Origin of the sequence: Arthrobacter glacialis (genome assembly GCF_002909415.1) — a bacterium.
GTDB classification, from domain to species: domain Bacteria; phylum Actinomycetota; class Actinomycetes; order Actinomycetales; family Micrococcaceae; genus Specibacter; species Specibacter glacialis.
This window is the reverse complement of sequence record NZ_PPXB01000004.1, coordinates 1-57,671: the sequence shown is the minus strand read 5'-3', so window position 1 is coordinate 57,671 and position 57,671 is coordinate 1. Positions and strand designations below refer to the sequence as shown.

Below are 57,671 nucleotides of genomic sequence, written 5' to 3'. Positions count from 1 at the left end.
GCGCTGCCGTGAGGAGGTCGACGCCGGCCACCAGGTCTATGTGGTGTGCCCCAAGATCGGTGACGGCCCGGACGCTGACGACATCGCCCCGAGTGGCGGTGACACTCGCCCCATGGCGGGGGTGCTGGACGTAGTGCAGTATTTGCGCACCGTCCCTGCGCTGGCAGGCAAACGCATCGAGGTCCTGCACGGGCGGATGGATTCCCCGGACAAGCAGGGCACCATGGCGGCCTTCGCCGCGGGTGAGATCGACGTTTTGGTCTCCACCACTGTCATCGAGGTGGGCGTGGATGTGCACAATGCCACGCTCATGGTGATCCTGGACGCCGACAGATTTGGCATCTCCTCACTTCACCAGCTGCGTGGACGGGTGGGGCGCGGCGGCCACAAGGGGACCTGCCTGCTGGTGACGAATCTGGAACCGGACCATCCCAGCCGCAAGCGCCTGGACCTGGTGGCATCCACCATTGACGGTTTTATGCTGGCCCGGGAGGATATGCAGATGCGGCGCGAAGGCGACATCCTGGGGGCCAAACAGTCAGGTGGAAACAGCGGGCTGCGCGTGCTCAGCGTGCTCCGTGATGAGGACCTGATTGCCCGGGCCAGGGCTGACGCCACCGAAATTGTGGAGAAGGACCCGGAGCTGGAATTTCATCCGGCCCTGAAGCTTGAAATTGACATGTATGTGACAGAAAAGAATGAGGCATTCCTTGAACGTGGCTAGCAAAGCGGTACACCGGACGGCACAAGCATGAGCCGCATCGTGGCAGGTGCCGCCGGCGGGTCTGTGCTGGTCTCGGTGCCGGGGGATGGCACCAGACCCACCACCGACAGGGTCAAGGAAGCGCTGTTTTCCCGGCTGGAATCCATGAACATGCTCTCCGACGTGCGCGTCCTGGACCTGTACGCGGGCTCCGGCTCCTTGGGGGTGGAAAGTGCCAGCCGTGGCGCAAAATCCGTTGAACTTGTTGAGTTCAATGACAAGGCTGCGGCCGTGTGCCAACTCAACGCCCAATTGGTCAACAAGGTCCTGGGCACCAAAGCGGTGACCGTGCAGCGCTCCAAGGTGGAGTCGTTTCTGGCCCGGGTGGCCGAGGCCGGTGTGGACCAGTGGGACCTGGTGTTCATGGACCCGCCATACCCCCTGACCGAGGAGGAGCTCGCGCTCGTTTTGTCCCTGTTGGCACCGCGCCTGAGCTCCTACGCCGTGGTGGTGGTGGAGCGCTCGGCCAGGACGCCAGAGCCCAGTTGGCCCGAGTCCCTCGAGCGCTTTGCCGAGAAGAAGTACGGCGAAACCCGACTCTGGTTCGCCGAACCCGCAGGAGACTAGCCCTTAGCCCGCCGTCACTGGACAGATCATGCCGCTATACGCTTTTTTGGGGGTATTGTCTGTCCAGTGACGGGGCTATACAACCATCAGCAATACATGGCCTGCGCCAAGAAATGGAGAGTATCTTGGTGGTAGGGAGCTCCCCATGCGGGGCGTTCCTGCATAGTTTGTTTACAACTACATAGACAGGCCGTTGAGATCGTCCCGGGTGGGGCAGGGTGTACCGCTGCGACCAATGCTCCTGAAAGGATCTGGTCATGGAGTACCTCACCCCGTTCATTCCATTGCTTGTTGTGCTACTTTCCGTGCTGATTCTCGCTTTCCTGATCCGGGCAGGCGTCAAAATGATGTGGCAGGTGGCCGAGCCCAATGAGGCACTCATCATTTCCGGGTTCACCCGTGGCAGCATGGGGACCAGCGACGGCATGGACTTCAAGATCGTCACCGGCAAGGGGGCGTTCGTCATTCCCGGACTTCAAACCGTCAGGGCACTGTCCCTGACCCTGAACGAGACCGAACTGCAGGTCAACTGCGTGACCTCCCAAGGCATCCAGGTGGTGGTTCAGGGTGTGGTGATCTTCAAGATTGGCGACTCCCCTCCGTTCATCGCCAACGCGGCACGGCGTTTTCTGGGCCAGCAGGCCAAAATGGAAAGCCAGGTGTATAACGTTTTTGAAGGCCATCTGCGTTCAATCATTGGCAGCATGACAGTGGAGGAGATCATCCGCGAACGCGACAAGCTCGCCTCCCAGGTCCGCAGCGCCAGTGGAACGGAAATGGAAAAGCTGGGCCTGGTGGTTGACTCCCTGCAGATCAAGGACCTGGAGGATCCCACCGGCTACATCCAAAACTTGGCGAAGCCACACATAGCTCAGGTCAAGATGGAGGCCAGGATCGCCGAGGCCACCCGAAACCGTGAGGCGGCTGAAAAGGAGGCGGAGGCGGCGTCACTGATTGCCGATGCCCAAAGTGTCTCCGCCATCAAGCAGTCTGCCGCGCAGGCCAACGCGGAGACGGCCAAGGCCAATGCCGCCCAGGCCGGCCCGCTGGCTGATGCAACAGCCCGCCAGCAGGTGGTGGTGCAGGAAACGCAGGTGGCCAAACTGGAAGCAGACAGGGAGGAACAAAAACTCCAAACGTCCATTCGGAAACCCGCCGATGCCAAGGCCTACGCCCAACGGACCGAAGCCGAAGCGCAAAAAGCAGCAGACATCAGTGCCGCAGAGGCCAGGGCCAGGAAGACCGAGCTGGAGGCGCAGGCAAATGCGACGGCGGCCGCCGCCACGGCAGGTGCCACCCGCGTCACGGGCGAGGCCGAGGCTGCGGCGACGAAGGCACGTGGGGAGGCTGCGGCGTCGGCCATCAAGGCCAAGGCGCTGGCAGAAGCGGACGGCATCAAGGCCCGGGCCGAAGCACTGGGAACCAACCAGGATGCTGTCATCTCCCAACAACTGGCTGAAAACATGCCGGCCATCGTGGCGGCAGCTGCGGAACCCTTTGCCCACGTGGGCCAGCTGACGGTGCTCAATGGCGGCGACGGCATCAACAACATGGTGGGCGGGATACTGTCCCAGGTGGGCAGCTACTTGCCAGCCATGCAGGCGTCGCTGAAGAACGGCCGCGTTCCCAAGCCACAGGAGCCGCCGCATGCACAGGGATCGTGACAGGAGCCTCACCGGGAAGATTGGCCGTGTTACGGGAACCATTGGACCTGACACTCTCGGTGAGGTGATGTTGGAGGTCAGGGGCGGGACAGTCGCCTATCTGGCCCGCCCGTATGACGGCGCCAGCGTCTACCGCATGGGTGCGCGGGTTCTTGTCATGTATCTGGACCCGCCACAAACCGTCTACGTTGAGCCTGTGCCGGAGTTCCTGCAACACCCGGGGTGAGGTGCTGGCGGCGTGCCACGTCACGCAAGGGGAAAGGGTGGCCCGTCACAGTAGGGTGGTACACAATCCCCGCCCCAACGGACGCTAAGGAACCCGCCGTGACGCAATTGAGAATAGGGCTCATTGGTGCCGGCGGCATTGCCGGTGTCCACATTGCCGGCTGGCAACAACTGGGCGCACAGCTCAGCATCTATTCACGTTCCGGTGCGGCGCAGCTGGTGCAGCAATACGGCATTGCCGAGGTGTCCACGCTGGAGGAACTGCTGGCTGCCAGTGACATGGTCAGCATCCTGACTCCGACCACCACGCACCTCCACTACGCCATGGCCACCATCGCCGCGGGCAAGGACGTGATCTGTGAGAAACCGCTGGCCGAGAACGCTGCGCGCGCAGCCGAGATCGCCAACGCTGCGGCCGCCGCCGGTGTCCGGCTCTTTCCGGCCCACGTGGTGCGGTTCTTCCCGGAGTATGTTGCGGCCCACAAGGCGCTCGACGCAGGAGCCTCCCCGTCCGTGCTCCGGCTCAGCCGCGCCAGTGCTGCCCCCGCGGCTAGTTCGTGGTTCTTCAACGAATCCCTCGGCGGCGGCATCATCCGCGACCAGATGATCCACGACATTGACCAGGCCCGCTGGCTCGCCGGCGAGGTGCAGCGCGTTCATGCAGCGCAAAACCCGCCCAGTATTGACGGAATCCTGCCACGCCCCGTCAGCGCCACGGTGGTCCTGACCCATGTCAACGGCGCCGTCAGCCACCTGTCGGGGGAGTGGGGCCCGGACGGCCAGCCGTTCAGCACCAGCATCAGCATCGAAGCCCCGGACGGCAGCTCCCTGTATTCATGGCCGGACGTGGCCGCCGCGGACCCCGCCGCAGGGAACACGCCGGGGGACTATCTGCCCGCCCAGACGCCTGCCAGCAGCCCCTACACCCTGCAAGTTGCTGAGTTCGCCGCGGCAAGGGCGTCGGGGGAGGCGTCCCGCGTCACCCCGTACGACGGCGTCATGGCCGTTGCGCTGGCAGAGGCGGCGTACGCTTCCATCGCCTTGGGCGCGCCGGTGGAATTCTCCAGTGAGGATGTGCTGGCCCTGCTAGTCGGGGCGGACCAGTCGGCCTGACGTGCCGGGGCCGGCTTGACGTTGGGGCAGAATGGGGAAATGCGAACACTTCCCCCTGGACGCGAGCCCGGTAGGCCCGCCCGCCACGATTGGTTCCGGGATCAGCGCTCAGTGCAGACGGCCATGACCGTGAAGCTGAGCCCGGCGCTGTGGGGTGCGGCGGACGACATGAACCAGACCATCAACAAGGCGTTGTTGTCGGGGCAATTTGACGTGCTGGCGGATGAAAACCGGCTGGATGATTGGCCGGAAGAGTTGGGGCGGCTGTCCGAGCAGATTTTCCGGCGGTCCCACCAGCAGTCGCGGACGGGCGGGGAACTGCTGCAGCACGAGATTGACTTTCACCTGGAGATGAAGTTCGGGATCGGGCCCGAATCCGGTCCGGGCGACCCCCACTACCTGCAGCTAGCGCGGTATTTTGCCGCTTGTGACGTGCTGGGCAGCCAGGGCTGGTGGCGGGATCGGGGCAGCGGCCGTTCGGATGGATCGATCACGGTGCTTCGTGCCGATCGCGGTGGCATCCGCATCCACCTGTTCTGGGAGTTGCAACACGTTCACGCCAGGATTGCAGTGAGCCATATGCGCGAACCTGAGCGGCACTTCCTGTTCACCCTCTCCGACGGCGGGGTCCTGATGGCCGTGGACGGCCTCCTGCCCGAGGGGCCGGCGCTGCGCCAGGGCGAGTGGGAGGCGCTGCGGCAGGTCATGCTTTGCCTCCGGGAAATACAGTTGGACCGGCAGCAGCGCAGCTACCAGCGCATGATGGACCAGGCTCACTAAGCTGCGCCTTCCTCCCGCCCGGACGGGGTCAAACCCATGATTGACAGCTCCGTGCCTCTGTCATTACTCGTCGGGGCCCTAGTGCTTCCGGGACTCGCCGCCTGCACAGGTTCATCGCCGCAGGCGCCGCCGGGCACAGCCGAGGCCACCACAGCTCCTCCTGTCGCTGCGGATATTCGTACAGTTGATCTGGGCGGTGCACAATGGCTGTATTCCTTCAAGGGCCTGGATGTGCCCGTCACCGTGCAACTGACGGGCGGGACGGCATCGCAGGGGACGGGCGTGGAGTTGGTCACCTACTCGCTGGATGGGGTCACGTACGGGGACGTTGATGGCGACGGCGACGAGGATGCCGTGGCTCGCATCAACCGTGCGAACGACATGGCCTTTGAAGGTCTTTGGTATGTGTGGCGCACCGACGGCGCCGTCAGCTTGACCGAATACCTCAGGATTCCGGGCCTTGATGCATGGCCCGTGCAGACAGCTCCGGTGGCTGCTTGGGGCGGCATGTGGCCGCGACCGCAGCACCGGACGGCGGAGCGATCTTTGAGCTGTCCGACGCGCCACTCATGCAGCGCGACGGGTGGTCCCTCATGGGATTCAGGCTGATTGGTGCCGACTTGGCATGTGCCTGGGGTGCCGCAGCCGGAGTTTCCGCCTCAGCCTGTCAGCTCGTCCAATTCAACACCTGTCAGGACCGTGGCAGGGTGCGGGCCCGCTGCCACCAATGCCTGGGCCCAGCCTTGCGGCCAGGACCCGTTCCTGCCCAGCAGGATGATGTTTCCTGGGTAACGGCGGCTAAATAGCATGCTTGTGCCATAAGCTGCCACGCTGGTCATGGCCTCCTGCAGCGCCTTGCTCTGGCTGGCCACCAGCGTGAACCCGGGCTCGTCACCAACGTTGACCGCCAGGATGCCTTCCGGCGCCAACAAGGCGGCGGCTTCGCGGTAAAAGTCTGCGCAGGCCAGATGGGCCGGCGCATCAGGTCCGCTGAAAATGTCCAGAATCACGACGTCGAACAACAGGCCCGCAGGCAGCCCGGCCAGCGCCTCGCGGGCGTCGCCCACATGGCTGGTGAGGTTGGTGCCAGCTGGCATGGGCAGCTGCTCCAGCACAAAGTCCAGCAGCTCACGCTCCAACTCCACTGCATGCTGCACCGAGCCTGGCCGGGTGGCCTGGACATACCGGGCCAGGGTCAGCGCGCCAGCGCCCAAGTGCAGTGCCGTGAGGGGCTCGCCGGGCTCCTTGAGCTGGTCCACGGCGTTGGCGATCCGGCGCAGGTACTCATAAAAAACCTCGCCGGGCTCGGCCAGGTTCACATGTGACTGCTCAGCATTGTCAATGCTCAGCACGAACGCGTTCTCATGCCAGGGATCTTTTTCAATGCTGGCGTGGACGCCGCTGGTGCGCAGGAAGCGGCTGTTTTGTGCCATTAGAGCTTGTCCTTCAGGGTGGCCAGGCGCTCCGCCGCCTGCTCCAGCAATGGAACCTTCTTGCAGAAGGCAAAGCGCAGCAGGGATCGGGTTCGCAGGGCGCCTTCGGGGTGGCAGAAGACGGGGACAGGAATGGCCGCCACACCAATCAGCTCGGGTAGTTTGCGGGCCAGTGCCGTGGCGTCGGTGATGCCCATTTTTTGGGTGTCGGCATTGATGAAGTAGGTCCCTTGTGGCAGGTACACGTCAAAGCCGGCCGCGCGCAGCCCCTCACCCAGGATGTCGCGCTTGTGGGCCAACGTTGCTGCCGTGTCGGTGAAGTAGTCGTCCTCGAGTCGCAGACCGGCCGCAATGGCGCTCTGGAACGGCGTGCCGGAGGAGTAGCTGAGGAACTGTTTCACGGTGCGTGCCGCGGACACCAGCTCGGCCGGGCCGGAAAGCCAGCCGATCTTCCAGCCCGTGAAGGAGAACGTCTTGCCGGCCGAGGAAATGGTCAGGGTGCGTTCGCGCGCGCCCGGCAGCGTGGCCACGGGGATGTGGGTGGGGCCAAAGGTGAGGTGTTCGTACACCTCATCGGTGAGGATGACGGCGTCGTACTTGATGGCCAGGCGCACCACCTCAGTGAGCACTTCCAGCGGAAACATGGCCCCCGTGGGATTGTGCGGATTGTTGATGATGACCATCTTGGTGCGCGGGCTGAAGCTGTTTTCCAGTGTGGCCAGATCCGGCATGAAATCAGGCGGGAGCAGGGCAGCCGTGGTGTGCCTGGCACCGCTGAGGCCAATCATGGCACCGTAGGAATCGTAGAAAGGCTCGAAGGTGAGGACCTCCTCGCCAGGACCGGTCAGGGCCAGAATGGCTGCGGCAATGGCCTCTGTGGCACCCGTGGTGACAATGACCTCATGCTCCGGATCCAGCGTGATTCCGTAGAAACGGTTCTGGTGCTCGGCTATTGCGTTGCGGAGATCCAGGATGCCCTTGCCGGGGGCGTACTGGTTGTTGCCCCGAGCGATGGCCTCTTGGGCAAGGCGGCTGAGCTCTGCGGGGCCGTCCTCATCCGGGAAACCCTGGCCCAGGTTGATGGCCTGGTGCTGATTGGCCAGAGTGGTGATCTCTTCAAAGATAGTGACACCCAGGGAGCCATCAGGGCCCATCAAATTGGCGCCTTGCGCCGTGCGTTGCCATGGGTGGGACATTACTGCTCCTTTGAAGAACCAGCCGCCACTGCGGAACGTGTGGGCGGGCGGTGAAGTGATCCATGCTGAGTAGACCCTCAATACGTTACCGGCCGGCACCTCCTACGCCCTAGTGAGAGGCGCGGGGGCACTGGCTGCCGCTACCCGCCAGTAGCTTAGCTAAATGGCTAGGAAATGAGTGAAACTGCCACATGATAGCGAAGATGTCGGCTAGATTCATGACTATGCGACGCGCAGTATGCCCCGGATCATTTGATCCCATTCACAAGGGCCACATTGAAGTGATTGCCCGAGCCGCCGGACTTTTTGACGAAGTCATCGTGGCGGTATCAACCAACTACGCCAAAAATTACCGCTTCACCCTCAATGAGCGCCTGGAGATGGCCAAGACCACATTCTCCGCATTGTCGGGCATTGTGGTGGAACCCATGGGGGAGGGGCTGCTCTCTGAGTACTGCCACGCCCGCGGAGTTTCAGCCATTGTGAAGGGGTTGCGGTCCTCTTCCGATTTTGACTATGAACTGCCCATGGCCACCATGAACCGGCAGCTCTCAGGCGTTGAGACGGTGTTCCTGCCTGGGGACAGCCGCTACCTGCACCTGTCTTCCACGCTGATCAAGGAAGTTCATACACTGGGCGGGGATGTGGCCGACTTTGTGCCCCGTGCTGTGCTGCGCCGCCTCCAAGGCGATGTGGGGCCGGATACTCGCCCCGTTCCCATCGTCCCTCCCCGGCGGTAGCCATACCCGGCCTCAATTGTGTGAACTTATGCGTTGAACTCGAGGTGGGTTCTACGCATGAGCACTCATGCGCAGAACTGGCCGTGGGTTCTACGCATCATTAAAGTCGTGAACTTATGCTCCAAACCTGGCCACGGCGCACGCAAGCAGGCCCGCGAAAACCAACGTGTCCGGCGTCGAACATCTACAAAAGAGCGGCTGAGAGTTACATCACGCGCTGCATGGGCTGGTGGGGTCGCCGTTAAGCCGTAGTCTGTCGTAGACTGGATAAGGCCAATTTGGTCTGGTACCGCTCGTTTTGATGCCCGACAGCTTTCGGGCTAAGATGGTGCGTCGGTCATATGTTCTTACAGGAGTTCTCATTAGCGAAACCACGTTGGGCAACAAGTCCAACCATGGCACGCCCCTCACCATTGGTGTAAGGGAGCTTGGGCGAAGCCCGGGCAGCATGTGGAAGTTCGAAGAACGTATACCTGTGCCGGAAGATTTTGGCACTCCGCTCATCGGCGCGACGCCTGGATCCATTTTGGATCTGGAACTCCGTTTTGAGGCCGTCCATGAAGGAATTCTTGTGTCGGGCAACGTACTTGTCGAAGTGACAGGCGAATGCTCCCGCTGCTTGGAGACGTTCGAGGATGACCTTGAAGTTGATGTGCAAGAACTTTTCTTCTACGAGGAACCGCCTGCGGAATTCCTTGATCAAGAAGAAGATCAGCAACGTTGGGTCGAGCACGATTCTATCGATCTTGAACCGGTGTTGCGGGACGCAGTGGTAACCGCCCTGCCGTTCCAGCCGGTGTGCCGGGAAGACTGTGAGGGTCTGTGTTCCGAATGCGGAATACACCTTGCAGATGAGCCGGGGCACCATCATGAGGTCTCAGATCCTCGATGGGCTGCCCTACAGGGCTTTACCGGCGAAGAAAACTAGCAAATAAGTTTTTACTTGTGGGCAGATGCCTGTGAGTTATCGAGAGAAAAGAGTTTGCCGTGGCTGTTCCCAAGCGGAAGATGTCCCGTGCCAATACGCGCGCACGCCGTTCCCAGTGGAAGGCCACCGCGCCTGCTCTGGTCAAGACCATTGAAAATGGCGAAGTTGTTTACAGCTTGCCGCACCAGGCACGAGTTGTAACCGACTCAGCCGGCACCGCACTGTTCTTGGAATACAAGGGCCGTAAGGTTGCTGACGTCTAAGACGTCCGTGCGGCCATCCGGCCGTTCGATTTAGTGGTTAATAATTATTGCAGGAGCTGCTCATGTCCTCAGGTACGGAATCCCCGAAGCTGACGGACGGGCAGAAACTGCTTTTGAAGCGTCTCGGTGTCACTATTGATGCCGGGACGCTTCGTCTTGCCCTGACACATAGGTCTTACGCCTATGAAAACGGTGGCATCCCCACCAATGAGCGCCTGGAATTTTTGGGCGACTCCATTCTGGGTTTCTCCGTCACCGACGCGCTCTACCGCGAGAATCCCTTGTTGCCCGAAGGCGAGCTGGCCAAGCGCCGCTCCGCCGTGGTTTCCACCCGGGCCCTGGCGTCGATCGGGCGGTCACTGGGCGTTGGCGAATTCATCTACCTGGGCCAGGGCGAACGCCTAACCAAGGGACGCAACAAATCCTCCATCCTGGCCGACACCATGGAGGCCCTCATCGGCGCCACCTACATGACCCATGGCATTGACGTGGCCCGTGACCTGGTCATGCGCCTGGTGGGCCCGCTGCTGGCAGACTCCGCAGTTCTTGGCGCCGGCACCGACTGGAAAACCAACATCCAGGAAATTGCCGCAGCCCAGCATATGGGCGCCATCTCCTACCAAATTACCGGTGTTGGTCCCGACCACGACCGCTCCTTCACCGCACGCCTGCTCATCGGCGGCGAGCTCCACGGCACGGGCACCGGGCCGTCCAAGAAGGAAGCGGAGCGTTCGGCAGCCGCTGTTGCCTGGGTTGAGCTGGAGAAGCTTTTCCCGCAGAACCACGACGCCGGAACCCCCTCAGGAGCCGGCTCACCCGCTGCTGCTTCCGCCGACGCCTCTGGCGGGGCAACGGCCGCAACTGCCGCCGTCAAATAATGCCTGAGCTGCCCGAAGTTGAGGTGGTGCGGCGCGGCCTTGAGCGCTGGATTGCCGGGCGCAGCATCACAGATGTTTCAGTGGTTGACCCCCGCTCCATTCGCCGCCACTCACTCGGTGCTGAAGATTTCCGCGGAAACCTGCTGGGCACCACAGTTCTGGACGTGGTGCGCCGCGGCAAGTTCCTGTGGATGCCGCTAACGGATGACCCCTCGTCTTCTGCTGCGCCGCACACAGCACTTGTAGCCCACCTCGGCATGAGCGGTCAGTTGCTGGTGGAATCCCCGGAGCAGCCGCACGAGAAACATCTCAAGGTCCGGTTGTCCTTTTCACCCCGTGCGGATGCACCCGAGGAACTGCGCTTTGTTGACCAGCGCATCTTCGGCGGCCTGTTCGTCACCTCCCTGGTGCCCACCCCGGACGGGGCACCAGGCGGCTCCGGGATGGCCGGTGTTGGCGCCGGGGACGGTTGGGCTTTGATCCCCGGCGAAGCTGCGCACATTGGCCGCGACCCGTTGGACCCGTTCTTCTCGATTGCGGAGCTGCACAAGAAACTGCGGGCCCGCAAGACCGGGCTGAAACGTGCGCTCCTGGACCAGGGGCTGGTGTCCGGCATTGGTAACATCTATGCCGACGAGGCGCTCTGGGCTGCCAGGATGCATTATGCCAGGCCCACTGACACCCTGCGTCTGCCAGATACCGAACGGATCATCCATGCGGCCCATGACGTCATGACCAGGGCCCTGGATGCCGGTGGCACCAGCTTCGACTCGCTCTACGTCAACGTCAATGGGGCATCAGGCTATTTTTCCCGTTCCTTGAATGCTTATGGCCGTGAAGGTGAACCCTGCCATCGCTGCGTAGGACTGGGCTTGTCCACCAGAATTCGCCGGGACACCTTCATGAACAGGTCCTCTTACAGCTGCCCTGTCTGCCAACCAAAGCCACGCAACGCCCGCCTGTAGCCGGGTGCGAAATTGCTGCAGCCTGGGCTACGACAACGTGAGTGCTGACCTTAGCCACCAGAAACTCTGTGTAACCATGCATCTCGCAGCGGAGATCAGCAGAATCGTGAGTACTCCGGGCAGGTGGCTGGCCTAGATGTTTCATGCGGCAGCTTGCTGGGCAGCAAAATAGGCAGCCATGATCCTAGCCTTGAGAAGCTCTGGGTTGCTCAGATGCTGCCATTTGACGCGGATGAACCGCCAACCTTCCTCGATCAGGGCATTTTCGCGTTCGCGCTCCTCTATCAATGCTTCGCCAGTGGGCTGGACGTCCAAGTACTTGGTGTCGCCATCGAATTCGAGGATCAGCCGGATGCCGCGCCACGCAAATCCACGCGGAAGGAGCCACTGGCAGAGTCAAGCCACACTTGTTGCTCTGGTTGCTCGATGGACAGTTCCATCACCAGGAGGCGAGTTCTGGACTCACCCGCTGATTCCGAGTCGGCACTGAAGGCCTTGATGGCCCGGCGCGCCCGTTTGATGCCCCGGCAGCCAAGGAATCATTCCGCCAGCTCCGCAAGTTCGTTCAGGTTCAGGCCTGCATGGAGCGCCGAATCACCAATAATGACAGCCTGTTCCAAGGAACCCCTCATGGCGCACTCCAATACCGTCCTGGGCAGGCTGGTGTGGTGGGCCAAGCCAACCCCTGGAATGAACCGCTGGACGAGTTCCCTGGGGGCAATTTTGGCAAAGTGGACGGCGATATCCTGTGAGGTCCGTGCGGGTGAAGCACTGTAAGGCGTGCTGACATGAATCAGTTTTGAGCTGTTCCACAGCTGAAGATCATGTAGGCGTGCTGAACTGAAATGCGAATACACACATCTCCCATTGCTGACGGCAATGTGGCCGGCAAGCACCATCTTGTCTCTGTCCCAGGGTTTGGCCCCCTGCCACGTATGCATGGGAACATACACCCCGCGCCTTAGGCGTAAGATCAGGTTCCGCTCCACGCCAGCCTCAATGATCCGCGTGTCCAATCCGGCATGGAGCAGCTGTCCCGTGGTGGCCACCACACGGTCCAAGGGCCAGTGCCTTGAAAAGGAGTCCGCTACAGTGTGGATGTCCATGGGGTTGATTCTGGAAAGAATAGGGTCTGCGGGGGCAAGGGCCCAACCCGCCAAAACGGGAAATCTGTGGACAACACAGGGTCGGATCCGCATGGACACGAAATCTTTTAATGACCCTGGCTGCGAGATGCTTGGTTGCACGGTGATTCTTGTGGCTAAGGTCAGCATTCGTGCGGACCGGCCGGCAGTGTGGCTGCCTAACCCTGCGCCCGGTAGTGCGCGGCCAGCTTCGCCAGGCCCTCATCGAGGGAGACGGCAGGCGTCCAATCAAGGACAGCCTGCGTGTGGCGCTGGTCAAACCAGTGCGCTGTGGAGAGCTGCTCGGCCAAGAAACGGGTCATGGGAGGCTCATCATGAACCCAGCCGCGGCTGCCTGCAGCCGTCCAGGCCTTCTCAATAGCGGAACCGGCGCCTCTGGCCAGCCAGCCGGGAACCGAGTATCCTGGTGCCTTTACGCCGGCGGCCGCGCAAATGCCTGCAATCAGCTCACCAACCGGGCGGGGTTCGCCATTTGTCACCACGAGAGCCTGGCCGTGGGCGTAGTCCATGCGTTCCAGTCCGCGCACAATGGCCTCGGCAGCATTGTCCACATAGGTGGTGTCAATCAGGGCGCGGCCGCCGTCCAGCAGTGGAAGCCTGCCGGCGCGGGCGCGTTCCACCACGCGCTCCACCAGCTGGGTGTCGCCGGGACCCCACACAATGTGCGGGCGGATGGCTGTCACTCTGAAGGTGGGGGAGTCTTCGGCCAGGGCCATTTCCTCGGCGGCAGCTTTGGAACGGGCGTAGTGGCCGCGGGCAAATTCCGGGCTGGCAGCGCCTGCTCCACTGCCAACAATGGACGCGCCAAGATGGGCCACCGACGGGGAGGACACAAACACAAAGTCACGCACCCCCGCATGCTGGGCAGCCGTGATGAGTTGCCGGGTTCCAACAATGTTGGTGGCCACGAACTCATCCCACGCACCGGTGAAGGACACCTTGGCAGCCAGGTGAACTATGGCGTCGACGCCGTGGACTGCGCGGGCTGCCACATCTGGATCGGCCACGGAACCCTGCAGTGAATCCCACGGGGCGTCAACGGCCCGGCGCTGCAAGGTCACCACCGAGTATCCGCGGTCAAAGAGCAGCTGCGCCACGGAACGGCCCAGCAAACCGCTGGTACCTGTCACTAGGACCCGGCGGCCACCGCCAACAACGCCGGGCCCGGACGTGCTCATGGACGTCCGGCCTTCTCGCCGGCAAGCATCCGCCCGGCCCAGCGGGAGAGCTTGGCACGGTCGATCTTGGAATTGTGCCGCACATCAGTGGGCATGGAATCGATCACAAGAACTGCTGCCAGTGGCATATCCACGCTCAACGCCGCAGCACGCACCTCGGCGGCCAGGGCTGGGGACGCTAGGCCGGAACGTTTTGGCGCCGGATTGGTCTCAACGATGGCCACCGCTACTTGCGTCCCGGCAGGCCCAATACCCACCACGGCCGCGCGGGCCACTGACGGGACGAGCTCCACTGCCTGTTCGGCGGCAACAGGTGTTTTGACGCCAGCCGGGGTGCACAGAATGTGCTCCATCCGGCCCTCCACCCAGAGACGCCCTTGCGCATCAAGATGGCCAATGTCGCCGCTGCGATGCCAGCCAGGTATGGAGGTGCTGCGCTGCTGCGTGATCCACAAACGGTCGTAGCGTTCCTTGACATGCGCGGCGCTGACAAGGATTTCCCCCGTGACCGACGCATCGAAAGTAGGTGTGGGAATCACTTGTCCGTCGGCATCGATGGGCGCAATGGCCACCTGGGCGCCGCTGACGGGCAAGCCAACGCAGACGCCGTTGCCAACACCGGCAGCGCCGATCCCGGCCAGGTCAATGTCCGTCACCGGCAGCGCTTCAGTCATGCCATAAGGGGTGTGCAGGGCCGCGTTGGGCGCCAGCGTTTGCACCTGGTGCAACAGTTGTTCGGCCAGGGGGGCCCCGGCTGACAAGAGGAGTTCGACACCGGCCAGGGCCTTTTGCTGCCCGGGCGCCAGTTGCGCAGCGGTTGCCACAACATTCACCAGGGCCGCTGGTGAGGCGAACACCACAGTGGCGTTGATGGCTGCCGCGGCATTGGCAAGGGCCGCGGCAGTGAGTGTGCGCGGCGCCGTGACATCCATGTCCGGGGTCACGGTGGTGGCGCCAAGGGCCGGTCCCAGCAGCGCGAAGGGGGCGAACCCTGCCACGAGGGCCGTCCCCGCATCCAGTGAATACGTTGCCGCCAGGGTGTCCCGCATGGCGGCCAGGCGGCGGTGCGTGTAAACAACACCCTTGGCAGGACCCGTGGATCCGGAGGTAAACAACACGGCCGCATCGGTCTCTGGATCGGCTGTGCTAAACCCGGGGCGGGTGCCGGCCAGGCGCTCCACACGCCCATTGGCCATGAGCTGCGGAATGGTGGCGGCTACGTTCAGGACCGTCTTGCGTGCTGTGGCCGTGGCAGGGGTGAAGTCTTCTGCCGCAATCTTGACGCCCGGCCAGTTGTAGAGGCGGGCGCCCAGCAGGGCCTTTTCAATGCCTATCAAGTAGTCCGGGCCGGCGCCCTTGATGGCACGGCTCATGCCACGGGTACCGAGGCCGGCGTCGGCCACCACAATGATGGCACCCAGGCGCAGGCATGCATAGATGAGCGTGGTCAGGTTGATGCCCGGAGGCACCAGCAAACTCACCCGGTCCCCGGCCGTGACGCCGAGTTCCCGCAGTCCTGCTGCGAGGTCATCAACGTCCCGGGCGAGTTCTGCCCAGCTCAATTTCTTGGTGGAACCGTTGGGCAGCATGTCGACCACGGCCGTAGACGTCTCCGCACGGCGGGCATCGAGCTGCGCCAGCATGGGCGAAAACGCGCCTGCATCCCCGGCGTGGCCTGGGGCCGCGTCCGCCAGGGCCCCGCGGTGAGCTTGCGAGCGGCTGGGGACGTTCTGCGCCAGCCAGGCGAACGTGGGTGTGGCGATGTCCCGGTCTTCTTGCACCAGGTGGCTGGCGCCTTCAAAGCGGTGCACATCAGCGTGCGGCAGCCGGGTCAACAGATCACGCAGGTACCTGTCGGAGAATACAGGATCCTTGGGGCCCCACAGCATGAACGCGGGAACTTCCAGAGTGCGAATGCCGGAGGACACGGCATCCAGGGCCGGCCACGACGGGTGCCCTTCACCGGCCGGAATGTCGGCCACAAAATTCCCCACGCCGTCGCGCCGTGCCGCGCTGCGGTACGGCGCCATGAATGCCGCACGGACATCCTCGCTCAACGCCGGCTGCGCCAGACCGTGTGTGACGGACAAGAATGCTGGCGAAGTCTTGGTGCCCCAGGGGTGCACGGCCGGATGCAAGGCAAGCTTCAAGGCCGGTGGCAGCGTGAAACCGCCCGGGTGGACTGCAGTGTTTGTTAGCACGACGCCGGCCAGCTGGTCCCGGTGTCGGGTGGCCCAGCCCAGTGAGATGATGCCGCCCCAGTCGTGGCCCACACTGACCACTGGACCAGCAAGGCCCAAGGCGTCGGTGAGGTCGCCAAGATCGGTGATCCGGTCCTCTAGCCGGCGGAAGGTGCCGGTGCGCTCGGAGAAGCCCATGTCCAGCTGGTCCACGGCTATGACACGCCAGGGACCGCCGGCAGCCACGGTGGCGGGGGAAGTGGCTCCAGCCAGCAGGGTGCGCCACAAGTAGGACCAGGTGGGGTTGCCGTGTACGCACAGCAAGGTGCCCACAGGCTCCATGCCCGTGGCAGCAACATCGTCAGCGTTGTCCAAAAAATGCCATTGGCGGCTGGTTCCCGGGGAGTCCACCGGTGCCGTTGAGGGCACGGATAGCGTCCGACGCCAGCCTGCCCTAACGCCGGGCCACGGCTCGGGAAGTTCTGTGACGGGCAAAGCCGCAGCTACCACTGAATTTCCATCATGGTGGTGTTCAGTCCGGAGCCCACGCCCATGCAGAGAACCCTGTCTCCGCTGTTGAGGGTGTGGGATTCCTGTGCCAGGGTCATGGGCAGCGATGCCGGGCCCACATTGCCCCACTTGGGGAATGTCATGGGTACCTTGGAGCGCACCAGGTTCACAGCCTTGATGATGGCGTTGGTGTAGGAGTTGGAGACCTGGTGGGTGACGTACCTGTCCATGGAGCCCCACTCCCAACCATCGGTGTGGGCCTCATCCCAGGCATCGGTGACAAGCTTCAAACCGTTGTCCAGCAGGCCCTTGGTGTCGGTGAACATGCCGTCGGGGCCGCCAACGCACAATTCGTGGTGTTCGGTGCCCGCGCGCGAAACACCGCCCAAAATGCGGTGTCCGTCTGGATGAAGATCCGCCGGGCCGATCACGGCGGCTGCTGCGCCGGAGCCCAGAGTCAAGGTGGCAAACTCGCGCAAGTAGTCCTCGCGGGTTGAGGTCTCCGCATTCAAGCGCCGGAAAGTTGTCTCCTGGGTGGCCTGGGCGTCCTCGCCGGCCACAATAAGTGCGTATTTGATCTGGCCGGAATCAATCATGTTCGCGGCGAGCGTCATTCCGTTGACAAAGCCCAGGCAGGCATTCGCCACATCAAAGTTCATGGCCGAGGACGGCAGGCCCAAACCGTTGTGAATCTTCACGGCAACTGAGGGCTCCAAATTGCGGCGGGTGACGCTGGTGTTGATCAGCAGGCCCACCTGGCTGGCATCAATGCCGGACTCCGCCAGGGCCTTGGCGCCTGCCTCTATGGCGGCGTCGTCAAAGGATGTTCCGGGTGCCCACCAGCGGCGTTCCTCAACACCGGCAACTCGCTCAAGCAAGCGCTTGGACAGGCGCAGCCGTTTCAGGCTCGGGGCTAGGCGGTCATCAAAATCGCTGGAACGGACAACTACCGGAGCCTCAATGCTGGAGACGGCAAGCAAGGCAGTGTTGTGGTGTCGAAACGTAGCATTGCCGATCAAGTTCCAGCCTTTTTCTTGAGAGATTCGGTGACATTTGGCACCGGAAATCCAGTGACCTGATCCTGATTCACGGGATGTTCTCTGCAGCAGCCCCCATGGTTCATCAAGACCCACCCTTAACTATGCACCTTTTAGGGGTGTTCATGCACATACGCCACAACGCATACACGCGGTGCCTGCCCCGGTGCACGGAGTCATTTCACGGTAGATTGGCTTGTGAGAAACAGTCCGGCGCAGGAGAAGAAACCAGTTTGCATCTAAAAAGTCTTTCCGTGCGCGGATTCAAGTCCTTCGCCTCGGCCACCACTTTTGACTTTGAACCGGGTGTGACTGCAGTCGTGGGCCCCAACGGTTCGGGTAAATCCAATGTGGTGGATGCGCTGGCGTGGGTCATGGGCGAGCAAGGCGCCAAAACCCTGCGCGGGGGCAAAATGGAAGATGTCATCTTTGCCGGCACCTCCGCCCGTCCGCCGCTGGGCCGCGCCCATGTGGCGCTGACCATTGACAACGCCGACGGCGCCCTGCCGATCGACTATGCCGAGGTCACCATTTCACGCACCCTTTTCCGGGCAGGCGGCTCCGAGTACGCCATCAATGGCACCTCCTGCCGGCTCCTGGACATCCAGGAATTGCTCTCGGATTCGGGCTTGGGACGAGAAATGCACGTCATCGTGGGCCAGGGCCAGCTGGACAAGGTGCTGCACGCAACACCGGAGGACCGCCGCGGATTCATTGAAGAGGCGGCAGGAATTCTCAAGCACCGCCGTCGCAAAGAAAAGACGCTGCGCAAACTTGAGGCCATGAGCGCCAATTTGGCCCGCCTGAGCGATTTGACCGGGGAGATTCGGCGCCAGCTGACACCCTTGGGCAAGCAGGCAGCCGTGGCCAGGCGCGCCCAAAGCGTGCAATTTGACCTCCGTGACGCCAAAGCCCGGCTGCTGGCGGATGAAATAGTCCAACTCAGTAACGCCGTGGAAAAGGACGCCGCGGATGAGTTGGCCCTGAAAAACCGCCGCGAACTGGTGGAGAAGCAACTCCTGGCCGGGCGCACGCAGCAAGGTGATCTTGAACAGCTCGCCGCCGCCGCCACTCCAGTGTTGAATGCTGCCAAGGACGATTGGTACCAGCTCCGCGCCACCCGTGACCAGTTGAAGTCCATGGGTGCGCTGGCTGCCGAACGCCAACGCCACCTGGGCACCCCGGACGCCGTCGCGGATCCCCATCGCGACCCCGACAGGTTGGCTGAGCAAGCCGCGCGGCTGCGAGCCGACGAGGCTGAGCTGGATTTGGCCCTGGAAGAACGCCGCTACGGGCTGGAAACCGCCATGGAAATCAAGGAAGACGCCGAGACGGCGGTGCGGGCCGAGGAGCAGCGTGTCCGTGAACTGCTGCGCGCCACGGCTGACAGGCGTGAGGGCCTGGCCCGGCTGGCGGGCAAAGTGGCCTCCGTGCGTTCCCGCGTGGAGTCGGCCGAAGCCGAGATCGGCCGGCTGCACCAAAGCAAGGCCGCCGGAGCCGAGCGGCACAACGCCGCAGCCCAAGAGTTTGCCGCGCTGGAGTCCCAGGTGGCTGGTGTGGAAGCCGGCGAGGAACGCCTTGATGCCCATTATGAGGAGGCCGCCGCAGCCCTCGCCGAGCTGGATGAGCGGATCCAGTCACTAAGCGCCGATCAGCTCGCTGCCGAGCGCGAACGTGATTCCCTCACCGCCCGGCGCGATGCCCTGGCCGTGGGTTTGCTGCGCAAGGACGCCAGCGCCCACCTGCTGACTGCCGCGCCGCCAGGGGTTGTGGCCGCCATGGCCGCCCTGATTCAGGTGGCACACGGCCACGAAACAGCCATTGCTGCCGCACTGGATGCGGCCGCCGAAGGTGTTGCCGTCAGCGATATGTCGGCAGCCCTGGATGCCTTGGCACTGATCAAGACTGACGACGGCGGACGCGTCACCCTTGTGGTCACCGGCACCCCTGCCCAAACCCCCCACCCAACGTCTGTGCACCAAGCGGCCCTGATCGCCGCAGCGCAGACCGCGGCGGACGTGGTTGCTGGTGCCGTTGTGGCCCGTACGCAGCTCAGCGGCCCGCCGGAACTGGACGCCGCACTCGATAACCTGCTGGCAGCAGTGGTGCTGGTTCCCGATCTCGCCGCGGCGCAACAAGTCCTGGCCCACCACGCGGGCTTGACGGCTGTCACGGCGCAAGGAGATGTGATCACGGCGTTTTACCTCAAGGGCGGTTCGGCCACGGCTCCGTCGTTGTTGGAACTGCAGGCAGCAGTGGAACAAACACAGGATCAATTGCGTGCCGCCACTGCCCGCGGCGAGCAGGCCAGGTTTGCGCTGGCCGGCCTGCGCTCCCAACGCCCGGAGTTGGCTGACGCCGAGGCCGGTGCCTTGGCGGAACTGCATGAATCCGATGCCCGTCTGGCAGCTGTTGCCGAACGCCTCGGCTCACTGGGTGCCACCTTGCGGTCGGCTGTGGGGGAGTCGCAACGGCATGCTGCGGCGTTGGCGGCGGCCACGGCCAACCTTGCCCAGGAGCAGGACGCCCTGGCGGAGATTGCCGCACGGTTGGCCGTTGCCCAGGACGCACCGGCCGACGGTGAGCCGTCCATGGATGAAAGGGACGCCCTGGCCGCTGCAGCCACGGCCGCCCGCGCCGTGGAGTTGGAAACCAGGCTTTCTCTGCGCAGTACCGAGGAATCACTGAACACCGTGAGAAACCGCGCGTCGGCCTTGGAACGCGCCGCCACCACGGAGCGGCTGGCCCGGGAGCAGGCAGCACAGCGGGCCAACAGGCGCCTCTTTCAGGCCAAAAAGGCCGCCGCCGTGGCACTGGCTACCGAACACATTCTGGGGTTCGTGGCGCAGTCCATTGAAATGGCTGAGCAGGTGCGCGATGCGGCCGAGGAGCACAGGGCGGCCCGTGAAGTGGAGTTGATGGCCGTCCGGGCAGCCATGGTGGCGGGCGAGAAGGAACTCGCCAAACTGACTGACTCAGTCCACAAGGATGAAATGGCCCGTGCCGCGCAACGCTTGCGCATTGAAACGCTGGAAAACAAGTCCATCGAGGAATTGGGGCTGACCGTAGACCATTTGATCACCGAATACGGGCCGGACGTTCCGGTGCCGCACGGGCCGGGGGAAGCCACGGACAAGTGGGCTGCACTGCGCGTCACGGTGGATGAATCGGGTGCCGAAGTCCGTGAGGGCGTTCCGTTTGTCCGCGAGGAGCAGGAAAAGCGCCTCAAACGCGCAGAACGCGACCTCGCAGCGTTGGGCAAGGTCAACCCGCTTGCGCTGGAAGAGTTTGCCGCATTGGAGGAACGCCACCAATTCCTGGCGTCACAGTTGGAGGACTTGAAATCCAGCCGCAGGGACTTGATGGACATCATCAAGGAAGTGGATGCGCGGGTAGAGGAAGTTTTCACGGCCGCCTACACGGACACAGCCGTACAGTTTGAGCGGGTTTTTGGCCGGCTCTTCCCAGGAGGAGAGGGCCGGCTGATCCTGACGGATCCGGCGAACATGCTCACCACGGGCATTGAAGTTGAAGCCCGGCCCGCAGGCAAGAAGATCAAGCGGCTCTCACTGCTTTCCGGCGGGGAGCGCTCGCTGACGGCCGTGGCCCTGTTGGTGGCCATCTTCAAGGCCAGGCCGTCGCCGTTCTATGTGATGGATGAGGTGGAGGCGGCCTTGGATGACACCAACCTGGGCAGGCTCATCACCATTTTTGAGGAGTTGCGCGAATCCAGCCAGCTCATCATCATCACGCACCAAAAGCGGACCATGGACGTTGCCGACGCCCTCTACGGAGTGTCGATGAGGGGCGACGGCGTCTCAACAGTGATCAGCCAGCGCATGGACCGCGAATCGTCCAACGCCTGACGCCTCCGTCTTTCCCCAACTGTGACGCACTTGTTGCTGTGGAAAGCGCATTCCGGGACGCATTTCGTGTAACAACTGCGTCAAAGATTGTCAGGAGAGCCGTGTGTCCTTGACTGGCAGCCAGAACAGGATACTCAGCAGGGCGATGGCCGTGGCCATGGCGAAGGCCGGTCCGTAGGAGAAGGTGTCCACCAGGATGCCCGCTGCGATGGGTCCGATGATGGCGCCTAAATCGGAGCTCATCTGGAAAGTGGCAAGAACCTTACCGCCGGAGCGGTTGTTGCCGATGACGTCGGCCACGGTTGCCTGTTGGGCCGGGCCCATGAGCCCGCTGCCAAGTCCTGCCAGGGCGGAAACCACGAAGAACCAGAACTCGTTACCCGTAAAGCCCAGAACCCCCATGGCCAGGCCGTTGACTGCCAGGCCCGCCAAGATCATGGGCTTGCGGCCCCACGTGTCAGCCAGCTTGCCCGAGAAGGTCAGGGCAGCGCCTGTTCCGATGGCAAAGACGGCGAGGGAAATGCCGGCCACTTCAGGCCCCGCACCCAAGGCGGCCGTGGCAAAAAGCGGCACCAGGGCCATGCGGATGCCGAAGGCGGACCAGCCATTGGCGAATCCTGAGGTAAGCACAGCCCTGTAAGCCGGCAACGCCAAGGCCGCCCGCAGCGGCAGCGCTGGCGCCTTGGCCACGGACTTGGCAGCCGAACCGTGCGGTGCGCCAACCACTGCAGGGAGCATGGTGGCCACCAAAAGTGCCACCAGAACCAGTGCCCCGGCATAGACCAGGAACGGCAGTTGCATGCCCAGGCCCGCCAGCAATCCACCCACCACGGGGCCGGCAATGTTTCCCAGCAGGAAGGAACCGGCATACAAGCTGGAGACGCGGCCCCGGGCTTGTGGCGGAGCCATCCTGATGAGCAGACCCATGGCGGCCACAGTGAACATGGTGGAGCCAATCCCGCCCAGCCCCCGGTACAGCAGCAATTGCCAATAGTTTTGGGCAAAGGCGCATGCGGCGCTGGACGCGGCAACAATGAGAATCCCCAAGATGTAGGTGCGGCGTTCACCCATCCGCTCCACCAGCCAGCCACTCAACGGCGCGAACGCAAGCCGGGTGAATGCAAAGGCGCTGACCACCACTGCCGCGGCGGCCACGCTGACATCAAAACTCTGCGCGAACTGCGGTAGGACGGGCGCCACAATGCCAAATCCAATGGCGATCAGGAACGCGGCGGCAACCAGAACCTTGATCTCGCGGCCCAAGTGAATTGGAGGTGCATCGGCAGTGTTTTTGGTGTGAGGACTTTTCATTGACATCAAGGATGAGTTTGTCACAACCAGACGGCACCTGCTGGTTCCCAACCACCGTGAGAGACTGGGGGAGTGAACGATATTCTCCCCATCATCCTGTCCATTGTTGTTGGGCTCGCCGTCATTGGTGGCCTCATTCCCGTCTTCTTGAAGGCCCGACGCACCAGCCAAGACTTCTCAGGCCCGCGAGATGCCAACGATCCAGCCCCGGTGGACACGGCCGATGCCGCCGGCTCCACCGACACGTTGGTGCAGGAACGCCCCGAAGCCCAGCTGCCGACGTCGGACCTTGAGATTGTTGAGCAGGAAGAGCCGGCCGCACCCTCCTTGGAGACGCCGCTCCCGGTTGAGGGCCGTCTTGTGAGGCTGCGTGCTCGGTTGGTTAAGTCCAATAATGCGCTGGGCAAGGGGCTCTTGGCGCTCCTATCCCGGGACACCATCGATGAGGATGTGTGGGAAGAGGTGGAGGAGACGCTGCTGCTGGCAGACGTTGGCACGGATTCCACCATGGAGCTGGTGGACACCCTGCGTGAGCGCGTGAAGGTTTTAGGTGCCCGCAGCCCGGAGCAGGTTCAGGCCATGCTGCGCGAGGAATTGATCAAGCTGGTGGATCCCACCATGGACCGGTCCTTGAACATTGACCGCCACGATGACCGCCCGGCCATCCTCATGGTGGTCGGCGTCAACGGTGTTGGCAAGACCACCACCGTGGGTAAGCTGGCGCGTGTGCTGGTGGCCGAGGACAAGGATGTGCTCCTGGGTGCCGCCGATACTTTCCGTGCCGCCGCCGCTGAGCAGTTGGCCACCTGGGGTGCCCGTGTTGGTGTTCCCACCGTGAAGTCCGACGTCGACGGGGCAGACCCGGCCTCTGTCGCCTTTGAAGCGGTCAAGGTGGGCATCGAGCAGGAAGTCGATGTGGTCATGATCGACACCGCAGGGCGCCTGCAAAACAAGGTTGGCTTGATGGATGAGCTGGGTAAGGTCAAGCGGGTCATCGAAAAACAAGCGAGCGTTGATGAGGTGCTGCTAGTTCTGGATGCCACCACCGGCCAGAACGGCCTTACCCAGGCCAAAGTATTTGCCGAGGTTGTCAACATCACTGGCATTGTGCTGACCAAGCTGGACGGAACCGCCAAGGGTGGCATTGTGGTGGCCATTCAGAAGTCACTGGGCGTGCCCGTAAAGCTTGTGGGCTTGGGTGAAGGTGCCGACGATCTGGCTCCCTTTGATGCGGAGAGCTTTGTGGATGCCCTACTCAGCTAGACCGCAGTAACGCATAGTTCCGCAATGGCTTAGTCCCAACATGACAAGCCTGCGTAAAGTGCCCGCTTCGGCGGGCACTTTTTTGGTTAAAACGTCATAACGATTCAAGCATCCTCATGGGGGAATTTGGGGATCAAGTGTGGCTGGGTGGAAATCCCCTCCGGGGACTAGCCGACTGGCTACGGGCCCTTTTTGGACGGAAACGCCATTGAATGGGGGAAATCAAAATTGCTTATTTTATGCGACTTTGAGTGCTAAATTAGGCATCCATCAGATGGGTATATGGCGTGGGCCGTTCGGGTAATTTTAATTGGCTGAGCATCTAAAATGAACGCTCCATGTGACTTTGTATCGTCTCCAGTGGGCACACCCATGTGGGCCCTACTTTTCGAAAAGTAACTGGGAGGATCAACGTGATATTTGAGACAAGGAGCCGCGCTAGCGGTCGGGCTACCCGATCTCTGCGAACCGGCTCAAAGGTGTTGGCGGGCGGTGTCGCCGTCAGCATGATGTTTATGTCCATGTCTGGAGCGAACGCGGCGTCGACCGACGACTCCGAGGCCTTGGGCCAGGTAATCTCAGCAGACCTGCTGAAGGCACAATTATTGGCATCGGCTTCAAGCCTGGCTGGAAACCCCAGCGACGCAGGCCCGAACGCCGCGCCCATTAACATCGGCCTCCCGGCCCTCGGTGGGCTGCAGCTCAATGCAGGGACCGTAACCCTGCCGCTGCTCAAGACTGCCGGCCAACCCAAGGGTCTTCTTGACCTGGGTGCCCTGGGCGTGTTGAACAGCTATGCTGCTGCGCCGTCTGCAACCTCGGCAACAGCTGCCGCCGGTGCAGTTGACGCCAACGGTGCCATCGCCTTGAACAACGCCGACGGCAGTCCCCGCGGCAATGCCAAGATCAATCTGACCGATTTGCTCGCGCAGGCTGGACTTGATCCGTTGACCAGCCCCGCTGTCAGCGAACTTGGCCTTGAAATCGGTGCCCTGGCGTCCAAGGCATCAAAGAACGCCGCCGTCATCAGCCCGGAGTACGTAGTTGCTGATGCCAAGCTCAACATCAAGAGCCCTGCCGTTGGCGCCTTGACCACATCAGTTGGAGGCGTGGTTGACGGACTCGGCGTCACGCTCAATGGTGTTGCAGGCTCCAGCAGTCCCCTGCTGGGCACCATTGCAGGCATTTTGAACGGTGTCAACGTCGCTGGCATTGGCCTGAGCAACACGACCATTGGCCTCAACGGTGTTAACACGGCGCTTAACGGCGTAAAGACAAACCTGATCACCAAGAACGTTTCGGATCCCAACGGGATTGCAAACATCAATCTGGGCACCGGAATGGTCACTATCGACCTCGCCAAAGCCTTTGATGCAACAGATGGCCTCAACGGCCAGGATCCCAATACTGACGTCATCAACGCTGCAACCCTTTCGGCCATTACCGTGGCTCTGGGTGCGGCCATCGATGATTTGACGGCAACCATTACCCAGGAAATTAAGAACGCTCTCAACTCCATTCGCCTCGTTGTGAATGCCGAGGCCAGTGCCGTCCTCCTTACGGGCACGGTCACGATTGACGCGTCCTTGGGGCAGCTCCTCGGAACCGACCCGACGGCCCCCGTTGTTGACGTCACCGGTTTGGGGGCGGTCCTCGATGGAACACTGGAGGTCGCACTCAACACTGTTGCCCTGCCGCTCATCAAGACAGCTGTCGGAACGGCAGTCAACCCTGTTTTGAACAGCGTTGGCGGCCTTGTAGCTGGCGCCACCGCGCCTCTGCTGACGACTCTGTCACCCGTGATTAACGGCGTTCTGGCGCAGGTTGTCCAGCTGACAGTTAATGATCAGCCGGTTGTCGGCGCCCTCGGTGCCGGATCGTTCTCGGTGAGTGCTTTGACCCTGACGCTCCTTCCGGGACTTGCCGCACCGGCGACCGTGGCCAAGGTTAGCCTGGCCACGTCAACGGTTCGCGCCCTGGATGCGCCCATCGTCCTGGTTCCGACAGTTGTGGCTACCCCCAGCAGCGTTCAGGATGGCAACACTACTGTTGTCACCGGTGCAAACTGGCCGGCCAACACCGCAGTAACCGTCCAGATTGTCAATGGTGCAGGTGCTGTCATTGGCTCGCCGGTTACCGTTCAATCCAACGCAGCTGGCGAAATCAACGCCACCCTGACGGTTCCTGCCGGAACTCCCGCTGGCGCGGGCAAGGTCGAGGGAAGCACTGTTGCTGGCGACGAGGCGGAAACCCCGTTGACCGTTACCAATGGCAGCCCGACTGACGTCAACACAGCTGTGAACACCGCTGTGAATACCGCTGTGAACACCGGGACCAACACCACCGTAAACACGGCTACGAACACTGGTGACAACACGACTGTCAACACTGGGGTGAACACCGCTACGAACACGTCCACTAACACGACTGCGAACACCGGCGTGAACACCGCTACGAACACGTCGACCAACACAACCGTGAACACTGGCGTGAACACGGCTACGAATACGTCGACGAACACGGGTGACAACACGACTGTCAACACTGGCGTGAACACCGCAACGAACACGACTGTCAACACTGGCGTGAACACCGCAACGAACACGTCGACCAACACAACCGTGAACACTGGCGTGAACACGGCTACGAATACGTCGACGAACACGGGTGACAACACGACTGTCAACACTGGCGTGAACACCGCAACGAACACGACTGCGAACACTGGCGTGAACACCGCAACGAACACGACTGCGAACACTGGCGTGAACACGGCTACGAACACGACTGCGAACACTGGCGTGAACACGGCTACGAACACGGGTGACAACACGACTGTCAACACTGGCGTGAACACCGCAACGAACACTGGCGTGAACACGGCTACGAACACGAACGTGAACACTGGCGTGAACACTGCGACGAACACGAACGTAAACACGGCAACGAACACCGCAATGAACACGGGCGCCAACACGGCTGACAACACCATCCACCAGGACTTTGACTTGGTACCCGGTGTTGTGACGGTTGGTCAGGATTCTCTGGTACTGGGCGAGAAGTACACGCCCAATGGGACAGTGAGCGTCAAGATCAAGGACCGTGGCACGGGAATTGAAACCGTGCTGACAACCAACGAAGTTGTTTCAGCTGGTGGAGACATCGACTACACGATTAACACTGATGGCTTGGCTCCGGGTACATACAAGGTGACTGTCGTGGACAACACCACAGGAAAGTCCACCGCCAGGTATTTGGTAGTGAATGCTCCGGCGCTGCCTTTGGTGAGCGTTGACGTTACGCCGAAGACGGTCGAACAGGGTCAAAGCACACTCCTGACCGGCTCCAAGTTCTCCGCAGGCCAAACAGCAACTGTATACATTGCTCCTGTGGGCCAGGGCGCCGGGACCGTAACACCGCTCGCCATTGTTGGTGAAACGTTGTTGACGGACGTACTGGCGATCGACGCGCAGGGCAATCTTGCCTTGCGAGTCGACAGCACGAACCTTGCAGTCGGCGACTACCAACTCTTGGTTACCGACAACAAGACCACGGCTTCTGACAGCGTGACGTTCACGGTTATTGCTCTCGAAGACAACACGGCTGACAACACTGCTGCGAACACGAACGTGAACACTGCTGTGAACGGGGCTGCGAACACTGCCACGAACACGGCTGCGAACACGAACGTGAACACTGCTGTGAACACGGGCACGAACACTGCCGTGAACACCAACGTCAACACCGCTGTGAACACCAACGTCAACACCGCGACCAATACCGCTGTGAACGGGGCTGCGAACACTGCCACGAACACGAACGTCAACACTGCTGTGAACACGAACGTCAACACAGCCACCAATACCGCTGTGAACACGGGCAAGAACACCGCCGCCAATAACGGCAGCGTCCACGTGTCGAAGGGCAAGCAACTCGCCTCCACAGGTGCGGAGTCCGCCGGACTGCTCATCGCTGGCGGTTCGCTGTTGCTCTTGGGCATGGCAACAATGATGATTGTGCGCAAGCGCAAGTCTGCATAGTCAGTTAGACCCCAGCTGCGCTGGGTGAAACACGCGTAGTCAGGGCTCACTCCCTTTCGGAGTGGGCCCTGACTGCGCCTCATATTCTTGGTTGCTGTTGCTACGGCCGGCAACAAAATTTGAAGAAGGCATTTCGTGAAAATTCGACGCATCGGACGGCTATCTAGCATCGTCTTGCTCATCGGTGGACTCTTGGTTGGCGGTCACTTGGCGGCAACCTTGGCGTTTACCGGCCCTCAGACACCGCTCAAACAAGCCCTCCAACCGGCCCTCAACAAGTATTTTCTGGGACCGTTGGACCAAGGCTGGAGCCTCTTCGCGCCAGGCCCGTACTCTCAGAATGAGTACTTTTTGATGCGTGCTTGCGTGAGCTCGGCGGAGGTATGCGCCAAGGGTGAAAGTGCTGGCGCGGAATTTACGGAATGGCAGAACGTCACTCAGCAGGAAATGGACTCCGCTAGGTTCAACATGTTCTCCAACCGGGAATCCAAGCAGTCACGATCCATTCATAGCCGGTTCTGGACAGCAGCTGAGAAACTGTCCGCCAAGGAATCAGCCACGGCCCAGGCCAACCACATTGAGGGGAAACCGGTTTTTGAGGTTGATCTGAATTCGGCCGAGGCGGCCAAGAAGTTTACGCCCAGCGAACTCACCACACTGCAGAACTACCAGCGGCTTGAAGATGTGGCTGTGGGATTTGCTTCCTTGAAAGCCCTGGAGCTGTGGGACGGCAAGGCCTCTATTGTTGAAGTTCGCATGCGCAGGGATCCCGTTGTTCCCTTCGAGCAGCGTCACAACAATGTTGTGGAGACCAGCTCCACATTTATCAAAATCGGCTGGCGTGACGTAAAGACATTCGACGAAGACACCATGGCGGCATGGAAATGAAAAACGAGAAGATCGACGAAATGAGCTCAAACAACGTGGCAGTGCCGAGTGAGGACACCTCCGCACAGCCTCCCACCATTCGCGCGTGGCTGCGCAGCAATCGCTGGGCGCCAGTGAAGTTCATCAACACCATACTGACGTGGTTTGTGGGCAATCGACACGCTGACTACGGCCTGGCCGTCATGCGAATTTCCACGGGAACTCTCACCCTCGGGTGGCTGTTACTCAACATTCCCGTGGCTGCCCGCATCTGGGGACCCGGATCCGCCTACTGGGATGGTTTCAGGGAAATTCTGGGCTATCAATGGCCGCTCGATCTCCTGCGCAACGCTGGTACCGGACCATTCTGGCTGTGGTACGCAGTCACGATAGTCCTGGCAATAGCGTTCCTTCTGGGTTGGCGCACCCGAATTGTCACACCGTTGCTGTTTGTCTTCTACGCCGGTATTAACGCCCAGAATGTCACCATTGCTGACGGCGGAAACTACTTTTTGCGCATCATGCTCATCTACTTGGTGTTCGCAGACATTTCCCGGCGCTGGTCGCTGGATTCACGCCGTCGTGCCAAGAAAAACCTGAAGGAAACCGAAACCGGTACTGTCCTTCACAACTTGGCCTTGATCTTGGTAGTTGGCCAGTTGTGCCTTGTCTATTTGGAAGCTGGCTTGTATAAAGTCCAAGGCCTGCTTTGGCAAAATGGCACAGCCATGTACTACCCACTGCAGTCCGACGCATACGGGGTATTCCCTTGGCTCTCGGACATGGCCACGAATTTCGGTCCGGTTGTAGTTCTAGTGACCTACTTCAGTGTTGTCATCCAGATTGCATTCCCGTTCATGCTCTTCAATAAGTTCACCCGCAGAATTGCATTAGTTGGCATCTTGGCCATGCACTTGGGGATTGCCGTTCTCATGGGATTGCCGTTTTTCTCGGGCGTGATGGCCTCGGCAGATGCTGTCTTGGTCTCCGGAACAACATGGGTGCTGATTGTTGCTTGGCTGGATCGCACTGGTCGCAACATTCTGGGCCGGCTGCCAAAAGCAGCTCCACGGGAAAAGTCGGCGGCGGACAGTTCGCCTTCCGCCGCATCTCCAGCTCCGGCCAAACTGCCAGCAACACCAAATTCAGGAACCACAAAAGATTGAGAGCCGGATTTGACGCCCATCTCCTAGTGTCTTGCACGGCTGCCCACCCCCATGGGTTGTCCGCCACGCCCAACACATGACGGAACGTATTAATACAGAACATTGCGAACTTAAACCAGGCAATGTATTGTTTTTGATCGATCTAATGTCCTGTTGCGATATGATGACCAAAAGTGAGCACAAGGGTTGTAATAGGCGGATAGTCGCCTCTGTTTCCAAATGCCCGGATTAGATGCTCGTCCAAGTTCAGTCTTCTTGCTAACCGGTCTGGTACAGACACATGACTTTTTTGCGAATAACATATTGGAAGAAAAATATTGGGGGAGTTTCTGGCGGTGAAGAGTTGAATTTGGGGATAGCAAGAAATAACTCTAAAATACGTATGGCAGTCGTGGGGTGCGACTATGTAACAGCACTGGGCTTGGCTCAGCTGTTGCAACCGGCAAGTTTCATTGACGTGCTCGGATCGTGTTCGGACTGCGATGAAATTCTGGAGCTGCTAGCAGATCATCCGCTGGACTTGGTCCTTTTGGACGTCGCCATGGGGGAGCAGGAGCTCACGCTTTCCTGCAAAGCACTCAGTAATACACCGTATCCGCCCACTATTGTGATCATGGGCGATGTGCCTGAAGATATTGGCCAGTACCTCATTGGTTGTGGCGCCAGCGCAATTTTGCGCAACGAAACCATCTCCGAGGACCTGCCAACGGCGCTGCGAATGATCCACCGAGGCGGGGCCCTCATTCTCAGCGATACGGCGCGACGGGCAATCAAGTCGCGCAGTGTATTCCTGGACAAAATACATCTCAAGAGATTCGACGACCTTAACGCCCGCGAACAACGCGTAGCCGAAGGGGTCACCTCAGGCTTGACAAACAGTCAGCTGGCGTCCTCGCTGCACATCAGCGAAGCGACAGTGAAGCTGTTGGTGTCCAATGTGATGAACAAGCTTGGGGTAGGAAACAGGGTGCAGATCGCCGTAGTGGTTACCAAGGCCCAAGCGACGTAGTTCAAGCATTAATGGCCTCAAGCAGGGTGCGTCAGCGCTTTTCTTGAGGCCATTTAACTATGGGCCGGAAACACGGCCGAAACATTCCCGACGTTTGAAGTTAACGCCCGGGCGGCGGATGTAACGTGGTGGAAATCATTGGCGCGCCGTAGTGAAACACGCAGGAACCAACATTGTAAGAGTCCAGATTGCACAGCCCCGATGGAGCGGCACGCAGTAACTCTCGCAATGAAAGGCCAGCAGCTAATGAATACTGGCGATACAGCTTGGGTCCTCATATCCGCATCTTTGGTGCTGTTGATGACCCCAGGACTAGCGTTTTTCTACGGTGGCATGACCCGGGCCAAGGGTGTGCTGAACATGATGATGATGAGCTTTGGAGCCATCGCAGTAGTAGCCGTCATATGGGTACTGTTTGGCTACTCGGCAACGTTCGGTACTGACATCGGCGGGGGACTGCTCGGAAACCCGTTTGAGAAGTTGGGTCTGCAGGGTGTTCTCGATACCGGCGACGGAATGCCTCTGGTGGGCACCATTCCGGAAGTTGCCTTTGTGGGATTCCAGGCAGTGTTTGCCATCATTACGGTTGCGCTCATTACAGGCGCCATTGCCGACAGGGCCAAATTTGGTGCCTGGATGCTCTTCGCCGCAATCTGGGTGACAGTCGTCTACTTCCCCGTGGCTCACTGGGTGTTCTCCTTCACCGAGGATGCCGACGGAAACCCCACAGGCGGTTGGATCGGCCAAGGCCTCGGCGTCATTGACTTTGCCGGTGGTACAGCAGTTCACATCAACGCCGGTGCTGCCGCACTAGCCCTGGCGCTGATTCTTGGCAAGCGAAAAGGCTTTGGCAAGGATTCCAGCCACCGCCCGCACAACCTCCCCTTCGTCATGCTGGGCGCCGGACTGCTGTGGTTCGGTTGGTTTGGCTTCAACGCCGGCTCCGCTCTGGGAGCCAACGCCGTGGCCGGCTATGCCTGGATCAATACGCTCGCCGCTCCTGCCGCAGCGATCCTTGGCTGGCTCCTGGTTGAAAAGATCCGCGACGGACATGCAACCTCCTTGGGTGCCGCATCAGGTGCCGTCGCCGGCTTGGTCGCCATCACTCCGGCCTGCTCCGCCTTGACCCCCATGTGGTCGATGGCCCTGGGCCTGCTCGCCGGGGCCGTCTGCGCCTTGGCCGTGGGCCTGAAGTACCGGATGGGCATTGACGATTCTCTCGACGTGGTCGGCGTCCACCTGGTGGGCGGTATCGTCGGAACCCTGTTCATCGGCTTCGCGGCTGATCCCAACTCGCCTGCCGGCGGCCAGGGACTGTTCTATGGCGGTGGGTTTGAACTCCTGGGCAAGCAGGCCATCGGCGCCTTGGCAGTCATGCTTTACTCGTTCATCATTGCGTTCATCATCGGTTGGATCATCAACAAGACCATGGGCTTCCGCATCAGCAGCGAACACGAAGTGGATGGAATTGACGTTTCCGTTCACGCCGAATCCGCCTATGATCTGGGCGGCCGCAGCTCCGGCAGTTTCCAGCCGATGATTGAAAAACTGCCGACGACTTCAGGGTCCAAGGAATCACACACTGAAGAATCGAAGGTTGATGCATGAAACTCATAACAGCAATAATCCGCCCGGAACAGCTTGACGAGGTACGCAACGCCTTAGAAAGCTATGGCGTCCAGGGGCTGACCGTCAGCGGGGCCCACGGCTACGGGCGCCAACGCGGCCACACGGAGGTCTACCGCGGGGCCGAGTACACCGTTGATCTGCACCCCAAGATCCGCATAGAGGTCCTTGCCAGTGACGATCAGGCCTATGACCTCATGGACATCATTGTTGCCAGTTCCAACACAGGAACCGCCGGCGACGGCAAGGTCTGGATGATTGAAGTGTATGAGGCGGTCCGCGTGAGAACCGGTGAACGCGGCGTAGCCGCTATCTAAATCAATAAACGTATGGGCCCACACACCCGAGGGTTCCCTGACCGAGCTTGCGGGGCCAGGGAGGGTGTGGGGAGACGGCGGCATCTGAGGTGAGTGAGTAACTCACCTCAGGTGCCGCCGTCGTTCTTGTGCCTTGTTCTTGCTAGTCGGAGCTGGTGGCCCATCCTTTCGGGCCCAGGCTGCCAGCGGGGTATTCCTCCATGGGGACGTTCCCGGACTTCCACGTGGCAAAGGTTGCTTCCACAATGCGCCAGCATTCCTCAGCTGTGTCCCCGCGCACCGATAGGAGGGGATCCGCGCTCAGCACACCATCCAAAACTTCGCCGTAGGGCAGCAGGGGATCACTGGCCAGCGCTGCCTCCAGATGGACGCGGTCCAGGGTGAACAAGTCCCCAGGACCATTGACGTCCAGGTCAAGGGTCAGCGTTTCCGGCCCAAAGCCAATGTGCAGGCGCGTGGGGGAGTCGGTGCCCTTGAATCCCACCGGCAGATGCGGGACGGGTTTGAACGTAACGACGGCTTCCTTGCGGGCGCGGCCCAGTGCCTTGCCGGAACGCAAAATGAAGGGAACATGCGCCCAACGCCAATTGTTCACATACACCTCAACCTCGGCCAACGTTTCAGTGTCGTTGGCGGGGTCCACACCTTCCTCGGCCAGATAGTCCGGAACCGTGCGGTCACCGATGTGCCCGCTGGTGTAGCGGGCACGCCGGCTGTGGAGGGCCGCATCACCGGAGCCGGCAGGGCCTACAGTGCTGGCCCGCAACACGGCCGCAATATTGGATCGGACATCATTTTCGCCCAACGTTGCCGGTGGTTCCATGGCCATGATCGCCATGATTTGCAGCAGGTGGCTTTGAATCATGTCGCGGCCGGCACCGGCGTGGTCATAGTAGCGGGCACGGTTTTCCAAGGTCAGGGGCTCATCAAAGATGATCTCCACTTTTTCAATGTGCTCACCATTCCAGGAATGCTCCAGTAGCCTGTTGGCGAAGCGCAGCCCCATAATGTTCAGCACAGTGGACTTGCCCAGGAAATGATCCACCCGGTGAATGTGGTCCTCGGGCACCAGCGTGGCGAGGGTGGCATTGAGCTCCTGGGCCGATTCGGTGCTGGAACCAAACGGTTTCTCCATGACCAGCCGTGTGCCTGGCGGCAGGTCACTCTTGAGAAGAATCTGGCACGCTTTCTGGCTGACGGCCGGAGGCAGCGCAAAATACAGGGCAACCGGTCCCGCAACACCCTTGAGGAACGCGCCCAGCGCTCCCTTGGCTGTGACATCCAGCTGCAGGTAGCTGCTCTCCGACTGAACCCGCCGCAACTCGTCAATGCCGGCAGCGGTGGATTGGCCGCCCGGAGTCAGGGCGTCGGCAAAACTTCCCGTGAGCCGTTCCTGCCACTGCCCGGGGGACCAGTCGTCGCTGCCGGCGCCCACCAGGGACAGCCCGGGAGCACGCCCTGAGGCAATGAGTCGGGCAACTCCGGGCAGCAAAAGCCTGCCGGTGAGATCGCCCGAGGCTCCCAGGATGACGAGCGTCTTGATCCGATCAGCCGCGCCAACCGCCTGGGTCGGGGACCCGGCGTCGTGCGTGGCAGTCGATGCGGCAGGGGAATCACTGAGGGCTGCGGTGTTTTCTATCACCAACTCAGCATGTCACTTCGGCGTGAACAATGCTGGGCAATGCCTGTTTGTGGCGAGGACTTTTCTCTCCTTGCGGCGCTGGTGGCCCGAGACGTGAACGCGCCGGGAGTGTGCAGCGAAGTGGCCCGCTAGTTGGTACCCTTGATAGTTGAGTCCCTCAGGAAAGGGAGCGAGGTGGTGGCCAAGAGCCAACATTTCGCCGGTCTCATCCTGAATAATGTAATTGCCGCGCCCGTCATGCGCGGCCAGGTCAGATGGCCGGGTCGCGCGGGTGCTGGTTAATCCCTGACGAAAGAAGTACGCGGCGCGTGTTCAACTCCCTATCTGATCGGTTGACAGCAACTTTCAAGAACCTCCGTGGCAAGGGCCGGCTCAGCGAAGCCGACGTCGATGCCACAGTGCGCGAGATCCGTCGCGCCCTTCTGGATGCTGACGTTGCAGTGCCCGTGGTTCGCGAATTTACCTCAAAGGTCCGTGAGCGTGCCCTGGGCTCCGAGGTCAATGAGGCGCTGAATCCGGCGCAGCAGATTGTCAAGATTGTCAACGAAGAGCTCGTGACCATTCTGGGTGGCGAAACCCGCCGCATCAATCTGGCCAAGAACCCTCCCACTGTCATCATGCTGGCTGGATTGCAGGGTGCCGGTAAGACCACCTTGGCCGGAAAGCTGTCCAAGTGGCTCAAGGGCCAGGGCCACAGCCCCCTGCTGGTTGCGGCTGACTTGCAGCGCCCCAACGCTGTCAAGCAGCTTCAGGTCAACGGTGAGCGCGCAGGCGTCCCCGTGTTTGCCCCCCACCCGGGTGTCAGCAGCGAATTTGAAAGCGCTACGGGCGATCCCGTAGCCGTAGCCCTGGCCGGTCTGGCCGAGGCGAAGTCCAAGCTGCACGACGTGGTCATTGTTGACACCGCCGGCCGCCTGGGCATTGACGCCGAGCTCATGAAGCAGGCCTCGGACATCCGGGCCGCCATCAACCCCGACGAAGTTCTCTTTGTCATTGACGCCATGATCGGCCAGGACGCTGTTGCCACGGCGCAGGCGTTCAACGAAGGCGTGAACTTCACCGGAGTTGTCCTTACCAAGCTCGACGGCGACGCCCGCGGTGGTGCGGCCCTCTCGGTTGCCTCCATCACCGGCAAGCCCGTCATGTTCGCCTCCACCGGTGAGGGCCTGGACGACTTCGAGTTGTTCCACCCGGACCGCATGGCCAGCCGCATCCTTGACATGGGCGATGTGCTCACGCTCATTGAGCAGGCTGAAAAGAACTGGGACAAGGGCGAAGCCGAGCGGATGGCGAAGAAATTCGCCGACCAGGAAGACTTCACACTGGATGACTTCCTGGCCCAGATGCAGCAGATTCGCAAAATGGGCTCCATGAAGAAGATGCTCATGATGATGCCCGGTGCTGCGAATATGCGCCAGCAACTGGAGAACTTTGACGAGCGCGAGATTGACCGCGTTGAAGCAATTGTCCGCTCCATGACACCGCATGAGCGTGTGGCCCCGAAGATCGTGAACGGCTCACGCCGCGCCCGCATCGCCAAGGGTTCCGGTGTCCACGTATCCGAGGTCAACGGCCTGCTGGAGCGTTTTGGCCAGGCCCAGAAGATGATGAAGAAGATGGCCCAGGGCGGCGGCATTCCGGGCATGCCCGGCATGGCCGGACCCGGCGGCTTCAACAGTGCCCGTAAAGGCAAGCAGAGCCCCAAGAAGAAGGCCAAGTCGGGCAACCCGGCGAAGGCTGCTGCCGAGTTGAAGGCAGCACAGGAAAAGGCGAACGCCCCCAAGGGACTGCCAACAGGTGCAGCCTTCGGTGCGGGAGCCGAGGACTTTGACCCGTCAAACCTGAACCTGCCCAAGGGATTTGAAAAGTTCCTGGGCAAGTAGGCGCCGCAAAACTTGATGCTGCCGATGTGGTCTTTCGCTGGTGATATATCACCAGCGAAAGACCACATCGGCAGCATTCTTTGCGTTCACCGGGTATTTTGTCCGGTAACCTGCTCCAATGAGTAAAACCCGGATTGTGTTTGTCCACGGCGTCGACGGCTTCGGTGCTGCGGCCTGGCCGGCCCAACATCTCCTGGCCGGGCACTACGACTGTCTCTTTCTCAAGCGGACCGGGTTCGACGCCATCGAGCAGCCCAAAGCGACCGACTTTGCAGCTGATGCACAGATAGTGCTCAACGAGCTTGGCGACGGCGGGCATGTAGTGGCGCACTCCCAAGGTGCCGTTGCGGCCATGATGGCTGCCGTGCAACGCCCCGATCTGATCCACTCCCTGATCCTGATTGAACCGCTTCTGCTCTCCTTGACGGCTGAGCTGCCAGCCACGGCCGCATACTCAACGCATCTTGCGGACCTGGCTGCACGCTCCCACGAGCTCTCCGATGAAGACTATTTGGCGGAGTTCAATACACTGATGGCAGTTGTACCGACGACGGGCGTGGAGACCTCTGCCCGGGTGGCAGCCAGGGCCCGGTTGCAGGCGCCGTCCACGGATGCGCCGCTGCACATCATTCCCGGAGTTCCCACCACTGTCATCACCGGCGGCTGGGAGCCCCTGTATGAAGAAGTCGCCGAGTATCTGAATGCCACAGGTGCCCGGCATATTGTGCACCGGAACGGGCACAGGCCTCACGATAGCTCCGACGGGGCTGCATTGATTGAGAAGCTCCTTGAGGCAGCCGTTGCCGCACGGCTTGACTAAGCACGGGTAGGGCGCCAATGTCGGCGCCGGAAGTTAGTCTTCTTATATGTTTGAAATACGTCCAGCAGCGTTGAGCGAGTTTGCGCTCCTGCCATCCATAGAGGCGGAGGCGGACACGGCCTTCGAAGCGCTGGACCCGCCCATGAGTATTGCGAATTTTCCACCCCCGGGCACAGCAGCCGATTTCGCCGCCGCCTTCCACATTATGGTTGCGGGGAGGCCTCCGGCCGGTTTTGTCAGGCTGGAAATCGTGGACGGACTGGCGCACCTGGAGCAGTTGGCGGTCACGCCCGAGTACGGCCGCCAGGGGATAGGCCGGTCCCTGGTTGCGGCAGCCAAGGCCTGGGCCCAGGAAGCTGGATTCTCCGCCATGACCCTGTGCACTTTTGCTGACGTTCCCTTCAACGGGCCCTTCTACGCGAGTTGCGGCTTCACTGAAATTCCAGCTGATCATTGGACCCCGGGGCTGGCTGCTGCACGCGAACATGAATCACAGCTTGGGCTGGATGCCCTGGGCCGGCGCATTGTCATGAAAATTGCACTAAACGTTCCGGAATAAGTTGAAGCTTCAAGTAGTTTGATACTATATGAGTACAACAAACCTTGGAGACACCATGACCGCACACAAAGACCTGCTTTCCGCCGACCTCACGATGGGTACCGTCATGCTCAGGGTGGGGGACATGACACTCATGAGCAACTACTACCAAACGGCGCTGGGCCTTGACATTGTGGCCGAAGCTGACGGCGGCCAATATTTGGGTCGGGGCAGCACTCCGCTGGTGCACCTGCAGCCTGCCGGAGGCCTGCACCTTCCGGGACGTGGCGAAGCCGGACTGTTCCACACGGCGCTACTTTTCAACGACCAGGCCGCCCTCGCCGCAACTGTTGCCACCGCTGCCCAGTACAGCCCCCAGGCATTTGCCGGCAGCGCCGACCATCTGGTGTCCGAGGCCTTTTACTTCACCGATCCCGAAGGCAATGGCATTGAGCTGTACTGGGACCGCCCCCGCGACTCCTGGTCCTGGAAAAACGGCGAAGTTGAAATGGCCACCCTGTCACTGTCGCCGCAGCACTACCTGGACCAGCACCTCACGGAGGAAGCCGTTGTGGGCCAGCGCCAATCCGGCGCCGATGTTGGTCACGTCCACTTGCAGGTCGGTGACGTGAAAACGGCTGAGAAATTCTATGTGGACACGCTCGGATTTGAAAAGACCTGCGACTTCCATGGGCAGGCGCTATTTGTGTCCGCAGGTGGCTACCACCACCACATGGCCATGAATGTGTGGAACAGCCGTGGCGCCGGGCCGCGCAAGGACACGCTCGGCCTGGGTGAGGTCCTCATCCAACTGCCCCACAAGGACGACGTCGGATCGCTCCATGAGCGGTTGACCCAGCATGGCATTGCTGTGGCCAACACAGGTGCCGAGATCCTCTTTGACGATCCGTGGATGAACCGGATTCGCGTTAGTGTTGATTCCGGAGCATCCACGCAGTAACTGCGATGGACTCCCCGGAACCCTAAAGTGCCGGAATCCCAACTTGAAAGGCTTATGCGTGGCCAATTACTCAGAGTTCTTCATCGCCGACCACCACCAAGCAGTGGCCCGTGCCAAGGCACGGATGGCAGGCAAGTCGCCGGCTGTAGACGTTCCCGTGTTGCCGACCCCCGGTCTGAGTGACTTTGAGATTGAAGTGCTGGGTGAGTTCGCCGTCAAGGCAGTTCATGCAACAGGCGTGGCAGCCGAGCTGAGCCTGGTGGATATTGAGCTAGACACCCTGTTCGCCGTTCCCGATGCCTTGCTGGAAGTCTTTGCCGAACTGAACGCTCCGGAGGACCCCGAGGAGGTCGTGGACCTGGCAGCCCAATGGGCGGCGGCTGAGGAGATGGAATCCACTCCCGAGGTCACCGAGCCATTGCTGAAGGCCCTTGCCGCCATGGCGGCAGCGGCTGTGACTGCGGCCGAAGAGAATGCCAAGATGGGCTTGTTCTTCTACTCCGCGGATTAGTCCACACGTCCCGGCCGAGTGCTGACCTGGGCTGCGAGATGCACGGTTACCCGGGCATTTTTGTGGCCAAGGTCAGCACTCGCGGCACCATGATGGACAACACGTAGGGTGAAATGCGTAACGAGTGGCATGTGCAAGAAAACTTCTGGCATAATGGACAGGTACTCGATCCGCGCGGCCCCTCTCTCCGCGTGATGGTCCTGTCCTTAGAAATCCGCCGATCGGCCCGCCCCACGGGAGCGTGAAACGGAGTTCGACCCTTTTTCGAACCAGGAGTAACCACAAAAGTGGCTGTAAAGATTCGCCTTAAGCGCTTTGGTAAAATGCGCGCCCCGTACTACCGCATCGTTGTTATGGACTCACACTCAAAGCGTGACGGCCGTGCCATCGAAGAGATCGGCAAGTACCACCCGACCGAGCACCCCTCCTTCATCGAGGTCGACACCGACCGCGCTCAGTACTGGCTCTCCGTCGGTGCTCAGCCGTCCGAGCCTGTTGCCAAGATCCTGAAGATCACCGGTGACTGGCAGAAGTTCAAGGGCCTCAAGGGCGCCGAAGGCACCTTGAAGATGAAAGCTCCCAAGGCAGCTTTCGTTGCACCCGAAGCCAAGAGCGTAGTTATCAAGGAAGCCATCACCAAGAAGGCCAAGAAGGCCGACGCTGATGAGGCACCTGAGAGCACCGAGGCTGAGTAGCTTGTTGGCTGAAGCGCTGGAGCACCTTGTCCGCGGGATTGTTGACTCTCCCGAGGACGTCAAGGTGAGCGTCAAGACCAACCGCCGCGGGGAATCCCTCGAAGTGCGTGTTCATCAAGACGATCTGGGCCGGGTAATTGGCCGACAGGGCCGCACCGCCCGTGCATTGCGCACAGTGGTTGCTGCCTTGGCCAATGGCGAGCCGGTACGTGTTGACGTCGTCGACACCGACCGCCGCCGCTAACCTGCGTCACAGAACTTCGCACAGCCACTAGGCTGGGCAAGTTTTCAGCAGTAAAGCCAAATGTTTGGCCCCGGCACCATAATGGTGTCGGGGCCAAATTTTTTTCCATCTATACCAAGTACTAGGAGTACACATGCAGGTTCAGGTTGCCCGGATTGGCAAACCCCACGGCATTCGCGGCGAAGTGACAGCACTTGTCCTCACCGACGCCCCCGATTCACGCTTTGCCGTCGGCACTGAATTTGTGGTGGAGCCGGCCAAGCTCGGCACGTTGACCGTTAGGAGCTCGCGCTGGAACAAGGACATTCTCCTCCTCGGCTTCGAAGGCACCAACACCCGCAACGATGCGGAGCTGCTGCGCGGCGCCACCTTGTTCTTTGAATCCGATGATGACGAGGACGACGACGCTTGGTACGAACACGAACTGCTGAACCTTGAGGTTCGGGTCGGCACGCAAAAGGTGGGCAAGGTGATTGGTTTGCGCACCCAAGCCGTGCAGGACCTGCTCCTGGTTGAAGACAACGAAGGCGATGAGGTCCTTGTCCCGTTCGTGGACGAGATCGTCCCCGAGGTCAACATTGAAGAAGGCTACGTACTGTTGACCCCTCCGGCGGGTTTGTTCACCGTGAACAAGGAAACAACCGCGAGTGACGAGTCCGGCGAAGCGGCCGACATTGCTGACTCAGAAGGAAAGCCCGAATAATGCGGTTTGACGTTGTCAGTATTTTCCCGGAGTACCTGGCGCCCCTGGATTTGAGCCTGATTGGCAAGGCCCGCACCGAAGGGCTCCTGGAGCTGGCTGTGCATGACCTGCGCTCCTACACGGCCGATCGGCACCGCACAGTGGATGACACACCCTACGGCGGTGGTGCCGGCATGGTCATGAAGCCTGAACCGTGGGCGCAGGCGCTCACAGATATTGCCGTGGCCTCTCCCGTGGCGGAGGGCGCCAAGCCCACGCTCATTGTGCCGTCCCCGGCTGGTGAAGTGTTCAACCAGCAGCTTGCTTATCAGCTCGCCGAGGAACAGCATCTGGTGTTTGCCTGCGGGCGCTATGAGGGCATTGACGAGCGGGTGCTGGAGTGGGCGGCTGATCAGTACACGGTCCGTCCCGTCAGCCTGGGCGACTACGTGCTCAACGGCGGCGAAGTTGCCGTGCTGGCCATGGTTGAGGCCATTGGCCGCCTCATCCCCGGTGTGGTGGGCAATCCCGAGTCCCTGATCGAGGAATCACACTCTGACGGTTTGCTGGAGTACCCCGTATACACGAAGCCCTCCAGCTGGCGCGAACGTGACGTCCCTGACGTGCTTCTCAGTGGCAACCACGGCAAGATCGCCAAGTTCCGCAAGGAGCTGCAGCTGCGCCGCACGGCCGAGCGCCGCCCCGACCTGATCGATGCCCTTGACGTCTCCAACGTCAGCAAAGCGGAGAAAAACGTTCTCTGGGAACTGGGGTACGCCGTCGTCGATGGCAAGGCAGTACGCCGCGGCGACGCCTAAACCGTGACGATTCGGGTACTTCTGGCCAGCCAGGCGATTAGTCTGCCGGCATGGAGTATGGCAAAATAAGTAGATGTGCCTACTGGGCGCGTTCCTGCCACAGGGGGAGCGTTAGTCAACAGAGCGGCACACCGGTGATCCATCCTAGGAATCCGGTCTAATAATTTTCGATTCCCGTGACTGGCCAGCTTGGCCGTCCATGGAAATCGTGACACAAAGTAAATGACCTGTGGCGTTTGCCTGGAGTGAGAAAAATGCATCTTCTCGATTCCGTTGACGCAGCCAGCCTGCGCAGCGACATCCCCGCCTTCCGTGCCGGCGACACCCTCAACGTTCACGTGAACATCATTGAAGGTTCCCGCTCACGTGTCCAGGTATTCAAGGGCTTCGTCCTTGGCCGCCAGGGCGACGGCGTTCGCGAAACCTTTACGGTTCGCAAGATCTCCTTCGGTGTCGGTGTAGAGCGTACCTTCCCGGTACACTCCCCGGTTCTGGACAAAATCGAAGTTGTCACCAAGGGTGACGTACGCCGCGCCAAGCTGTACTACATGCGCAACCTGCGCGGCAAGGCTGCAAAGATCAAGGAAAAGCGCGACAACCTTCCCACCAAGTAACTGTCGGGAAAAGCACTTTGACTCAAGCGAAACGCCAGTCCAGGAAACTGGGCTGGCGTTTTGTTGTGCTGGCAGTTGTCATCATCTTTTTGTTCCTGGCGGTGATACGCAACGTCTGGATGGATGTTTACTACATTCCGTCGGAATCCATGGAACCGACACTGCTCACCGGTGACCGCGTGCTGGTTTCCAGGCTGGCTTTCGTTAACCAGCCCATTGCCCGTGGTGACGTGGTGGTATTCGACGGCAGGGGTTCCTTCACCCCGCTCAAATCAGGGGCAGCCCCCGTGCTGGACGGCGTTGTTGGCGCCGGACAGTGGTTGGGCCTGGTGCCCAATAGCAACATCTACGTCAAGCGAGTGCTTGGCGTGGCCGGGGACACCGTGAAATGCTGTTCGGCCAGTGGGCTCCTGGAAATCAACGGTGTACCCGTTACTGAGAGTTACCTGTTTCCGGGCGATGCGCCCAGCGATGTGAAGTTCGAGGTCACTGTCCCGCACGGTAGATTGTGGCTCATGGGGGACCACCGTAGTGTTTCACTGGACTCACGGTCCTTGCTGGGTGCTCCCGGCGGTGGTTTGATTTCCACCAGCAAGGTCATTGGCTCCCCGGTTGCCACAGTATGGCCGCTGGGCCGCATTCACGTCCTGAACCGCGACGGCGCAGTCCAGCCCTAACGCCACTACGCCCTTGCGCTCAGCAATGGCGTGTACGATCATTTTTTGACCTGACTTTGCTAAGGAAATAAACGTTGATGCAACCCAGTGACTCGGAGGAAACCGGTGGCGCACAGTCCCATGACGGAACCGCCCCGGAGCCTGCTGACCCGCGGGTTCGCCATGACCTGCGGGCCCGTCACTTGAATTCGGAGACGCCGGGCCCCGACGACGACGGCACTTTGGGTGCACGTGTTGGGCGCCAGGCCTGGGCGTGGGGCAAGGAACTGCTCACCATTGTGGTCATCGCCGTTGTACTCTCCTTCCTCATCAAGACCTTCTTGTTCCGTGCGTTCTTCATACCGTCGGGATCCATGGAGAACACCTTGCAGATCCAGGACAGGATCTTTGTGAACCTGTTGGTGCCGCAACCTTTTGCGCTCAAGCGTGGAGACATTGTTGTTTTCAAGGACACCCAGGGCTGGCTGAAGGAAACACCCAAGGACGACGGCCCCGTTGGCTGGATCGGCGACGTGGCCACCTTCATTGGTTTGGCACCGGATAATTCCCAACAGCACCTGGTCAAGCGCGTCATTGGCCTGCCCGGTGACAAGATTGTTTGTTGCGACGCTGATGGGAAGTTGACCATCAACGGCACCGCCATCACCGAGCCTTACCTCTATCCCGGGGCTGCGCCGTCGGACACACCCTTTGCTGTGAGCGTCCCTGAGGGGAAGCTGTGGGTCATGGGGGACCACAGGAACAACTCGCAGGACTCCCGCTTCCACAACAGCTATGACGACACGGGGTTTGTGCCGATCGACGATGTTGAGGGCCGAGCCATTGTCATTGCCTGGCCGTTGTCGCGATGGGACATTCTGGGCAACTACCCCGATGTCTTCAAGGATGTTCCGGCACCACAGAGTTCCAGCGTTGCCGCCCAACATTTGACGGCGGGGCCGTAGTGGCCGCTGCAGCACCCACCCTTGCCTGGGAGCGTGAGCTCGCGGCCCAGGGCTACGCGATTGTTGCCGGTTGCGATGAAGTGGGCCGTGGCTCGCTGGCCGGACCCGTCAGTGTTGGTGTGGTGATCATCCACGCCGGCACTGCCAGTGAAATCCCCGGCGTCAAGGACAGCAAGCTGCTGCGCCCAGCCGTGCGAGAGGCCCTGGTGCCCGCCATTGTTGACTGGGCCGCCGCCAGTGCTGTGGGGCATTCCAGCGCCCAGGAGATTGACGCCATCGGCTTGGTAGGCGCCCTCCGGCTGGCAGGGAATCGCGCCATGGCCGAAGCTGCCGCCACGCTGTCTCCTGACTTTGTGATCTTGGACGGCAATCAGGACTGGCTCTCCGAACCCGTGCAGGGCGACCTTGACCTGTTCGCCGCCAACGTCGCACCGGCCGCTGCCCAGCCCTGGCTCACCCAGACACGGATCAAAGCAGACATGACGTGCTTGTCAGTGGCTGCTGCGAGTGTTCTGGCGAAGGTTGAGCGCGACGGCATGATGACTGGACTAGCCCGGCAGTTTCCCAGCTTCGGATGGGAATCCAATATGGGCTACGGAACGGTGTCGCACCGCGCAGCCATCGCCGAGCAGGGCCCCACCGATTACCACAGGAAGACCTGGCGCCTGATCTAAGGTTGGCGGTTGGTGCTGGCGGCGCAAGCGGCCCCGTTGGGAAAGTGAGCCTCTAGTGATGGATGATGGAAGCATGAGTGCTGAGGATCTGGAAAACTACGAAACTGACATGGAGCTGCAGCTTTACCGCGAATACCGTGACGTGGTGAACCTGTTCAGCTACGTGGTGGAAACTGAACGACGCTTTTACTTGGCAAACCATGTGGATTTGCAGGCCCGCTCGGCCGACGGCGAGGTGTACTTTGACCTGACGCTGCAGGACGCCTGGGTGTGGGATGTGTACAGGACGGCACGTTTTGTGAAGAACGTACGCGTGATCACCTTCAAGGACGTCAATGTTGAAGAATTGATCAAGTCCGATGACCTGCAGATACCCAAGGACGGCGAGTTGGGTCCGCTGGGCTAAACGCTGCTTTTAATTCAAAGGACGACGCCGGAACGCAACTTCCGGCGTCGTCCTTTGCTGTGTGCCCTGGTTTCTTTGTGTCCTTGGGCCCCGTTGTTCCTCCACAGCGCGGGCTGGCCCGCTGCTTGTCCACAATTGCCGCTGGGGGTCTACTTCCGCATCCCGTTTTCAGCCAAGCTGAGCGTGGAGGCAGTCATGAAGGCAAAAGATGTGTTGGGCCAGACCGGTGAACGGATGGCAGCAGACTATTTAGAGGACCGGGGCATTCGGGTCATCGACAGCAATTGGCGCTGTCCACGCGGAGAGATCGACCTTGTTGCGCTGGACGGCGACGAACTGGTCATCGTCGAGGTCAAGACGCGCCGTTCTCGCCGGTACGGTGATCCCCTGGAGGCGCTGACTCGGGCAAAAATTCTGCGTCTGCGCACCCTGGCCGTGCTGTGGGCCCGGGAACACCAGCACGTCCTCGGGGCTGTGCGGATAGATGCTGTGGGCATCGTCATGGACAATTCTCCGTCCCCGAGCATTGACCATCTCAGGGGTGTGGCGTGATGGGCATGGGAAGGTCGCTTGCCGTGGCCCTGGTGGGCCTGAATGGGCACGTCATTGAGGTGGAGGCGGATATTGGCCAGACCCTGCCCAATTTTGTCCTGCTGGGACTACCTGATGCATCGCTGTCGGAGGCCCGTGAACGGATTCGTTCTGCGGCGCAAAACTCAGGTATTCCCTTGAGCCGGCGCAAGATCACCGTCAATTTGGTGCCGGCGTCGCTGCCCAAGAAGGGCTCCGGTTTCGACCTGGCCATAGTCATGGCCGCGCTCAGTGCTGCGGGGGATGTCCGTGGCACCGACGGCACCGTCTTCATCTCCGAACTGGGTCTTGACGGCCGTCTGCGCCCCGTCAGGGGAGTGCTGCCGGCCGTTCTTGCCGCACTGTCGGCAGGGTACAAACAGTTTGTGGTTTCGGCCGACAATTTGTCCGAGGCCCGCCTGGTCACGGGGGCCGAGGTCCGCGGCTACGGCTGTTTGGCGCAGGTGGCGCTGGATTTTGGTGCCGACCCCAAGGACTTGGTGATGATGGACGGTGCCGGTCTGCACAGTGCCGAGGACACTGCACCAGTTGATTCTGCAGGATCCACGCAGGCGGGTGCTGACTTGTCAGAAGTGGCCGGGCAGCCGGTGGCCAAGCTGGCGTTGGAAATTGCGGCCGCGGGCGGGCACCATTTGATGATGGTTGGACCTCCGGGCTCTGGCAAGACCATGTTGGCTGAGCGGCTTCCGGGGCTGCTGCCCGATCTCACTGACGCCGAGGCCATGGAAGTGACTGCCATCCATTCTTTGGAGCACAGAAGAACCTCATTGGTGCAGCTGCTCCGCCGCCCACCCTATGAGCGCCCGCACCATTCAGCCAGTACGGCAGCCATCATTGGGGGCGGAAGCGGTGTCCCGCGGCCCGGGGCCGCATCACGTGCCCATCGGGGCGTATTGTTTTTGGACGAGGCCCCCGAGTTTGATAAGCGGGTCCTGGACGCGTTGCGCCAGCCTTTGGAGAGCGGGGAGCTGGTCCTGCATCGCGCAGCTGGCACGGCAGCCTACCCTGCCCGCTTCCAACTAGTCATGGCCGCAAACCCGTGCCCCTGCGGGAAGGCCACAGGCAAGGGGATCAATTGCGAATGCACCCCCATGGCCCGTAGGCGCTACTTTGGTCGGCTCTCGGGCCCTTTGCTGGACCGGGTGGACATCCAGCTGCACGTCAACAAGGTCCAACTGGAGCAGCTGGCTGATTCCGGCGGGCGGGAGTCGAGCGCCCAAGTGGCACAACGGGTGCTGCTGGCCAGGGACATTGCCGGCGAGCGTCTCAAACCGTGGGGATTGAACCACAACGCCGATCTCACCGGAACGGTGTTGCGTGGCCCCCTGCGGTTGGGCGGTCATGACACGGCATTGCTGGACAAGGCCATGGCCACGGGCGTGCTGAGCTTGCGCGGCTACGACCGTGTCCTGCGGCTGGCCTGGACGGTGGCCGATTTGCAAGGACATGAGCGCCCGGGCAGTGAAGAAGTTGGGTTGGCGCTGACACTGCGGCAACGGGGAGTGGGGCCATGAGCGGGTTTGCTGATGGGAAAACAATGGATGGCAGGGGACTGCGTGTGGCACGGGCGGCCCTGACACGATTGATGGAACCGTCTGATCTGCCGGGATTGGCCTTGATTCGTGTCTTGGGGCCCGAAGACGCCGTGGCGTTCATAGCTGGAGGGGACGCCACCAACGCCACCGTGGAGCGCCAAGTCACCCAGTTGCTCAGCGAGGCTGGCACCCAGCGGTGGACGGGGCTGTCCGAGGCGCTGGGGCGTTGGCGGCCACGGTTGGTTGATGTTGCCCCCGAGCGGGACCTTGCCACTGTTGCCAGGCTGGGCGGCGGACTCCTGGTTCCGGAGGATGTGTCATGGCCACGAGCCCTCGACGATTTGGAGCTGGGGGCACCCATTGCGTTGTGGTGCAGGGGCAGCGCCGCGCGCATTCCGGAGCAGTCCCGCTGCATTGCCGTGGTGGGTTCCCGGGACAACACCGCGTATGGGGCCAATGTGAGCGTGGAAATAGCCGGCTCCCTGGTCCAGCGAGGCTACACAGTGATCAGTGGGGGAGCCTACGGGATAGACGCCCATGCCCACCGGGGGGCCCTCAGCGCCGCCATGGCCATGCCGGGAACGTTGGGTGGCACCAGCCAAGAGACCGTCGTTGAGGATGGGAGTGGGCCACCCACCGTGGCTGTGATGGCAGGGGGAGTGGACAGGCTCTATCCGTCGGGAAATGATGACTTGCTGCGCACCATCGCCGAACGTGGCCTCATTGTGGCTGAGGTTCCTCCCGGCACCAACCCCACACGGTACAGATTCCTTCAGCGGAACCGACTCATAGCCGCTCTGTGCGGGGTGACGGTTGTTGTGGAGGCACGGTGGCGTTCGGGTGCTCTCAACACTGCGCACCATGCCGAAGCTCTCAGCCGTCCGGTGGGAGCGGTCCCCGGTTCGGTGTACTCGGCCAATTCAGCGGGCTGCCATAGATTGTTGCGGGAGGGATCTGCGGTGTGCGTGACGGACGCAAGCGATATTGCTGAACTGGCCGGGGCCATGGGCGAGAACCTTGCGCCTGAACCTTTGGCGCAAACGGCCCTGTACGACGGGCTGGGAACCTCGGACTTGCTGCTTCTGGACGCACTTCCCCTGCGAACGGCCACCTCCGTGGAGAAACTGTGCATAGTGGCCGGGTTGAGTGCGGCCACTGTCTTGGCAGGATTGGGGCGGCTGGAAGCTCTGGGGCTTGCCGAAGGCGTGGCAGGTGGCTGGAAACGCAGGAACCGGTAGTTCACAGCCGCCGGTGAATTATTGCAGCGGATGCGGAAAAAGGCAGCAGACAAGCAGCCCGCCGCCGTGGCAAGATGACCTCTATGAGCCAGGCCTCAGATGAGCAAAAGCCCGCAAGGCGCGGGCACAACCGCAGCCGCAATGTCCTGTTGATCATTCTTGCGGTGTTCCTTGCGGTTCTTCTTGCGGCTGCGGTGTTTGCTGGCAACCTGGTTCACAGCTTTGACTCAAAGACTCAAAAGATACCCCAGGCTTTTCCCAGCGAACAGCTGCGCCCAAACAAAAAGCCGTCGACCCAGGCAGCTTCGCCCATGAACCTGTTGCTGTTGGGAAGTGACAGCCGTGGCGATGCAATAGACCTGGCCGAAGAAGGAATTCCCTCGAACCAGCGCTCTGACACCATCATGTTGGCTCACATTCCAGCTGATCGGAAGAACATCTATCTGATGTCAATCATGCGCGACACCTGGGTAGAAATCCCTGGGCAGGGGGAAGCAAAAATCAATGCCGCCATGGCCTTCGGTGGCGTTCCCCTCGTGGTGCAAACGGTGGAAGGGCTTTTTCAGGACCGCATAGACCACGTAGTCATAGTGGATTTTGAGGGCTTCAAGGCCGTGACTGATGCCTTGGGCGGTATAGAAGTCAATGTGCCCGTGCCTTTCACCTCGGTCCACGGCAACTACACTTTTACCGCCGGTCCACAAACGCTCAACGGAGACCAAGCCCTGGGCTTTGTTCGTGAACGGTACGCCTTTGCCGAGGGGGACTATCAACGGGTGAGAAACCAACAAATGTTTCTCAAATCCGTCCTCAATAAAGTCCTGGATCCGGCAACGTTGTCCAATCCGATTAAGATCACGGAGGTGGTCAACGAGGTGTCACCGTATGTCAGTGTCGATTCGGACGTGAACTTGGCCATGCTGGCCTCTCTGGCGTTGAGCCTGCGCAGCGTCAGGAGTTCAGATGTCATCTCCTTCACCCTGCCCACTTTGGGAACGGGTACCAGCGCCGATGGTCAATCGATAGTGCTCAGAGACGATGCCGCCATCGCAGCATTTGCCGAGGCGCTGAAACAGGATTCACTGCGTAACTATCTGAAAAACGCTGGAGTGGGATAGCCGCCCGGCGGCGGGGGAACTTGCCCCTGCAGCTCCGACAGCGCACAGTGGGGTTGTGGATCTTGTCGAACGCTCAGCACTGCCCCCGGCCCTGGCGACGGCTGCCGATGCCTTCGAACGGTATTTGCGCATGGAGCGTGGACGTTCCGACCACACCATTCGGGCCTATCGAGGCGATGTTGACGCGTTGCTCATTCACGCAGTGGCAGAGGGGTACTCGAGTCTGGCGGAGCTGGACCTGGGCTCCTTGCGGCGCTGGCTCGGTGAGCAAAACTCTGCCGGATTGGCGCGCTCCACGCTGGCCCGCCGCGCCGCTACAGTGCGCAGTTTCACCGCATGGGCTCTGCGGGAAGAAATTATTGCCGTGGATCCGGCCCTACGACTCAAAGCCCCCCAACGCGAGAAATCGTTGCCCGCAGTGCTGCAGCAACAGCAATTGAGCAGACTTCTTGAGGGCATGGGCGCAGCTGCACAGACAGGAGATCCGGTGGCAATCCGGGACCTGGCCATGGTTGAGCTTCTTTATGCCACGGGAATCCGGGTTGGCGAGCTGACCGGTTTGGACTTGGCGGATGTGAACCGTGAGCGACGCACCGTCAGCGTGGTGGGTAAGGGCAACAAGGAGCGCGTAGTTCCTTTTGGTGTGCCCGCCGATGCGGCGCTGGGACTCTGGCTCAATGCCGCGCGTGCCTCCCTGTACAAACCACACAGCGGCACGGCACTTTTCCTGGGCCAGCGCGGCGGTCGCATCGATCAGCGTAGTGTTCGCACTGTGGTGGATCGGGTGTTTTCTTCCTTGGCAGACACCTCTGCCACGGGGCCCCACACCTTGCGACACTCGGCGGCTACCCACCTGCTCGACGGCGGGGCGGATTTGCGTACGGTGCAGGAAATTCTGGGCCACAGTTCCCTTGCCACCACTCAGCTTTACACGCACGTCTCGGTGGAGCGGCTCCGGGACAGTTACAAGACGGCTCATCCGAGGGCTTGACTGGTCGAAAGGCTCAACAATTACCCTGCGTGGCGGTGGCGGTGGCGTAATGTGCCCGGCTACGGCACAATGATAGAAAGCTAACGCTAAACAACCAAAGGCGGGCCTCAAGCCCAGACAGACAGGGTCAGTACACGCAATATCCGCGCAACAAGAATTTTCATCCTATGAAGGTCGTTGGGGAAGACGCACCTACTGCAATGGAGGATGGAATGAAGGTAGAAAACACGCGCGGTGTTTTGTTTGTGCACTCAGCCCCGGCTGTCATGTGCCCACATATTGAGTCATCCATTGCCGGGGTGATGGATCAGCGCACGGACTTGCAGTGGACTGCACAGCCCGCTGCGCCCAATGTCTTGCGCACAGAACTGCTGTGGCGCGGCGCAGCCGGCACTGGTGCCAAGCTCGCCTCTGCACTGCGGGGGTGGGCCAATGTGCGTTATGAAGTTACCGAAGACCCCAGCGCCGGTGTTGATGGTTCGCGCTGGTCGCACACCCCGGAATTGGGCATCTTCCATGCAGTCACGGACGTACACGGGAACATTATGGTCTCCGAAGACCGGATCCGCTACGCCTATGAGATTGGCAAGGGTGACCCCTCAGTGGTCTACCAGGAGCTGTCCCTGGCATTGGGTGAAGCGTGGGACGAGGAACTGGAACCCTTCCGTCACGCAGCAGCTGGTGCCCCCGTGCGCTGGCTCCACCACGTAGGCTGACCCGTTTAAACAACTGACCTGCAGTAGTGGTCGAAAATTCGCGAAAATCGCATCTTTTTCGACCACTACTGCGGGTCAGTTTGTTGTGGGAGCGGGTGGGGCCTAGCTGGGCAGCTCCACCTTGGGGCCTGTGCTGCGGATGGCTACAACAGCGTTGTGGCCGCCGAAGCCGAAGGAGTTGTTCAACGCCATGATCTCGCCCTCGGGCAGTTCACGCGGTGTGCCGGTGACGACATCCAGCGGGATTTCCGGGTCCTGGTTTTCCAAGTTGATGGTCACAGGGGCCAGACGGTGGTAAACGGCCAGAACCGTCATTACCGACTCAACGGCGCCCGAGGCGCCAAGCAAGTGGCCCATCTGGGACTTGGTGGCTGAGACACAGACGTTGTTCACGTGATCGCCCAGGGCGGCCTTCAGGGCCGTGTACTCGGGCTTGTCCCCCACGGGGGTTGACGTTGCGTGCGCGTTGACGTGGACAACGTCCTCGGGCAGGGCGCGGGCGTCAAACAACGCGGCCTTGAGGGCGCGGGTGGCTCCCAGGCCCTGGGGGTCCGGAGCTGTGATGTGGTACGCATCGGCCGTGACCGCAGTGCCGGCCAGCTCACCGTAAATGCGTGCACCGCGGGCTAGGGCGTGCTCTTCAGCTTCCAGCACCAGCGCACCGGCGCCTTCACCCATGACAAAGCCGTCGCGGCTGATGTCGTAGGGCCGCGACGCGGTCTCCGGGGAGTCATTGCGCTTGGAGAGTGCTTGCATGGCGGCGAAGGAGGCCAACGGCATGGGGTGAATGGCTGCCTCGGCGCCACCGGCCATGACAACATCTGCCTTGCCCGAGCGGATGAGCTCGAGTCCGATGTGCAGTGCTTCGGTGCCTGAGGCGCAGGCGGAAACCGGCGTGTGCGCACCGGCGCGGGCGCCGAGGTCAAGGCTGACCGCTGCTGCCGGGCCATTGGGCATCAGCATGGGAACCGTCATGGGCAAAACGCGGCGGGGTCCCTTTTCGCGCAGGGTGTCCCATGCGTCCAGGAGCGTCCACACGCCGCCAATGCCGGTTGCGAATGCCACGGCGAGGCGGTCGTGGTCGATCTCCTCAATGCCGGAGTCTTTCCAGGCCTCACGGGCCGCCACAACGGCGAATTGAGTTGAGGGGTCCATACGCTTGGCTTCAACGCGACTCAAGACATCTGTTGCGAGAGTTGATGCTTTGGCCGCGAAGTGAACGGGAAGATCGAACTTTTCCACCCAATCCTCGGTCAGCGTGTGGGCGCCGGAGACGCCCTTGAGGGCGTTCTTCCACATGGTCGGGACGTCGCCGCCAATAGGCGTCGTTGCGCCTAGTCCGGTGATGACTACTTTGCGGGCCATGATTCAACTCTCTACAAAATTTATGGGGCAGGGCTAAAGGATGGTGATGTGGTTGGCCGGCGTCCTGCTTTCCGGCCAACCACCATGCCCTGAACCGCTTGCGCGGACAAGGAGTAAAACTCAGAGGCAGATTAAGCCTGTGCGCCTGCAATGAAGCTGACAGCGTCGCCAACGGTCTTGAGGTTCTTGACTTCCTCGTCCGGGATCTTGACGTCGAACTTCTCTTCAGCGTTGACAACAATGGTCATCATGGAGATGGAATCGATGTCCAGGTCATCCGTGAAGGACTTGTCCAGTTCTACAGCCTCGGGGGCCAGGCCCGTCTCTTCGTTGACGATTTCAGCCAAACCGGCCAAGATTTCTTCGTTGCTAGCCATTGATGGCTCCTTTTCTTGTTGTGCTGTGATCAAGGAAATGATCTTTTCAGGCATTTTTGATCGCCCCACGGATGTGGAGAGATACGTTTGTTAGGGAAGGCGCACCACTTGGGCGCCAAACACCAGTCCGGCACCAAAGCCGATCTGAAGCGAAAGTTTACCGGAGAGCTCCGGGTTCTCTGTCAGCAGCCGGTGTGTTGCCAGTGGAATGGAGGCAGCTGAGGTGTTGCCGGCATCGGCAATGTCGCGGCCAATGATGACGTGCTCAGGCAGTTTCAACTGCTTGGCCAGCTCGTCGATGATGCGCATATTGGCCTGGTGCGGCACAAAGGCGCCCAAGTCCGCGGCGGTGATACCGGCTGATTCAAGGGCTGCCTTGGCAACCTTGGCCATTTCCCACACGGCCCAGCGGAACACTGTTTGGCCGTCCTGGCGCAGGGTGGGCCACAAGCTGGCGTGTGCCTCATCGGCGGCGGCCAGATCCACGCCGTCGCCCTTCATGGCCTGCTCGCTGAAGTCGCGGATGTCCAGCTGGGAATGGGTCATGCCAATGGTGTCCCACTTGCCGCCGTCAGATCCCCACACGGTGGGGCTGATGCCGGGCTCGCCGGAGGGGCCAATGACAACCGCGCCGGCACCGTCGCCCAGCAGGAAGGAAATGGTGCGCTCGTGGTTGTCGATGACGTCCGAGAGCTTCTCAACACCAATGACCAGGACGTACTCGGCGGTGCCGGAGCGGACCAGTGAGTCGCCCTGGGCCACGCCGTAGCAGTAGCCGGCACAGGCGGCCGAGATGTCAAAGGCCGGGGCCGGGGTGCAGCCCAGCTTGTCGGCAATCAGTGCTGCCGCTGAGGGGGTGGCGTAGGGGTGCGTCACCGTTGACACCAACACGGCGCCAATCTGGGACGGCTCAATGCCTGCACGCTTAATGGCCTCGGCGCCTGCGCCGACGGCCATGTCCACCACGGACACGTCCTTGGGGGCGCGGTGTCGGGTGACGATGCCTGTCCGTTGGCGGATCCATTCATCGGATGAATCGATCCACTGGCACACGTCGTCATTGCTGACGATCACCGAAGGCCGGTACGCGCCAATGCCCAAAATGGCCGATCCTGGGCGGAGGGTGCTTTGTTTTAGCGTGGGAGTGCTCACAGGGTTCCTTCATCAGACGCGGTGTGGGCTGCCAGTAATTCCTGGGCAGCCGCAAGATCATCAGGTGTTTTCACGGCAACGGTGGCGATGCCGCTCATTCCGCGTTTGGCCAATCCAGTCAAGGTGCCGGCCGGGGTGAGCTCGATCAACGCTGTCACACCCATGGCGGACATGGTTTCCATGCACAAATCCCAGCGGACAGGCCGCGACACCTGGGCGATCAACGATCCAAGCGCCGCTTCCCCGGAAGGCACGACGGCGCCGTCGTAGTTGGAGAGCAGCGCCACCTTGGGCGTGCGCGGGGTCAGGGACGGGGCGAGGGCTTCCAAGGCCGACACGGCTGGGGCCATGTGGTGCGTGTGGAAAGCGCCGGCGACCTGCAAGGGGATGACGCGGGCCTTGGCGGGAGGCGCGGCGACCAGGGCAGCTATCTGCTCAAGTGTGCCGGCGGCAACCGTCTGGCCCTTGGAGTTCATGTTGGCAGGGGTCAACCCCGCTGCGGCAATGGCGGCCAGCACCTCATCGGCGTCGCCACCCACCACCGCAGCCATGCCCGTGGGGGTGGCTGCCGCGGCCTCGGCCATGCGGTTGGCGCGTTCACGCACAAACGCCATGGCATCAGCGTTGGAAAGGGTTCCCGTCAGCGCGGCCGCGGTGATTTCACCCACCGAATGTCCGGCAACCACTACGTTGCGGCCGGAGAGGGCGGTTGCCACATCCGGACCCAAAAGCGCCTGGGCGGCGATAAGGCCGGCTGCCACAATCAAGGGCTGGGCAACTGCCGTGTCCTTGATGGTTTCAGCGTCGCTGGTGGTGCCGTGGGTGAGCAGGTCAATCCCCGCGGCATCGCTCAAGGTGGCCAATTGGGCGGCCACGCCGGGGCGTTCCAGCCACGGCGAAAGGAACCCGGGAGTTTGAGAGCCCTGTCCAGGGCAGACTATTGCAAGCACATTAACCAGCTTTCCAAACAAAATGGCTTTTTCGCGGTGTTTTCATACACCAAGCTCTTCGCCACGATTTGTAGGAAGTCTACAATAGTGCCGCGTTCTGGGCCCCATTGGTGACTTCTTTTTGGGAACGTTCCTCTAATTCCCTGCCGCGCTAGGTGGCAGCCTTGGTGGGTGTTGCGCCTTGTTTGCTGAGTGTCGGTTTGGACACCGGTTGTTTTGTGGGAGTGGCCAGCCGGCCCACTATCAGGGCAGTCTGCAGAACAAACGCTTCCCGGGGGATCAGCGGATCCCACCCCGTGACGTCACAGACACGGCGCAAGCGGTAGCGGACGGTGTTGGAATGGACAAAAAGGTCGCGGGCGGCGGCCTCCAGTGAGTGCCCACCTTGCAGATAGCTGCTGAGAGTTTCGATCAGGCCGTTGGAAGCGGCAAGCAGCGGCCGGTAGATGCTGATCAGCAGCGCCCGCTTGGCGGAGTCATCGCCGCCAAGAACCCGCTCAGGCAGCAGGTCATCGGCCGAAACGGGCCGTGGTGCAGCCGACCAGCCCTTGGCGACGGACATGCCCGCAAACGCCGCTTTGGCCGAAGCGGTGGCGTCCTGCAAGGTGGCAGCCAGGGGGCCGTAGACCACTGCCCCGGGGGCGAAAAGTTCGCTCAGCCGGACATAGGCCGACTCCGGATCAGTCACATTGCCCAGCACCAAAATGAGTTTGTCGCCTTGGATGCCCACCATGACGTCTTCGGCGAAGCGGCCTGCAGCGCGGCGCAGCGTGGCCAGAAACAAGGCGTTGGCCTCCGAGGGGGCGGGGCCAACCATGATGGTGAACTGGCTGTGGGAGGTCCATCCCAAGGCGGAGATGCGTGATTGCAGGGCGTCGGAGTTTTCCCCTCGCAGGATCCCGTCAACAGCCAGGGCTTCCAGACGGGTGTCCCACGCACCGCGGTTTTCAGCGGCCCGGGCGTAAACGTCCGCAGCGGCGAAAGCCACTTCCCGCGAATAGCGCAGGACTGCCTCACGCAGATCAACCTGCTCCTCGGCGGCGGCTAGCTCTGGGACCCTGTCCTCCACCACCTGAACAACCGTGCGGATGAGCTGCAGGGCCCGTTGGAGGCTGATGGACCGGGTGAGTTCGGTGGGAGCTGTGCCAAAGACGTCTGAGAGCACCCAGCTGGGCGAGGAGGGGTGTTCGTACCAGGAGACAAAGGCTGTGATGCCGTTTTGGGCCACCAAACCAAGGGCGGACCTTTCATCGGCGCTGAGCCTGCGGTACCAGGGGAGAGTGGTTTCCAGCTCTCGGCGCATCATGGTGGACAGCGGGCCAATGTTGGCGCGCAGCCGCTCCAGCGTTTCCGAGGTGTTCTTGCTGTCAGCTGTCTTGGCACCGACCGTGGCCTCAGTGGGGGGAGTGGCTGCAGGTGTTTTCTTGGCTACCATCCCTTGAGGATATGTCCTAAGTCGCCAAGGTGGCTATTTGTGTGAACCCAACAACTGAACAATACGGGAAACGTCTAGTGCCGGGGCTTAACGCATAACGGGTGGTTGCCGTGACTGTAGGGGTTCTACAGTCACGGCAACCACCCGTCTATGGGTGCTGCTGGTTGTCTAGCTGTTAGCCTTCGCCGCCTGTGTTGCCGGTGGTGCCGGCGTTGACGTTGAGGAGGTCGTATTTCGCGATGGCCTGGATGGCTGCGTTGGGGTCGATTTTGCCTTGTTTGGCGAGCATTTGCAGGGTTCGGACGACGACTGAGTGGGAGTCGATTTTGAAGTATCTGCGGGCTGCTTGGCGGGTGTCGGAGAAGCCGAAGCCGTCGGCACCGAGGGTGGCGAAGTCGTTGGGCAGGAATTGGCGTACCTGGTCCGGGACGGCTTTCATGTAGTCGGTGACGGCGATGACGGGTCCTGGTGCATCAGCCATTTTGGCGGTGATGTACGGGACACGTGCTTCGTGTTCGGGGTGCAGGAAGGTTTCTTCTTCGGCGGCGAGGCCGTCGCGTCGGAGTTCGGTCCAGGAGGTGACGGACCAAACATCGGCGGCGACTCCCCACTCGGTGGCGAGGATGTGTGCTGCTTCCAAGNGTCGTGTTCGCTCTTCTTGAGTAGGTAGATGCCTTTGGTGATGCCCTCGACGTCGATGTTCTCGGGTGCTTTGGGTTGGCTGATCGGTTCGTTGTACACGGTGATGTAGTACATGACGTTGGGATCGGTTGAATCCGGTCCGTACATGCGTTCGATGCCGGCGCGCATGATCGCACCGATTTCGTAGCCGTAGGCGGGGTCGTAGGTGATCACGGCCGGGTTCGTGGCGGCCAGGATCGGTGAGTGCCCGTCAGCGTGTTGGAGGCCTTCACCAGTTAATGTGGTGCGTCCTGCGGTGGCGCCGATGATGAAGCCGCGGGTCATTTGGTCTCCGGCGGCCCAGAAGGAATCACCGGTGCGTTGGAAGCCGAACATGGAGTAGAACACGTAGAACGGGATCAACGGTTCGCCATGGGTGGCGT

54 protein-coding genes and 1 pseudogene (1 of these 55 running past the window's edge) are annotated in these 57,671 nt (G+C 61.2%); 40 read left to right on the top strand and 15 right to left on the bottom strand.

Features of this window, described 5'->3' with window-relative positions; translation table 11 throughout:
- The 7 genes from CVS28_RS05595 to CVS28_RS05565 all read left to right on the top strand — a co-directional run.
- Nucleotides 1-724: the final stretch of an ATP-dependent DNA helicase RecG gene (locus tag CVS28_RS05595; protein ID WP_243399717.1), read on the top strand. Its footprint begins 1,484 nt before the window's first position; only the last 724 of its 2,208 coding nucleotides appear in the window; its start codon lies off the left edge, out of view; it ends in the stop codon at nucleotides 722-724.
- A 27-nt stretch (nucleotides 725-751) separates the two neighbouring features.
- The gene (gene rsmD / locus CVS28_RS05590) at nucleotides 752-1,330 is read left to right on the top strand and encodes a 16S rRNA (guanine(966)-N(2))-methyltransferase RsmD (RefSeq protein ID WP_103467250.1); all 579 of its coding nucleotides are present in this window, start codon (nucleotides 752-754) and stop codon (nucleotides 1,328-1,330) included.
- Between the two features lie 257 nt (nucleotides 1,331-1,587).
- Nucleotides 1,588-2,994, top strand: a complete 1,407-nt coding sequence (locus CVS28_RS05585) for an SPFH domain-containing protein (RefSeq protein ID WP_103467251.1) — start codon at nucleotides 1,588-1,590, stop codon at nucleotides 2,992-2,994.
- Entirely contained in the window at nucleotides 2,978-3,220 is a 243-nt protein-coding gene (locus CVS28_RS05580; RefSeq protein WP_103467252.1) for a hypothetical protein, read from the top strand. The genes CVS28_RS05585 and CVS28_RS05580 overlap by 17 nt, the downstream gene beginning before the upstream one ends.
- Complete coding sequence (locus tag CVS28_RS05575) at nucleotides 3,217-4,332, top strand: Gfo/Idh/MocA family protein (RefSeq protein WP_279325060.1); 1,116 nt, start codon at nucleotides 3,217-3,219, stop codon at nucleotides 4,330-4,332. Before CVS28_RS05580 ends, CVS28_RS05575 begins: the two co-directional genes overlap by 4 nt.
- A 123-nt stretch (nucleotides 4,333-4,455) precedes the next feature.
- Nucleotides 4,456-5,112: a hypothetical protein gene (locus CVS28_RS05570; RefSeq protein ID WP_133159065.1), complete on the top strand. Its 657-nt coding sequence runs from the start codon at nucleotides 4,456-4,458 to the stop codon at nucleotides 5,110-5,112.
- A gap of 36 nt (nucleotides 5,113-5,148) precedes the next feature.
- The gene (locus CVS28_RS05565; protein ID WP_103480957.1) at nucleotides 5,149-5,721 is read left to right on the top strand and encodes a hypothetical protein; all 573 of its coding nucleotides are present in this window, start codon (nucleotides 5,149-5,151) and stop codon (nucleotides 5,719-5,721) included.
- 50 nt (nucleotides 5,722-5,771) lie between these two features.
- Here CVS28_RS05565 and CVS28_RS05560 read toward each other — a convergent pair whose 3' ends face one another.
- Nucleotides 5,772-6,545, bottom strand: a complete 774-nt coding sequence (locus CVS28_RS05560) for a spermidine synthase (RefSeq protein WP_165788078.1) — start codon at nucleotides 6,543-6,545, stop codon at nucleotides 5,772-5,774.
- Nucleotides 6,545-7,741: an aminotransferase class I/II-fold pyridoxal phosphate-dependent enzyme gene (locus CVS28_RS05555; protein ID WP_103480956.1), complete on the bottom strand. Its 1,197-nt coding sequence runs from the start codon at nucleotides 7,739-7,741 to the stop codon at nucleotides 6,545-6,547. The genes CVS28_RS05560 and CVS28_RS05555 overlap by 1 nt, the downstream gene beginning before the upstream one ends.
- 224 nt (nucleotides 7,742-7,965) lie before the next feature.
- Between CVS28_RS05555 and coaD the strand changes: the two genes are divergently transcribed.
- The 5 genes from coaD (at nucleotide 7,966) to mutM (ending at nucleotide 11,515) form a co-directional block, all read left to right on the top strand.
- Entirely contained in the window at nucleotides 7,966-8,481 is a 516-nt protein-coding gene (gene coaD / locus CVS28_RS05550) for a pantetheine-phosphate adenylyltransferase (protein WP_103467295.1), read from the top strand.
- 448 nt (nucleotides 8,482-8,929) lie between these two features.
- Nucleotides 8,930-9,409, top strand: coding sequence for a YceD family protein (locus tag CVS28_RS05545; RefSeq protein WP_243399738.1), 480 nt, complete (start codon nucleotides 8,930-8,932; stop codon nucleotides 9,407-9,409).
- Nucleotides 9,410-9,468: 59 nt separating this feature from the next.
- Entirely contained in the window at nucleotides 9,469-9,672 is a 204-nt protein-coding gene (rpmF, locus tag CVS28_RS05540) for a 50S ribosomal protein L32 (RefSeq protein ID WP_062007003.1), read from the top strand.
- 62 nt (nucleotides 9,673-9,734) lie between these two features.
- Nucleotides 9,735-10,550 carry a ribonuclease III gene (gene rnc, locus CVS28_RS05535; protein WP_103467257.1) on the top strand — a complete coding sequence of 272 codons (816 nt, stop codon included), beginning with the start codon at nucleotides 9,735-9,737 and terminating at the stop codon, nucleotides 10,548-10,550.
- Nucleotides 10,550-11,515, top strand: a complete 966-nt coding sequence (mutM, locus tag CVS28_RS05530) for a bifunctional DNA-formamidopyrimidine glycosylase/DNA-(apurinic or apyrimidinic site) lyase (protein ID WP_103467258.1) — start codon at nucleotides 10,550-10,552, stop codon at nucleotides 11,513-11,515. Before rnc ends, mutM begins: the two co-directional genes overlap by 1 nt.
- A gap of 141 nt (nucleotides 11,516-11,656) precedes the next feature.
- Here mutM and CVS28_RS19610 read toward each other — a convergent pair whose 3' ends face one another.
- The 5 genes from CVS28_RS19610 to CVS28_RS05510 form a co-directional block, all read right to left on the bottom strand.
- Nucleotides 11,657-11,830: a hypothetical protein gene (locus tag CVS28_RS19610; RefSeq protein ID WP_165788077.1), complete on the bottom strand. Its 174-nt coding sequence runs from the start codon at nucleotides 11,828-11,830 to the stop codon at nucleotides 11,657-11,659.
- A 224-nt stretch (nucleotides 11,831-12,054) separates the two neighbouring features.
- On the bottom strand, nucleotides 12,055-12,621 hold the full coding sequence (locus CVS28_RS05525; protein WP_133159064.1) for a type IV toxin-antitoxin system AbiEi family antitoxin domain-containing protein: 567 nt from the start codon (nucleotides 12,619-12,621) through the stop codon (nucleotides 12,055-12,057).
- Between the two features lie 197 nt (nucleotides 12,622-12,818).
- A complete protein-coding gene (locus CVS28_RS05520) occupies nucleotides 12,819-13,838 on the bottom strand; it encodes an NAD-dependent epimerase/dehydratase family protein (protein ID WP_103480954.1) in 1,020 nt (339 codons plus the stop codon).
- Complete coding sequence (locus tag CVS28_RS05515) at nucleotides 13,835-16,447, bottom strand: alpha/beta fold hydrolase (protein ID WP_243399716.1); 2,613 nt, start codon at nucleotides 16,445-16,447, stop codon at nucleotides 13,835-13,837. Before CVS28_RS05515 ends, CVS28_RS05520 begins: the two co-directional genes overlap by 4 nt.
- Nucleotides 16,448-16,521: 74 nt before the next feature.
- The gene (locus tag CVS28_RS05510; protein ID WP_103467261.1) at nucleotides 16,522-17,547 is read right to left on the bottom strand and encodes a 3-oxoacyl-ACP synthase III; all 1,026 of its coding nucleotides are present in this window, start codon (nucleotides 17,545-17,547) and stop codon (nucleotides 16,522-16,524) included.
- A gap of 251 nt (nucleotides 17,548-17,798) precedes the next feature.
- Between CVS28_RS05510 and smc the strand changes: the two genes are divergently transcribed.
- Nucleotides 17,799-21,431 carry a chromosome segregation protein SMC gene (gene smc / locus CVS28_RS05505; RefSeq protein ID WP_207797168.1) on the top strand — a complete coding sequence of 1,211 codons (3,633 nt, stop codon included), beginning with the start codon at nucleotides 17,799-17,801 and terminating at the stop codon, nucleotides 21,429-21,431.
- Nucleotides 21,432-21,521: 90 nt separating this feature from the next.
- On the opposite strand, the gene CVS28_RS05500 is transcribed toward smc, so the two are convergent.
- A complete protein-coding gene (locus tag CVS28_RS05500) occupies nucleotides 21,522-22,742 on the bottom strand; it encodes an MFS transporter (RefSeq protein WP_243399715.1) in 1,221 nt (406 codons plus the stop codon).
- Nucleotides 22,743-22,814: 72 nt separating this feature from the next.
- Between CVS28_RS05500 and ftsY the strand changes: the two genes are divergently transcribed.
- The 7 genes from ftsY to CVS28_RS05465 all read left to right on the top strand — a co-directional run bounded on the left by ftsY (nucleotide 22,815) and on the right by CVS28_RS05465 (nucleotide 33,030).
- Nucleotides 22,815-24,005, top strand: a complete 1,191-nt coding sequence (ftsY, locus tag CVS28_RS05495; protein WP_103480952.1) for a signal recognition particle-docking protein FtsY — start codon at nucleotides 22,815-22,817, stop codon at nucleotides 24,003-24,005.
- Nucleotides 24,006-24,520: 515 nt separating this feature from the next.
- Nucleotides 24,521-28,045 carry a choice-of-anchor G family protein gene (locus CVS28_RS05490; RefSeq protein ID WP_103480951.1) on the top strand — a complete coding sequence of 1,175 codons (3,525 nt, stop codon included), beginning with the start codon at nucleotides 24,521-24,523 and terminating at the stop codon, nucleotides 28,043-28,045.
- 135 nt (nucleotides 28,046-28,180) lie between these two features.
- Nucleotides 28,181-28,933: a DUF5819 family protein gene (locus CVS28_RS05485; protein ID WP_133159062.1), complete on the top strand. Its 753-nt coding sequence runs from the start codon at nucleotides 28,181-28,183 to the stop codon at nucleotides 28,931-28,933.
- Entirely contained in the window at nucleotides 28,924-30,078 is a 1,155-nt protein-coding gene (locus CVS28_RS05480) for an HTTM domain-containing protein (protein WP_103480949.1), read from the top strand. The genes CVS28_RS05485 and CVS28_RS05480 overlap by 10 nt, the downstream gene beginning before the upstream one ends.
- 280 nt (nucleotides 30,079-30,358) lie before the next feature.
- The gene (locus CVS28_RS05475) at nucleotides 30,359-31,087 is read left to right on the top strand and encodes a response regulator transcription factor (RefSeq protein WP_103480948.1); all 729 of its coding nucleotides are present in this window, start codon (nucleotides 30,359-30,361) and stop codon (nucleotides 31,085-31,087) included.
- A 246-nt stretch (nucleotides 31,088-31,333) separates the two neighbouring features.
- Nucleotides 31,334-32,695: an ammonium transporter gene (locus CVS28_RS05470; protein ID WP_103467269.1), complete on the top strand. Its 1,362-nt coding sequence runs from the start codon at nucleotides 31,334-31,336 to the stop codon at nucleotides 32,693-32,695.
- Entirely contained in the window at nucleotides 32,692-33,030 is a 339-nt protein-coding gene (locus CVS28_RS05465; protein WP_103467270.1) for a P-II family nitrogen regulator, read from the top strand. The genes CVS28_RS05470 and CVS28_RS05465 overlap by 4 nt, the downstream gene beginning before the upstream one ends.
- A 142-nt stretch (nucleotides 33,031-33,172) precedes the next feature.
- On the opposite strand, the gene CVS28_RS05460 is transcribed toward CVS28_RS05465, so the two are convergent.
- A complete protein-coding gene (locus tag CVS28_RS05460; protein WP_103467298.1) occupies nucleotides 33,173-34,573 on the bottom strand; it encodes a glucose-6-phosphate dehydrogenase in 1,401 nt (466 codons plus the stop codon).
- A 407-nt stretch (nucleotides 34,574-34,980) separates the two neighbouring features.
- On the opposite strand from CVS28_RS05460, the gene ffh reads away from it, so the two are divergent.
- From ffh to CVS28_RS05360, 20 genes are all read left to right on the top strand, one after another.
- On the top strand, nucleotides 34,981-36,555 hold the full coding sequence (gene ffh, locus CVS28_RS05455; protein ID WP_103467271.1) for a signal recognition particle protein: 1,575 nt from the start codon (nucleotides 34,981-34,983) through the stop codon (nucleotides 36,553-36,555).
- 118 nt (nucleotides 36,556-36,673) lie between these two features.
- Nucleotides 36,674-37,375 carry an alpha/beta fold hydrolase gene (locus CVS28_RS05450; RefSeq protein ID WP_103480947.1) on the top strand — a complete coding sequence of 234 codons (702 nt, stop codon included), beginning with the start codon at nucleotides 36,674-36,676 and terminating at the stop codon, nucleotides 37,373-37,375.
- 46 nt (nucleotides 37,376-37,421) lie between these two features.
- Entirely contained in the window at nucleotides 37,422-37,934 is a 513-nt protein-coding gene (locus tag CVS28_RS05445) for a GNAT family N-acetyltransferase (protein WP_103480946.1), read from the top strand.
- Nucleotides 37,935-37,989: 55 nt separating this feature from the next.
- Entirely contained in the window at nucleotides 37,990-38,874 is an 885-nt protein-coding gene (locus CVS28_RS05440; RefSeq protein WP_103467274.1) for a VOC family protein, read from the top strand.
- 58 nt (nucleotides 38,875-38,932) lie between these two features.
- Nucleotides 38,933-39,385, top strand: a complete 453-nt coding sequence (locus CVS28_RS05435) for a hypothetical protein (RefSeq protein WP_103467275.1) — start codon at nucleotides 38,933-38,935, stop codon at nucleotides 39,383-39,385.
- A 287-nt stretch (nucleotides 39,386-39,672) separates the two neighbouring features.
- A complete protein-coding gene (gene rpsP / locus CVS28_RS05430) occupies nucleotides 39,673-40,080 on the top strand; it encodes a 30S ribosomal protein S16 (RefSeq protein ID WP_103467276.1) in 408 nt (135 codons plus the stop codon).
- Nucleotide 40,081: 1 nt separating this feature from the next.
- Complete coding sequence (locus tag CVS28_RS05425) at nucleotides 40,082-40,324, top strand: RNA-binding protein (protein ID WP_103467277.1); 243 nt, start codon at nucleotides 40,082-40,084, stop codon at nucleotides 40,322-40,324.
- Nucleotides 40,325-40,457: 133 nt separating this feature from the next.
- Nucleotides 40,458-41,027 (top strand): ribosome maturation factor RimM, encoded by a 570-nt coding sequence (gene rimM / locus CVS28_RS05420; protein ID WP_103480945.1) that lies wholly within the window; start codon nucleotides 40,458-40,460, stop codon nucleotides 41,025-41,027.
- A complete protein-coding gene (gene trmD, locus CVS28_RS05415; protein ID WP_103467279.1) occupies nucleotides 41,027-41,824 on the top strand; it encodes a tRNA (guanosine(37)-N1)-methyltransferase TrmD in 798 nt (265 codons plus the stop codon). The genes rimM and trmD overlap by 1 nt, the downstream gene beginning before the upstream one ends.
- Nucleotides 41,825-42,078: 254 nt before the next feature.
- A complete protein-coding gene (rplS, locus tag CVS28_RS05410; protein WP_103467280.1) occupies nucleotides 42,079-42,438 on the top strand; it encodes a 50S ribosomal protein L19 in 360 nt (119 codons plus the stop codon).
- A 17-nt stretch (nucleotides 42,439-42,455) separates the two neighbouring features.
- Nucleotides 42,456-43,115, top strand: coding sequence for a signal peptidase I (gene lepB, locus CVS28_RS05405; RefSeq protein WP_103467281.1), 660 nt, complete (start codon nucleotides 42,456-42,458; stop codon nucleotides 43,113-43,115).
- 77 nt (nucleotides 43,116-43,192) lie between these two features.
- Nucleotides 43,193-44,059 carry a signal peptidase I gene (gene lepB / locus CVS28_RS05400; protein WP_103467282.1) on the top strand — a complete coding sequence of 289 codons (867 nt, stop codon included), beginning with the start codon at nucleotides 43,193-43,195 and terminating at the stop codon, nucleotides 44,057-44,059.
- The gene (locus tag CVS28_RS05395) at nucleotides 44,059-44,733 is read left to right on the top strand and encodes a ribonuclease HII (protein WP_103467283.1); all 675 of its coding nucleotides are present in this window, start codon (nucleotides 44,059-44,061) and stop codon (nucleotides 44,731-44,733) included. The genes lepB (CVS28_RS05400) and CVS28_RS05395 overlap by 1 nt, the downstream gene beginning before the upstream one ends.
- Before the next feature lie 73 nt (nucleotides 44,734-44,806).
- Nucleotides 44,807-45,139 carry a DUF2469 domain-containing protein gene (locus CVS28_RS05390; protein WP_103467284.1) on the top strand — a complete coding sequence of 111 codons (333 nt, stop codon included), beginning with the start codon at nucleotides 44,807-44,809 and terminating at the stop codon, nucleotides 45,137-45,139.
- Nucleotides 45,140-45,334: 195 nt separating this feature from the next.
- The gene (locus tag CVS28_RS05385) at nucleotides 45,335-45,691 is read left to right on the top strand and encodes a YraN family protein (protein ID WP_103467299.1); all 357 of its coding nucleotides are present in this window, start codon (nucleotides 45,335-45,337) and stop codon (nucleotides 45,689-45,691) included.
- Complete coding sequence (locus tag CVS28_RS05380) at nucleotides 45,691-47,244, top strand: YifB family Mg chelatase-like AAA ATPase (RefSeq protein WP_103480944.1); 1,554 nt, start codon at nucleotides 45,691-45,693, stop codon at nucleotides 47,242-47,244. The genes CVS28_RS05385 and CVS28_RS05380 overlap by 1 nt, the downstream gene beginning before the upstream one ends.
- Nucleotides 47,241-48,503, top strand: a complete 1,263-nt coding sequence (locus CVS28_RS05375; RefSeq protein WP_243399714.1) for a DNA-processing protein DprA — start codon at nucleotides 47,241-47,243, stop codon at nucleotides 48,501-48,503. Before CVS28_RS05380 ends, CVS28_RS05375 begins: the two co-directional genes overlap by 4 nt.
- A gap of 83 nt (nucleotides 48,504-48,586) precedes the next feature.
- Entirely contained in the window at nucleotides 48,587-49,621 is a 1,035-nt protein-coding gene (locus CVS28_RS05370; RefSeq protein WP_103480942.1) for an LCP family protein, read from the top strand.
- Nucleotides 49,622-49,676: 55 nt separating this feature from the next.
- Nucleotides 49,677-50,612: a tyrosine recombinase XerC gene (locus CVS28_RS05365; RefSeq protein WP_243399713.1), complete on the top strand. Its 936-nt coding sequence runs from the start codon at nucleotides 49,677-49,679 to the stop codon at nucleotides 50,610-50,612.
- A 212-nt stretch (nucleotides 50,613-50,824) separates the two neighbouring features.
- Nucleotides 50,825-51,328 carry a DUF3145 domain-containing protein gene (locus CVS28_RS05360; protein ID WP_103467287.1) on the top strand — a complete coding sequence of 168 codons (504 nt, stop codon included), beginning with the start codon at nucleotides 50,825-50,827 and terminating at the stop codon, nucleotides 51,326-51,328.
- A gap of 102 nt (nucleotides 51,329-51,430) precedes the next feature.
- On the opposite strand, the gene fabF is transcribed toward CVS28_RS05360, so the two are convergent.
- The 6 genes and pseudogenes from fabF to CVS28_RS05330 all read right to left on the bottom strand — a co-directional run.
- Entirely contained in the window at nucleotides 51,431-52,693 is a 1,263-nt protein-coding gene (gene fabF / locus CVS28_RS05355) for a beta-ketoacyl-ACP synthase II (RefSeq protein ID WP_103480941.1), read from the bottom strand.
- A 131-nt stretch (nucleotides 52,694-52,824) separates the two neighbouring features.
- Complete coding sequence (locus CVS28_RS05350) at nucleotides 52,825-53,070, bottom strand: acyl carrier protein (protein WP_038462997.1); 246 nt, start codon at nucleotides 53,068-53,070, stop codon at nucleotides 52,825-52,827.
- Nucleotides 53,071-53,160: 90 nt separating this feature from the next.
- Nucleotides 53,161-54,222 (bottom strand): beta-ketoacyl-ACP synthase III, encoded by a 1,062-nt coding sequence (locus tag CVS28_RS05345; RefSeq protein WP_103480940.1) that lies wholly within the window; start codon nucleotides 54,220-54,222, stop codon nucleotides 53,161-53,163.
- The gene (locus CVS28_RS05340; RefSeq protein WP_103467301.1) at nucleotides 54,219-55,172 is read right to left on the bottom strand and encodes an ACP S-malonyltransferase; all 954 of its coding nucleotides are present in this window, start codon (nucleotides 55,170-55,172) and stop codon (nucleotides 54,219-54,221) included. Before CVS28_RS05340 ends, CVS28_RS05345 begins: the two co-directional genes overlap by 4 nt.
- A 151-nt stretch (nucleotides 55,173-55,323) precedes the next feature.
- Nucleotides 55,324-56,607, bottom strand: coding sequence for a PucR family transcriptional regulator (locus CVS28_RS05335; RefSeq protein WP_103467290.1), 1,284 nt, complete (start codon nucleotides 56,605-56,607; stop codon nucleotides 55,324-55,326).
- Nucleotides 56,608-56,782: 175 nt separating this feature from the next.
- Nucleotides 56,783-57,671, bottom strand: a pseudogene (locus CVS28_RS05330) (transketolase-like TK C-terminal-containing protein); the annotation flags it as partial.

Coding starts and splice junctions, on each gene's coding strand:
- trmD (WP_103467279.1), top strand. CDS start 41,027: ATGCGGTTTGACGTTGTCAGTATTTTCCCGGAGTACCTGGCGCCCCTG.
- CVS28_RS05335 (WP_103467290.1), bottom strand. CDS start 56,607: ATGGTAGCCAAGAAAACACCTGCAGCCACTCCCCCCACTGAGGCCACG.
- CVS28_RS05375 (WP_243399714.1), top strand. CDS start 47,241: ATGAGCGGGTTTGCTGATGGGAAAACAATGGATGGCAGGGGACTGCGT.
- CVS28_RS05450 (WP_103480947.1), top strand. CDS start 36,674: ATGAGTAAAACCCGGATTGTGTTTGTCCACGGCGTCGACGGCTTCGGT.
- CVS28_RS05560 (WP_165788078.1), bottom strand. CDS start 6,545: ATGGCACAAAACAGCCGCTTCCTGCGCACCAGCGGCGTCCACGCCAGC.
- CVS28_RS05520 (WP_103480954.1), bottom strand. CDS start 13,838: ATGAGCACGTCCGGGCCCGGCGTTGTTGGCGGTGGCCGCCGGGTCCTA.
- CVS28_RS05370 (WP_103480942.1), top strand. CDS start 48,587: ATGAGCCAGGCCTCAGATGAGCAAAAGCCCGCAAGGCGCGGGCACAAC.
- CVS28_RS05390 (WP_103467284.1), top strand. CDS start 44,807: ATGAGTGCTGAGGATCTGGAAAACTACGAAACTGACATGGAGCTGCAG.
- CVS28_RS05580 (WP_103467252.1), top strand. CDS start 2,978: ATGCACAGGGATCGTGACAGGAGCCTCACCGGGAAGATTGGCCGTGTT.
- CVS28_RS05480 (WP_103480949.1), top strand. CDS start 28,924: ATGGAAATGAAAAACGAGAAGATCGACGAAATGAGCTCAAACAACGTG.
- CVS28_RS05545 (WP_243399738.1), top strand. CDS start 8,930: ATGTGGAAGTTCGAAGAACGTATACCTGTGCCGGAAGATTTTGGCACT.
- rnc (WP_103467257.1), top strand. CDS start 9,735: ATGTCCTCAGGTACGGAATCCCCGAAGCTGACGGACGGGCAGAAACTG.
- rimM (WP_103480945.1), top strand. CDS start 40,458: ATGCAGGTTCAGGTTGCCCGGATTGGCAAACCCCACGGCATTCGCGGC.
- CVS28_RS05445 (WP_103480946.1), top strand. CDS start 37,422: ATGTTTGAAATACGTCCAGCAGCGTTGAGCGAGTTTGCGCTCCTGCCA.
- rsmD (WP_103467250.1), top strand. CDS start 752: ATGAGCCGCATCGTGGCAGGTGCCGCCGGCGGGTCTGTGCTGGTCTCG.
- fabF (WP_103480941.1), bottom strand. CDS start 52,693: ATGGCCCGCAAAGTAGTCATCACCGGACTAGGCGCAACGACGCCTATT.
- CVS28_RS05500 (WP_243399715.1), bottom strand. CDS start 22,742: ATGAAAAGTCCTCACACCAAAAACACTGCCGATGCACCTCCAATTCAC.
- CVS28_RS05570 (WP_133159065.1), top strand. CDS start 4,456: ATGACCGTGAAGCTGAGCCCGGCGCTGTGGGGTGCGGCGGACGACATG.
- CVS28_RS05490 (WP_103480951.1), top strand. CDS start 24,521: ATGTCCATGTCTGGAGCGAACGCGGCGTCGACCGACGACTCCGAGGCC.
- CVS28_RS05475 (WP_103480948.1), top strand. CDS start 30,359: ATGACTTTTTTGCGAATAACATATTGGAAGAAAAATATTGGGGGAGTT.
- CVS28_RS05470 (WP_103467269.1), top strand. CDS start 31,334: ATGAATACTGGCGATACAGCTTGGGTCCTCATATCCGCATCTTTGGTG.
- CVS28_RS05555 (WP_103480956.1), bottom strand. CDS start 7,741: ATGTCCCACCCATGGCAACGCACGGCGCAAGGCGCCAATTTGATGGGC.
- CVS28_RS05465 (WP_103467270.1), top strand. CDS start 32,692: ATGAAACTCATAACAGCAATAATCCGCCCGGAACAGCTTGACGAGGTA.
- coaD (WP_103467295.1), top strand. CDS start 7,966: ATGCGACGCGCAGTATGCCCCGGATCATTTGATCCCATTCACAAGGGC.
- rplS (WP_103467280.1), top strand. CDS start 42,079: ATGCATCTTCTCGATTCCGTTGACGCAGCCAGCCTGCGCAGCGACATC.
- mutM (WP_103467258.1), top strand. CDS start 10,550: ATGCCTGAGCTGCCCGAAGTTGAGGTGGTGCGGCGCGGCCTTGAGCGC.
- CVS28_RS05585 (WP_103467251.1), top strand. CDS start 1,588: ATGGAGTACCTCACCCCGTTCATTCCATTGCTTGTTGTGCTACTTTCC.
- CVS28_RS05380 (WP_103480944.1), top strand. CDS start 45,691: ATGGGCATGGGAAGGTCGCTTGCCGTGGCCCTGGTGGGCCTGAATGGG.
- CVS28_RS05440 (WP_103467274.1), top strand. CDS start 37,990: ATGACCGCACACAAAGACCTGCTTTCCGCCGACCTCACGATGGGTACC.
- CVS28_RS05360 (WP_103467287.1), top strand. CDS start 50,825: ATGAAGGTAGAAAACACGCGCGGTGTTTTGTTTGTGCACTCAGCCCCG.
- CVS28_RS05350 (WP_038462997.1), bottom strand. CDS start 53,070: ATGGCTAGCAACGAAGAAATCTTGGCCGGTTTGGCTGAAATCGTCAAC.
- lepB (WP_103467282.1), top strand. CDS start 43,193: ATGCAACCCAGTGACTCGGAGGAAACCGGTGGCGCACAGTCCCATGAC.
- CVS28_RS05525 (WP_133159064.1), bottom strand. CDS start 12,621: ATGGACATCCACACTGTAGCGGACTCCTTTTCAAGGCACTGGCCCTTG.
- CVS28_RS05385 (WP_103467299.1), top strand. CDS start 45,335: ATGAAGGCAAAAGATGTGTTGGGCCAGACCGGTGAACGGATGGCAGCA.
- CVS28_RS05565 (WP_103480957.1), top strand. CDS start 5,149: ATGATTGACAGCTCCGTGCCTCTGTCATTACTCGTCGGGGCCCTAGTG.